We start from the raw sequence: 55976 nt of genomic DNA on the forward strand, positions 1-55976 counted from the left end.
GGTTACATTCCGAACCCGGAAGCTAAGCCTCACAGCGCCGATGGTACTGCAGGGGGGACCCTGTGGGAGAGTAGGACACCGCCGGACTTCTTTTAAGCAAATGGCCACCCATCGTTGGGTGGCCATTTTGCGTTAACAGCAACAACAGAAACAGGGAGCATCATGCCGGAAGAGGAAGAGCGCCGTCCGCGTCGCAACGACGACAACGGATCGCGCGGTCACCGACCTTCCGGAGGTCGCTCGGATCAGAACCGCAGCACCGGTCCGCGTCGTGATGACGCGCCCCGTCGCGAGAGTGGTTATAACCGGGATGGTGCACCGCGCGGTGGCTACAGCCGCGATGGTGGCGCTCCTCGCCGCGATAGCGACGCACCACGTTCGGGTGGGTACAACCGCGACGGTGGTGCACCGCGCTCCGGTGGGTACAACCGCGACGGTGGCGCGCCCCGTTCGGGTGGGTACAGCCGTGAGGGTGGTGCTCCGCGACGCGATAACGACGCCCCCCGCTCCGGTGGCTATAGCCGCGACGGTGGTGCTCCTCGTTCGGGCGGCTATAGCCGTGATGGTGGTGCACCGCGCTCCGGTGGGTACAGCCGCGACGGTGGTGCACCGCGCTCCGGTGGGTACAACCGCGACAACGACGCACCGCGGTCTGGCGGCTACAAGCGTGATGGTGGTGCTCCGCGTTCGGGTGGGTACAGCCGTGATGCTGGTGCACCGCGCTCCGGTGGGTACAACCGCGACAACGACGCACCGCGTTCGGGTGGCTATAGCCGCGATGGTGGTGCACCTCGGGGCGGTGGGTATAGCCGCGATGGTGGCGCACCGCGCCGCGACAACGACGCCCCCCGGTCTGGCGGCTACAACCGTGATGGTGGTGCTCCGCGCCGCGACAACGACGCCCCCCGGTCCGGTGGCCACAACCGTGATGGTGGCGCACCGCGCTCTGGCGGGTACAACCGTGACGGTGGTGCTCCCCGTTCCGGTGGCTATAACCGTGACGGTGGTGCTCCGCGTTCTGGCGGGTACAACCGTGACAACGACGCACCGCGTTCGGGTGGCTATAGCCGCGATGGCGGCGCACCGCGCCGCGACAACGACGCCCCCCGGTCTGGCGGCTACAACCGTGATGGTGGTGCGCCGCGCTCCGGTGGGTACAACCGTGATGGTGGTGCTTCGCGTTCGGGTGGGTACAACCGTGATGGTGGTGCTCCCCGTTCCGGTGGGTACAACCGGGACGGTGGTGCACCCCGTTCGGGTGGGTACAACCGTGACGGTGGTGCACCCCGCACCGGAGGCTACAACCGTGACGGTGGCGCACCGCGCCGCGACAACGACGCCCGCTCCGGCGGGTACAACCGCGACGCTGGACAGGACCGGGACTCGTCCCGTTCTTACCCGCAGCGCGGGGGAGCGGGCCGCGAACGCCCGATTCAGGCAGACGGTGATCGGCCGCGCTTCAACGACCCGCACATCCCTGATGAGGTCACGGCACGCGACCTGCATACCTCGGCCCGCAACGAACTGAAGACCCTCAGCAAGGAGAATGCGGAACTCGTCGCGCGTCACCTTGCCATGGCGTCTCAGCTCATCGACGAGGATCCGGCCCGTGCGCACGAGCACGCCCTCGCGGCTTCTCGTCGTGCAGGTCGCATCGCGATCGTCCGTGAGACGCTCGGTATCACCGCATACGCCACTGAGGACTTCGCTCTGGCCCTTCGCGAGCTGCGCACCTACCGTCGCATCTCCGGCAAAGACGACCAGATCGCACTGATGGTCGACAGCGAGCGTGGCATCGGTCGCCCCGACCGAGCCCTCGAGACCGGTCGCGCCGTGGACCGGGCTGCTCTCCCCACACCCGTGCGCGTCTCTCTGGCCATCGCGATGTCCGGTGCGCGCCTGGATCAGGGTGACCTCGAGCTCGCGCTCGGCGAACTCGAGATTCCTGAGCTTGACCCCGACCGCGCCTTCGAGTGGAGTCCCGCGCTGTTCGCTGCTCGTGCAGCCGTGCTCGAGGACCTCGGACGAACCGACGAGGCCGAGTTCTGGGCACAACGTGCAGAGGTCGCCGCCCAGGCACTCGGCGTCGACGAGGCTGGCGACGAGGAGATCATCATCGAGGACGGCCTCATCGAAGGCGACTTCGACGACGATCAGGAGGACGCTGACGCTGACGCTGACGACGCCGACGCTGCTGATTCTGCTGACGACACGGATGCTGACGATGCTGACGCTGCTGACGCTGCTGACGACGCTGACGACGCTGACGACGCTGATTCTGCTGACGCTGCTGATTCTGCTGAAGACACTGGCGCTGCTGACGATGTCGAGCCTGAGCCCTCCATCGACGACGAGGTGCGTGAGCTCCTCGGCGAAGGCGAAGACGACACCGACGCCGAGTCCGAGTCCGACGGTAACGACGCCGATGACACGGACGAGGCGTCCGCGGCATCCGAGACGTCGAAGGATGCGTAGTGGGGCTGTTCTCCAAGAGGCCTGCGCTGCGCACCCCGCTTGACGGCGTGGACGCCGTGCTCGCGGACTTGGATGGCGTCGTCTATGCGGGCCCCGGCGCGCTGCCGCATGCGGTGGAGAGCCTCAACGCGGCAGCGGCGACGGCTCGGCTCGGATACATCACGAACAACGCGTCTCGCACAGATGCGTCGGTCGCCGAGCACCTGAGCAGCCTGGGCCTCGATGTCGCGCCGGCTGACGTGATCACCAGTCCGCAGGCCGCGATGCGGCTGCTGGCCGGAATCGTCCCTCCGCCCGCCACGCTTCTGATCGTGGGCGGCGCGGGACTCGTCGACGAGGCGGAGAAGGCAGGGTACAGAGTCACTCGCAGCGCCGAGGACGCTCCGGACGCCGTCGTGCAGGGTTTTGCTCCGGAGGTCGCCTGGACGGATCTCGCCGAGGCCGCGTTCGCACTGAAGGTTCCCGAGGAGGAGGGTGGCATCCCGTGGATCGCCACCAACACCGACTGGACGATCCCGCGCGAGCGCGGCGTCGCCCCCGGGAACGGGACCCTCGTGTCCGCTGTGCACACGGCGATCGGACGCCTCGCGACCGTCGCGGGCAAGCCCGAGACGCCGATCTTCGAAGAGGCCACAGAGCGCTTCGGCGCGACCAAGCCGCTGTTCATCGGCGACCGCCTCGACACGGACATCCTCGGCGCCGTCCGCGCCGGCATCGACTCCGCGCTCGTGCTCACCGGGATCGACCGACCGAAGCACGTGCTCGCAGCTCCCGAGGGGTCTCGTCCGACGTACATCCTCAGCGACCTGCGTGAACTGCACCAGCCGTATCCGGAGGTCACGTCGAAAGACGGTGTCCACTCGGTGAACGGCGCATCCGTGCGGGTCGTGGGTGCGGACGTCGAGATCGTCGCCGAGGGAGACTCGCAGATCGATCTGCTGCGCGCCGGCGCCTCCGCGATCTGGGCCTCCGGCACTCCGGTGTTCGTGCTGCGGGTTCCTGAGCGTCTCTACGACGACCCGTTCCACCGACCCTGACCGGCGCTTCGCGTCGCCGTGGCTCCGCCGACGTGCCGACGGAGCCACGTACAGTAGAAGCGTGAGCGACGAGACGACGAACGCACCGACCGACGGTCTGTGGAGTCGACTGCGCCTGATCGAGGGGCAGCCGCTCTCGGCCAGAGCCGACGCATACTCCGGACTGCACGACGAACTGTCGCGCCGCCTCGACAGCGGTGCGAAGCTCGACCAGCGCGACGCGCCGGGTACCCGATGACGCGACTCGATGCCGCCCTCGCCGCCCGAGGACTCGCTCGTTCGCGCACGCATGCTGCCACGCTCATCGCGGATGGCCTCGTGAGCATCGACGGCCGCCCCGTCGTGAAGGCCTCGACACCGGTCGCGGACGCAGCGGAGATCACGGTCGCAGGCGCCGATCATTACGTCGGTCGTGGTGCGCACAAGCTGATCGCCGCTCTCGACGGGTTCGGTGTCTCCGTCGAGGGTCGCCTCGCGCTCGACATGGGTGCGTCCACCGGAGGCTTCACCCAGGTGCTCCGGGAGCGCGGAGCGCGGCGCGTTCTCGCCGTCGACGTCGGCCACGACCAGATGGCCGGCGCCGTGGCATCCGACAGCGGCGTCGTGGTCGTCGAGGGCTATAACGTCCGTCACATGACTCCCGAGAACCTGCAGGAGGTCACGGGAGAAGCTGCGGCTCCCGACCTCATCGTCGGCGACCTGTCCTTCATCTCCCTCGAGCACGTGCTGCCCGCTGTCGCCGGAGTCGCGGCGCCGGGCGCAGACATCGTCCTGCTCGTGAAGCCGCAGTTCGAGGTCGGTCGCACCGCGGTGCGCGGCGGACTGGTCACCGACCCTGCCACTCGCGCGGATGCGGTCGCGCGCACAGCGTGGAGCGCCTGGGACTCGGGCCTCGGCATGCTCGGCATCCTCACCTCACCGATCCTCGGGACGCACGGCAACTCGGAGTATCTGCTGCACCTCGCTCCAGGGCGCGGCAGCGATCCGTCAGAATGGTCGGACCGCATCAACGCACTGGCAGGGAGACGATGAACGAGCGCAACATCCTGGTCGTCGCCCACGCAGGCCGGGAGGCCACGGTCGAGGCAGCACGCAAGGTGGTCGACGAACTCCGCGGTGCCGGCGCGCGCCCCGTGCTCCCTCCCGATGAGAGCGGCGACCTGCGTGCCGTCGACCCTCACTTCGCTGACGTCGACATTCTCGGCGAGACGGTGCAGCAGGACGAACTCGAGCTCGCCATCGTCCTCGGGGGCGACGGTACGATCCTCCGCGCCGCAGAACTGGTGCGAGGGTGCTCGGCCCCCGTGCTCGGCATCAACATGGGCCACGTCGGATTCCTCGCCGAGATCGACCGAGACGACATGGATGCGGCTGTGCGGCGCGTCATCGACCGCGACTACGAGGTCGAAGAGCGACTGGCGCTGTCGGTGCGCGTCAAAGACGTCGAGGGCACCGTCGTCTACGAGACCTTCGCGCTGAACGAGGCGACGGTCGAGAAGGCGAGCCGCGAGCGCATGATCGAGGTCGTGCTCGAGATCGACGGCCTGCCCCTGTCGAGCTTCGGCTGCGACGGCATGGTCGTGTCCACGCCGACCGGCTCGACGGCCTACAACTTCTCCGCCGGGGGACCGGTCATCTGGCCCAGCGTCGAGGCCATCGCGGTCGTTCCTCTATCGGCTCATGCGCTGTTCGCCAAGCCCCTCGTGGTCAGCCCCGACGCTGCTGTGGCCATCGAGATGCTCGAGGGCACTTCCGGTTCCGGCATCCTCTGGTGCGACGGACGCCGCTCGCACGACCTGCCTCCGGGCGCGCGTGTCGTGGTGCGCAAGTCTTCGCGTCCGGTTCGCCTCGCGCGACTGCACCCCACAGAGTTCACCAACCGTCTCGTGCGCAAATTCCAGCTGCCGGTCGCCGGATGGCGCGGACAGGGGGCGGCCTCGTGATCGAGGAGATGCGGATGCAGGGACTCGGCGTGATCGCCGACGCCGTCCTGCCGCTCGGCGCCGGTTTCACTGCGATCACCGGCGAGACCGGTGCGGGCAAGACGATGGTCGTGACCGGCCTCGGCCTGCTGCTCGGCCAGCGGGCGGACTCCGGCGCTGTTCGAGCCGGTGCGGCTCAGGCGTCCGTCGCAGGCGTATGGATCGTGCCCGAGGCGGGCGACGTCGCCGACATCGTCGCAGACGCCGGCGGAGAGCTGGAGCCTGCTGGATCCGGTGCCGCCGAACTGTACGTCTCTCGCACGCTGAGTGCCGAGGGCCGCAGCCGTGCGAGCGTCGGAGGACGCGCGGCGCCGGCGGGAGTGCTGTCCGCCCTGGCCGAGGAACTGGTCGTCGTGCACGGTCAGTCCGAGCAGCTGAGACTGCGCTCGTCCGCGGCGCAGCGCGATGCCCTCGATCGCTTCGGAGGTGTGGCGATTGCCGAGGCGCTCGACGCCTACGCCTCGTCGTTCACGCGGTGGCGCGAGCTGGATGCCGCGATCGCCGACATCACCGAGAACCGCTACCGCCGAGCCGAAGAGGCCTCGCGCCTCCGCGAGGCATTGGCGCTGATCGAGGCCGCCGCCCCCGAGCAGGGGGAGGACGTCGAGCTGGCCGCACGGGCCGAGCGTCTGGCGAATGCCGAAGAGCTGCGCCTCGCCGCCTCGCTCGCGCACAGCGCGCTCTCGAGCGAAGAGGGCGAGCCGGATGCATCCGCCCTGGTCGCCGAAGCTCGTCGGGCGCTCGAGCGCGTCTCCGACGCCGCGCTCACCGACATCTCGTCCGCTCTCGCCGACATCGGCTACCGCATCGCCGATGCCGCCGGCCAGCTCTCGGCATACCTCGCCGATCTCGACGAGACGGGACCGCACGAGCTGGCGGCCGTCGAAGAGCGACGTGCAGCCCTGGGTACGCTGATCCGCGCGCACGGATCTCTCGACGAGGCTCTCGAGCTCTGGCAGACGGGGTCGACGAGGCTCGCTGAGCTCGACGACGACGGGGAGCGGCTCGACCGCCTCGAAGCCGAACGTGATGCCGCCCGCGCAGAGCTGGATGCGCGCGCCGACGCTCTCACGGCGGAGCGCACCGCCGCCGCCGCGCGTCTCGGCGTCGCCGTGAGCGAGGAGCTGCATGCCCTCGCGATGCCCGATGCGACCCTCGAGGTCGCGGTCACACCGGGCGCGGAGACCGCTCACGGCCGCGACGACGTCGCGATCCTGCTCGCGCCGCACCCCGGAGCCGAACCGCGCTCGGTCGGTAAGGGCGCGTCCGGTGGTGAGCTCTCGCGTGTGATGCTCGCGATCGAGGTCGTCATCGCCGGCACCGACCCCGTGCCGACCTTCGTGTTCGACGAGGTCGATGCCGGCATCGGCGGAGCCGCAGCGATCGAGGTCGGTCGGCGACTCGCCCGACTCGCAGAGAAGTCGCAGGTGATCGCCGTCACTCATCTGGCTCAGGTCGCCGCCTTCGCCACCAACCACCTCTCGGTCGTCAAATCCAACGACGGAGCAGTCACCGCGTCGAGTGTCCGCCGTCTCGAGGGGCAGGAGCGTGAGGCCGAGATGGCTCGACTGCTGTCCGGATTGACCGATTCGGATGCCGCGATCACCCATGCCCGAGAACTTCTCAGCCTCGGCACCCCCACCTCCTGATAGGATCGAAGCCCGTGATGAACTCTTCTTCTGCGGGGCCCAAGAACGACACGACCAAGCACATCTTTGTGACGGGTGGTGTCGTTTCGTCTTTGGGCAAAGGGCTCACTGCCGCAAGCCTCGGCAACCTTCTCACCGCTCGCGGACTCCGCGTCGTGATGCAGAAGCTCGACCCGTATCTGAACGTCGATCCGGGCACCATGAACCCGTTCCAGCACGGCGAGGTCTTCGTCACCGATGACGGTGCCGAGACCGACCTCGACATCGGACACTACGAGCGATTCCTCGACATCAACCTGTCCGAGGCCGCCAACGTCACGACCGGTCAGATCTACTCTCAGGTGATCGCCCGCGAGCGCCGAGGCGAGTACCTCGGCGACACCGTGCAGGTGATCCCGCACATCACGGACGAGATCAAGCGCCGCATGCGTCTGCAGGCTACCGAGGACCCGCGTCCTGATGTGATCATCACCGAGGTCGGCGGCACGGTCGGCGACATCGAGTCGCAGCCCTTCCTCGAGTCGGCACGCCAGCTGCGACACGAGCTCGGGCGCGACAGCGTCTTCTTCGTGCACGTGTCGCTCGTGCCGTTCATGGGGGCCTCCGGCGAGCAGAAGACCAAGCCGACGCAGCACTCCGTGGCCGCGCTCCGTCAGGTCGGCATCCAGCCCGATGCGCTCGTGCTGCGCAGCGACCGTCCGGTGAGCGAGAGCAACCGCAACAAGATCGCTCTCATGTGCGACGTCGACGCCGAGGGTGTCATCAATACGGTCGACCTGCCGAGCATCTACGACATCCCGTCGACGCTCAACGACCAGGGTCTCGACTCGTACATCGTGCGCCGCCTCGGTCTCGACCAGAAGGCCGCAGACGAGGTCGACTGGACCCGTTGGAGCAAGGTGCTGCACGCCGTGCACAACCCCAAGCACGAGGTGACCATCGGTCTGGTCGGCAAGTACATCGACCTGCCCGACGCGTACCTCTCCGTGACCGAGGCGCTCAAGGCCGGCGGCTTCGCGCAGGAGACCAAGGTCAACATCCGCTGGATCCCGTCGGACCGATGCGAGACCCCTGAGGGCGCGAAGGAGCAGCTCGGCGAGCTCGACGGCATCTGCGTTCCCGGAGGATTCGGCATCCGCGGCATCGAGGGCAAGCTGGGCGCGCTGAAGTTCGCGCGCGAGCAGGGCATCCCGACCCTCGGACTCTGCCTCGGCCTGCAGTGCATGGTGATCGAGTACGCCCGCGATGTGGCCGGCATCACCGACGCATCCTCGAGCGAGTTCGACCCGCAGACCACCGAGCCCGTGATCGCCACGATGGCCGAGCAGGTCGAGATCCTCGACGGCGGTGACCTCGGCGGCACCATGCGTCTGGGGCTCTACCAGGCGGCACTCGCCGAGGGCTCTCTGGCGCGCGAGCTGTACGGCGCGCCCGAGGCCTCGGAGCGCCACCGTCATCGCTACGAGGTCAACAACGCCTACCGGGCGCGTCTCTCCGAGGCCGGTCTCGTGTTCTCGGGGCTGAACCCTGAGCTCGATCTGGTCGAGTACGTCGAACTGCCGCGCGATGTGCACCCGTACTACATCGCCACGCAGGCGCACCCGGAGCTCCGCTCGCGTCCGACCGCCCCGCACCCGCTGTTCCGCGGACTGGTCGGAGCCGCGATCGAGCGTCACCGCTCCAGCGAGCTGTTCGACGTCGAAGCCGATGCCTGAGTTCGTCGAAGCCGATGCCTGAGTTCAACGACGCCGATGACTGAGTTCGACGACCTGCGTGACGAGCCCTTCGAGCCGGAGGTCCTCCGCAGCGACCTCGCCTACGAGGGTGCCGTCTGGAACGTCCGCGACGACCGGGTGCGGTACGGCGACGGAGAGATCCGCCGCCAGTACGTCGCACACACCGGCGCCGTGGCGGTCCTCGCTCTGGACGACGAGGGGCGGGTACTGCTGATCCAGCAGTATCGGCATCCGATCCGACACCGCGACTGGGAGCTGCCCGCCGGTCTGCTCGACGTGGCAGGGGAGGAGCCGCTCGAGGCTGCTCGACGCGAGCTCGCCGAAGAGGCCGACCTGGTCGCGGCGCACTGGGAGCCGCTCGTCTCGACGTGGACGACTCCCGGCGGCAACGATGAACTCATCCACCTCTTCCTCGCGACCGGCGTCTCGGCAGCGCAGGACGCGCACGCGCGGGAGGACGAAGAGGCCGACATCCGCGTCGAGTGGGTTCCGCTCGACGCCGCGGTCGCGGCAGTTCTCGACGGGCGGATGCGCAACGGCATTCTCAGCATCGGCGTGCTCGCGGCCGCCCAGAGGCTGCACGACCGGAGCTGAGCATGCAGCTCGACCGTGCGTTGGACACGTATCTGCGCCACGTCACGATCGAACGCGGTCTCAGCGAGCACACGATCGCGGCCTATCGACGTGATCTGGGTGGCTACCTCGAGTGGCTGGATGCCGAGGGGATCACCGACACGGCGCAGATCAACGCTGCCGTCGTCGGGCGGTTCATCGCCGATCGATCTGGCGCAGATCCCGCCCCTGCCGCGACGAGCCTTGCTCGACTGCAGTCCTCCGTGCGGGGGTGGCACAGATTCCTGGCGCGTGAGGGCATCGAACAGGACGACCCGAGTGGCCGCCTTCGTCCGCCCAAGGCACCTCGCCGCCTGCCCAAGGCGCTGACGATCGACCAGGTCGAGCGCCTGCTCGGCGCGCCCAGTGCCGAGGACCCGATGGGGATCCGCGACAGAGCCCTGCTCGAGCTGCTCTATGCGACCGGCGCTCGGGTGTCCGAGGCGGTCGGACTCGACGTCGACGACCTCGCTCACGGCGATGTGCTGCGCCTTCGGGGCAAGGGGTCGAAGGAGCGCATCGTGCCGATCGGATCGTTCGCCCGTGACGCGGTGGATGCGTATCTCACCAGGGTCCGCCCGGGCCTCGCGGCGAAGGGGCGGGCATCGGCCAGGCTCTTCCTCGGAGCTCGCGGTGCCCCGCTGTCACGGCAGAGCGCGTGGCTCGTCATCCGCTCGGCGGCGGAGCTCGCGCACATCACCGCTGAAGTATCGCCGCACACGCTGCGGCACTCGTTCGCGACGCACCTGCTGCAGGGCGGTGCGGACGTGCGCGTCGTGCAGGAGCTGCTGGGACACGCCTCGGTCGCGACGACGCAGATCTACACGCACGTATCGGTCGACACCCTGCGGGATATCTACGCCACCTCGCACCCCCGCGCTCGCTGAGATCGTGGCGCACGCGGCGAAATCGCGGGATCGCCGGGGCTGAGGCGGTGAACCAGCCGGCCGATCGGTAGACTCGACCGAGCACGAAAGAGCAGGAGAATCGGTGGCTGAGAACGCGGCGAAGTCCAGGGCGAAGACGTCGAAGAACGACGACACCCCCATGGGACCCACCGGGCGTCCCTATCACGGCTTCGCGACCCCTGAACCGCTCGCCTCACACGGGCCCGCACGCATCATCGCGCTGTGCAACCAGAAGGGCGGCGTCGGCAAGACGACGACCGCGATCAACCTCGCCGCGGCCCTCGCCGAGTACGGCCGCAAGGTGCTGGCCGTCGACTTCGACCCGCAGGGCGCGCTGTCGGCCGGACTCGGCATCCAGACGCACGACGTGCCGACCGTGTACGACCTGCTGCTCGACACCAAGCGCGACGCGCACGACGCGATCGTCCCCTCCGGGGTCGACGGTCTCGATGTGATGCCCGCGAACATCGACCTGTCCGCCGCCGAAGTGCACCTCGTGAACGAGGTCGCTCGCGAGACGATCCTCGCCCGCGTCCTCCGCCAGGTGGCGGGGGAGTACGACGTCATCCTGATCGACTGCCAGCCCTCGCTCGGTCTGCTCACGGTGAACGCGCTGACCGCGGCTCACGGCGTCATCATCCCGCTCGAGTGCGAGTTCTTCGCGCTTCGCGGTGTGGCTCTCCTGATCGAGACCATCGACAAGGTGCGAGACCGGCTGAACCCGTCGATCACGATGGACGGCCTCCTCGCCACGATGTACGACCCGCGCACCCTGCACTCGCGTGAGGTTCTCGAGCGTGTGGTCGAGGCGTTCGGTGACGATGTCCTGGAGACCGTGATCGGTCGGACGGTCAAGTTCCCCGACGCATCGGTCTCCGGTGTGCCGATCACCGAGTTCGCTCCGGAGCACGCTGCCGCGCAGGCATACCTGCGGCTGGCGCGGGAGCTGGTCACCCGTGGCGCTGTCGCCTGAGCTCGAGCCGTCAGACATACAGGCTCAGTCCGTCTCACCAGCAGAGTCCGTCTCACCAGCAGAGTCCGTCTCACCAGCAGAGTCCGTCGCATCCCCCGGACCCGCAAGGGGCCTCGATCCCGAAGTCATGGAAGAGACTGCCGTCTCGGACGTCGGATTCCGCGTCTCCCTGTCGAACTTCGACGGCCCGTTCGATCTGCTGCTCAACCTCATCTCGAAGCACGAGATGGACATCACCGAGGTCTCGCTGAGTGCGGTCACGAACGAGTTCATCGCGTACCTCAAAGAACTCGATGACGACGAGGAACTCGACCAGGCGTCGGAGTTCCTGGTGGTCGCGGCGACGCTGCTCGATATGAAGGTGGCAGGGCTCCTGCCGCAGGGCGAGCTGGTGGATGCCGAGGCTGTAGCGCTCCTCGAAGCCCGCGACCTTCTCTTCGCGCGCCTCCTGCAGTATCGCGCTTTCAAGGAGGTGTCGGCCTGGTTCGCGCGGTGCCTGCAGCGCGAGGATCGTCGACACGTGCGTGCGGTCAGGCTCGACGAGAAGCACCGGCGGAAGACTCCTGAACTCGTCTGGTCGCTCAGCGTCGACGATTTCGCCGCACTCGCGCTCCTCGCATTCGCGCCGAAGGAGATCCCGCATGTGGGTCTCGATCACCTGCACGCGCCGCTCGTCAGCATCCGTGAGCAGGCCGCGATCGTCGTCACTCTGCTTCGCGCCGCCGAGTCGGTGAGCTTCCGCGAGCTCGTCGCCGGTGTGAGCGAGCCGGGCATCGTCGTCGCGCGGTTCATCTCCGTGCTGGAGCTCTACCGGCACGCCGCCCTTTCTTTCGAACAACTGGAACCGCTCGGCGAGCTGACGCTGCGTTGGGCCGCCGACTCCTGGTCGGATGAGACACTCGCATCGCTGGGAGCCGACTATGACCGATGACGTGACCGACGCTGCGGCCGCTGCGACAACCGACGGCGCCGTGCGCGAGTCGCCGCTGTCCGAGCGCATCGAGGCGATCCTGCTGATCATCGACGAGCCCATCGGTCTCGTCGCCCTCGCCGCAGCCGTCGGCTCGCCGGTGGCCGCTGTGCGGCAGACGATCGAGACGCTGGTCGACGACTACGACGGCAAGGGCCAGGGCCCGCGTCGCGGCTTCGAACTGCGCGAGGTCGGCGGCGGATGGCGACTGTACGTCCGCGAGGATCACGACGATGTCGTCGCGGAGTTCGTCGGCGGGCAGGCGCCTGCCCGACTCTCTCAGGCGGCACTCGAGACACTCGCGGTGATCGCATACAAGCAGCCGGTCACACGCAGCCAGGTGGCGTCGATCCGGGCGGTGAACGTCGATTCTGTCGTGCGCACCCTGCTCGCGCGCGGTCTCATCACCGAGCTGTTCGCAGACTCCGAGACCGGCGCGATCAATTACGGCACCACCGACGCGCTCCTGCAGCACCTGGGCATCAACACGCTCGACGAGCTGCCGCCGATATCTCCTCTGCTCGACGACGGAGCAGATGGTTTCGACGAAGGGACCATCCGATGATCTCCGGTCGCGCGGACTCGTCACACAGATTCAGTTTCAACGAAGGGACCATCCGATGAGCGGCTTCGAGACACCAGAGGGCATCCGCCTGCAGAAGGTGCTGTCGGCGGCGGGCGTGGCCTCACGACGCGTGATCGAGCAGTACATCGTCGAGGGACGCATCCGTGTCAACGGAGAGACCGTCACCGAGCTCGGTCGCCGCGTCGACCCGGAGACCGACCTCATCGACGTGGACGGCACAGCAGTTCAGCTGGACGTGTCCAAGCGCTATGTGATGCTCAACAAGCCGACCGGAGTGGTCAGCAGTCTTCGCGACGAGAACGGTCGGCCCGACCTCCGCGTCTTCACCGACGACTACGAGGAGCGTCTGTACAACGTCGGGCGACTCGACGCCGAGACCAGCGGACTGCTCGTCCTGACGAACGACGGCGACCTCGCTCACGTGCTCGCTCACCCGTCGTTCGGCGTCACCAAGGTGTACATCGCGAAGGTCGAGGGCGAAGTGACCGCACAGACGATCTCGAAGCTCACCAAGGGCATCGATCTGGACGACGGCCCTATCGCGGCAGACAAGGCGCGGCTGCTCGACACCTCTCGAGGGTCGAGTCTCGTCGAGCTGACCCTGCACTCGGGGCGCAACCGGATCGTCAGAAGGATGCTGGCTGCCGTCGGCCACCCGGTGACCGAACTCGTTCGTCGCCAGTTCGGTCCGCTGCACCTGGGAACCCTCCCGGTTGGGAAGACCCGCGAACTGACTAAAATCGAACTCGGCGCACTCTTGACTCTGTCGCGCCGTGATACCGCTGTCGCCGAGGCGCCAGGCGAGCAACAGGAGAACGAGTGACCGATACGACGAGTGCGCCCACGGGGGCTCGGAGTTCTGTCGCGCCGAGAATCGCCGCCAGGCTCTCGGGCACCGTTCGAGTGGTCGGCGCCGGTCTGCTCGGTGCGAGCATCGGCCACGCGCTTCGCGCCAAGGGCGTCGATGTGGTGCTCGCCGATACTTCACCGGCTCAGCTGCGCCTCGCGATCGACTACGGGGCGGGTCGATCGGCTGCCGACGACGACTCGCCGGCGCTGATCGTGGTCGCTGTGCCGCCGGACGTCACCGCAGACGTCATCGAGTCGGAGCTGGCTCGTTTTCCGCACGCCGTCGTGACAGACGTGGCGAGCGTCAAGCTCGAGCCCTTCCACAGTCTGCAGAGGCGCGGAGTCGATCTGACTCGCTACATCGGCTCGCACCCGCTCGCCGGACGAGAGCGCGGCGGGGCGATCTCCGCTCGCGCCGACCTGTTCATCGGACGCCCGTGGGTCGTGTGCCGTGACGCCGACACCAAGGCGACGGATCTCGCGCTCGTCGAAGCTCTCGCGCTCGACGTCGGAGCGATGCCTCTCGAGATGACGCCCGAGGAGCACGACCGCTCGGTCGCGCTCACCTCCCACGTTCCTCAGGTCGTTGCGAGCCTGCTCGCCGGGCGTCTCGCCGAGGCGGATGAGGGTGCGCTGCGGCTCTCCGGCCAGGGCGTGCGCGACACGACGCGCATCGCCGCATCCGCTCCTGAGCTCTGGGTGCAGATCCTCGGAGCGAACGCCGGGCCGGTGGTCGAGATCCTCGACGCTCTGGCATCCGACCTCAGGGAAGTCTCCGACGCGCTGCGTGCGCCCGAAGCTCCCGGCGCTCGGCGCGTGGTCGCCGAGACGATCCGCCAGGGCAACGACGGCGTCGAGCGGCTCCCGGGCAAGCACGGACAGAACCAGCGGTTCGAGTCGCTCGTCGTGATGATCGACGACACCGCGGGCCAGCTCGGGCGTCTGTTCGGAGAGCTCGGAGAGCTCGGTGTCAACGTCGAGGACCTCCGTCTCGAGCACTCGCCCGGCGCACAGTTCGGCCTCGCCGAGATAAGTGTCGAGCCCGCAGCGCTGCACGGCGCGATCACCGGACTTCAGGAACGCGGCTGGCGGATTGCAGGTACGACCAATGACTGATTTCATCGCGATCGACGGGCCTGCGGGGTCTGGCAAGTCCAGCGTGTCCAAGGCGGTCGCCCGCACTCTGGGCTTCGGTTACCTCGACACGGGGTCGGCCTATCGCGCCCTCGCCTGGCATGTGCTCGATAGAGGGGCCGACACGGCGGATGCTGGTGCGGTGCTCGACGCTGTCGCGGACTTCCCCGTGCGCCTCGGCCTCGACCCCGACGATCGCATGGTGCGGGTCGGAGAGGTGGACGTCACGGACGCGATCCGCGAACCGTCCGTTTCGGGCGCCGTCAGCGGTGTGGCTCGTGTGCCCGAGGTGCGCGACCAGGTCAACCGTCTGTTCCGCACCCTCGTCGCCGAAGCGCCCTACCCGGCGGTCGTCGTCGAGGGGCGCGACATCACCACCGTGGTGGCGCCAGACGCCCCGGTGCGAATCCTTCTCACGGCTGCGCCCGAGGTGCGCGCCGCACGACGCGCCGGTGAACTCGCCGGCGAGAATGCCGAGACCGTCGCGGCTGCACTGCACAAGCGCGACGCTTCAGACAGCGCCGTCGTCGACTTCCTGAACGCCGCAGAAGGCGTCGAGGTCGTCGATTCGACGGAGCTCGATTTCACACAGACCATCGACGCCGTCCTCGCGGTGATCGAACGAACCCGAGGAGCACACCATGGCTGACGACGAATACGAAGGCGGCCCCGACCAGCTCGCCGAGAAGATGGCGCAGCTCGATGAGCAGCTCGCCGAAGCGCGCGCCGAGACACTGCGCGCGGGCCTCGCCGACTACGACCTCGACGATGAGGATGCCGCGCTCCTCGCCGGCATCACGATGGGCGAGGACGGCATCCAGTTCTTCCCCGCTCTGCCGGTCGTCGCTATCGTCGGTCGCCCGAACGTCGGCAAGTCGGCGCTCGTGAACCGCATCCTCGGACGCCGTGAGGCCGTCGTCGAGGACACCCCCGGTGTGACCCGCGACCGAGTGACCTACAAGGCCGAGTGGGCCGACCGTCGCTTCTCGCTCGTCGACACCGGCGGCTGGGAGCCCGACGCGCGAGGCATCGACCGCTCGGTCGCCGCGCAGGCGGAGGTCGCGATCGACCTCGCCGACGTCGTGCTGTTCGTGGTCGACGCGATGGTCGGCGCCACGTCGACCGACGAGCACGTCGTGAAGATGCTGCGCAAGAGCGGCAAGCCCGTGTTCCTCGTCGCGAACAAGATCGACGACGCCCGTCAGGAGCCCGAGGCGGCAGCCCTCTGGAACCTCGGTCTCGGCGAGCCTCACCCGGTCTCGGCCATCCACGGTCGTGGTGTCGCCGATCTGCTCGATGAACTGCTGAAGACGCTCCCCGATGTCTCGGCCGTCGCGAAGGCCGAAATCGGCGGACCGCGCCGCGTCGCGATCCTCGGACGCCCGAACGTCGGCAAGTCCTCGCTGCTCAACAAGGCCGCAGGCGAAGAGCGCGTGGTCGTCAACGACCTCGCCGGAACCACCCGTGACCCGGTGGATGAGATCGTCGAGCTCGGCGGCAAGCTGTGGCGTCTGGTCGACACCGCCGGCATCCGTCGCCGCGTGCACATGGCGCAGGGCGCCGACTTCTACGCCTCGCTGCGTACGTCGGCCGCGCTCGAGAAGGCCGAGGTCGGAGTCGTCGTCCTCGACGTGTCGGAGTCGATCAGCGAGCAGGATGTTCGCATCATCGACCTGGTGCTCGAGTCGGGGCGTTCGCTCGTGCTCGCGTTCAACAAGTGGGACCGTCTGAACGACGACGACCTCGAGAACGCTGATCGTCGCCGCTACCTCGAGCGTGAGATCGAGAAGGACCTCGCACACGTCGCCTGGGCCCCGCGCGTGAACATCTCGGCGAAGACCGGCCGTCACCTCGACAAGCTGGTGCCCGCGCTCGAGACTGCTCTCACGAACTGGGACCGTCGCATCCCCACCGGCAAGTTCAACGCGTTCCTCGCCGAGCTGGTCGCGGAGCACCCGCACCCGCTGCGCGGAGGCAAGCAGCCGCGCATCCTGTTCGGCACGCAGGCGTCGACTCGTCCGCCGACGTTCGTGCTGTTCACGACCGGGTTCCTTGACCCCGGCTACCGTCGATTCATCCAGCGTCGGCTTCGCGAGCTCTACGAGTTCGACGGAACGCCGATCGTCATCAACATGCGAGTGCGCGAGAAGCGTCAGCGCTGATCCGTAGCCGGGTCGCACGTGCGGACCCCTGTTCCCGCGTGTGACCCGGATGCGTGCCGATGCTTCGATGCTGTGACAGGCTGAAGGGGTGACTGTCGTACCTCCTTCCCCCGGTGAGCCCCGCCGCCCCGATGGGCCCCGGAACCCGGGCGACGCCTGGGTGGTCGCCCCGTCGGGGGAGAAGTACTGGGGGCGATTCGGTGCCGCGGGTCTGCTCGCATTCGACCCCGAGCGCGGAATCCTGCTGCAGCACCGCGTCTCATGGAGTCACTTCGGCGGCACATGGGGACTCCCCGGCGGAGCGATGCACCAGGGCGAGAGTGCGATCGTGGGTGCCGTGCGTGAGGCGCAGGAGGAGGCAGGGGTTCCCGATGGCTCCGTGCGGCCGCGGTTCACCAGTGTGCTCGATCTGAACGTGTGGTCGTACACGACCGTCATCGCTGATGTGGTGCGTCCGTTCGAACCCGTGATCAGCGACCCCGAGAGTGTGGCGCTCGAGTGGGTGCCGGTCGACGAGGTCGACTCTCGACCGCTGCACCCCGGCTTCGGCAGTGCATGGCCGGCTCTTCGTGCTCTTCTGGAGGTTCGTCCGTCGCTCGTCGTCGATGCCGCGAACGTGGTCGGCTCCGTGCCCGACGGATGGTGGAAGGATCGCGCGGGGGCAGCAACCAGACTGGCTGGGCGGCTGGACGGGCTTGCCGTGCCTGCGTCAGATCTCGGGATCGACGGGACCCTTTGGTTCCCCGAGGTCGCGCTGGTCGTCGAGGGGCAGGCGCGTGGGATCTCCGCACCGGTGTCGTCGCCGTCTGCGGGTGCGGGTGCGGGTGCTCGTTCTCCTGCTCGTGCGGAGGCCCCCGAACTGCTCCCCGCAGGAGGCGTTTCGATCGTGCGCGCTGACGCAGCAGGCGACGATGCGATCGTCGCGGAGGTCGAGCGTCGATCGCGGGCGGGACAGTATGTCGTCGCCGTCACGAGCGACCGCGAGCTGCAGGACCGCGTCGTCGGGGCGGGCGCAGCACAGGTGCGCACTGCAGGTTGGTTGCTGGGCGTGCTGCCGCAGCAGCTGTGATGGCTCCGGCCGACGTGGTTTCAGCAGAGACGGCACCCGCCGAGCGCGTCGCTGCGATCAGACGAACATGACCCGTCGACGAGGTGGGTCGACGTAATCTCTGCCGAGCGGGCTGGTCCAGGTGATGCTCCCGTCGGGAGCCTGACGCGCCGTCCACCGGTGCCGCTCATCGATGTCGGGATGTTTGAGCGAATGATGCGTCGTGCAGAAGTGACTGAGGTTGTCGATGCGTGTTCGTCCACCGCGAGCGTGGTCGTGGTTGTGGTCTATCTCGCAGCGGTGCACCGGCATCCGGCATCCGGGGAATCTGCAGTGCTGATCTCGCGCTCGAAGGAAGCGGCGCATCTGCTCTGTGGGGGAGTAGGAGTCGGTCTCTGTCACGAGGCCGGTCGCGTCGAGGAACAGGCGTGACCATCCGGTGCAGTGCCCCGCGAGGCCGCGCGCGATATCGGGATCGAGTGGTCCGTGTCCGTCGAGTTCAGCGGGTCGGTCGTCTTCTCCGGCGAGAGTGCTCGCAGCGACCGTGATCTGAACGCGCGCCGAGATGTTCTCGAGCCCTGTGCCGTTCGCTTCGCTCGGATCAGAGGAGAGCAGCAGATCGGACAACAGATCGGCGCGGATCTGATCGAACGTGCGGGTATCGCCGGAAAGGTGCTCGATGTCGGGACTCGCCGGATCGGTCATCGGGTCGATCAGGCCGGCAAGCGGGTCTGTGACGAACGTACCGTCGGCGGCGATCACCCCGGCCTCGAAGTAGGCGTCGTACCGCGGGTCTTCGGGTGAGAAATCGGAGAGGTAGAGCGAGTTCTCGGGGTCGTCATCGAGTGGCTCGAGAATCGGCTCTCGCTCGTCACGAGTGCGGGCGATGTGCCGTGCCATCCGCGTCATGCGATCGGAGATCGCCACGGCGACCCACTCGGGCAGAATCGCCGTGAGTGCAGCCAGGCCGTCGCCGACCGACCTGACGGTGACGCAGCGTTCGGCCGCCGCGCGCCGCTGTGTCTCGACAACGGTCTGGCCCACGAGACGGGCCGCGACCTTGCGAGCGTGGGGCTTCGTGCGCGACGCAGTGTCTTGCTCGGCGACGACGAGCACCGCGGCCTCGTAGAGACCCATCGTCGCTGCTTCCACGCGTCCGTCGCGGATGGCATCGACGACGATCTCGCTGGCTCGCACGATCTCACGGACATGGTGCGCGGTGATCGAGCCAGCCGCAAAGGAGGCGAACACGGCAGGTAAGGCTCGCGACAGGGTGCGCGCGTCGGTGAAGGCGTATTCGATCGAGCCCTTCGGGATGTGCCCTGCCGCGGAGTACTCCGCGATCATCGAGCGGTAGATCGCGTCGCGGTGGTGGGGGCTCTCGGAGACGTCGGCGTCGTGCACGCCGATGCGCTCGACGAGCAGCGAGTACGACTTGGCTTCAAGCGCAGCGATCTGGCGCCGCGTGGCGACCCACTCGTCGAGCAGGCGGCGGCGCTCCTCGAGATCGAGGTCGAGATCGGTGCGATGAGCCATGTCCTCAGTTTAGAAGATATGTTCGAATATACCCAGAGTCAGCCATGGAATATGCCGTCATCCTCATATCCTCGTCCCCGCAGCTTGTCGATGTCGCGGCGCTCGCGTTTGGTGGGTCGCCCTGCGCCCCGATCACGCAGTCCGAGAGCTGCCTGAGGCTCGCGCTCGGGTGTGCGATCCTCATAGGCGAGCGCCGCGACCGGCGCACCGACGCGTTTGGCGAGCAGCTGGCGAACAATCAGGATCCGATCGAAACCGGCGATGCGCACGCGCAGCTCGTCACCGAGGCGCACGTGCTGAGCGGCCTTCACCTTGTCGCCGTTCACGCGCACATGCCCTGCGCGGCATGCGGTCGTGGCGGCCGATCGTGTCTTGTAGACGCGGATCGCCCAGAGCCAGCTGTCGACCCGTGCGGCATCGGCCATCAGGCGCCTCGCTTTCTCAGTGCGGTCAGGGCGCCGGCGATGATCAAGCCCTGTCCGATCGCGTAGGTGGCCATGATGGCCGGGCTGCCCCAGGCGGGGAGCGATTGGGGAAGGAAGAGTCGGAGAGCCAGCAGCGTGTCGCTCGCGAGGAAGAAGCCGCCACCGATCGCAACCAGCGGCGCGCACCGAGTGGAGAACGCCGCTGTGGCGCCGAGGAGAAGGCCGTAGATCGCGACCGCGATCAGCAGGCCGCCCGCACGCGGCCCCACGATAGTCACCATCGCCACCCACCAGACGGCGTAGACGAGCGCCCACCACGGCATCCGTCGCTCTGCGAGATGACGCACGAAGAGAGTGATGTATGCCAGATGTGCGATGCCGAAGAACGCCAGCATCAGCGGCACCTCCGGCCCGGCCGGGAACAGTGCTCCTGCGCTGTCGCCGAGCCATGAGAACGCGAGCGCCGCGAGAATCAATGCCTGAGCGGCGCGCTCCCGGATCCGGCGCAGCGACACCAGCACAGGTACTGCGAGCAGGGGCATGAGGAGCAGCTTCGTGGGGCCGGCTGCGGGACTGTCGAGGCCCAGCAGCGCCACGTGGGTCACCGAGACCGCGATGTAGGGCAGGAAAGCCCACAGAAGCGGATCAAGCTGACGGCGGCGCTGCATCTCCCCATCGTAGGGCGGCATCGAACGGCGTCAGACGCGCTCAGGACTCGACGGTGACCTGGGTGATCTGACCGTCGGCGCCGAGATGCACGGCGGGCCAGTATCCCTCGGGGAAGTGCTGGCCGCAGGTGTCGATGAGGTGGAGCACGACGGTGCCGTCGGCCGAAGCCTCGAGCGTCTCGAGGCTGAGGTCGGATGCCGCGTCGTCGAGCTCGTGCTGCTCAGGGGTGACATTGCTGAAGGCGGTCACGACGGCATCCGTAGCGAGACGTCGCAGAACGCCGAGGGCTGCGATCGTCTCATGCACGTGGGGGAGCAGAGCAGCCGCCTCGTCGGCGTCGGTTCCCTCGATCATGAGATCGAGGGGAGCACCGTTGACCACCGTGCCCCCGGCGTACCAGTCGTGGGTCAGCATGGTTCCATCAGACAGCTCCGTCGTCGCGCGCGTGAGGGTGCCCAGTTCCGGGTCTTCGATGGTCGGGTACTCGTCGCTCATGTCACCCACGCTAGCGGTCGCTCACGGTCGGAGAGCCGAGCCGTGGGATTCGAGGTGTTCGCGCAGGATGCGGATGGCTTTCGGGCCCACGCCGTGAATCGCGAGGAGTGCGCTCTCGGACACTCCGTCGAACTGGTCGAAACGGGTGAATCCTTGCAGAGCCAGCTCTCTGCGTGCGACCTTGCCCATGGATGCCGGCAGCTCTGTCTCTTCGATCACGCGGAGAGCTCCAACGCGACGAGAGCTCGTCCCGGCTTCATCTCGGCTCTCTCTTCGAAGCCGGCGGCCAGGAATGTGGAGAGCATGCCGTGGAACAGGTCGTTCGAGCGCTTCTTCTCGCCGCGAGTGTCGACGGGATAGCCCTCGATGAGGCGGGCGCCTGAGCTGCGCGCGAATTCGACGGCGGCGCGCAGCAGTTCGAGGTTGAGGCCGGAGCCTCTGTGTTCGCGGCGGACCACGAAGCACGTGACGGCCCACACAGAGTCGTCGTCGAAAGGCTCGGTGGATTCTGCGGCGATCATGCGCGTGCGCGGCACGCGCTGCTGCTTCGTGCGAGGCCCGATCCGGATCCAGCCGGCGGCGTCACCGTCGGCATAGGCGATCAGTCCAGGGGGCGGGCCTGTGTCGATCTCCTGGCGCAACATCTCGGTGCGTTGCGGCGTGGTCGTCTCATCCCACTCCTTGTTGCTCAGCATCGGCCAGATGCACTGGCAGCTGGCACCATCGCCGCCGCCGGTGAGCGCATGCTGAACGTCATCCCATCGGGCGGTCGTCGCCACCTCTGTCGTGATCGTCGCCATGCAGGTGACGGTACGCCGTGCCTCCGACGCCACGCAACGCCCGGCGCTCACCCGGTTCGCGAAGGGTGGGAGAGTGGGGCTAAGATAGGGGAGTTGCCTGCGCGAGAGTGCAGAACAACGGGCTGTGGCGCAGCTTGGTAGCGCACTTGACTGGGGGTCAAGGGGTCGCAGGTTCAAATCCTGTCAGCCCGACCGAGAAAGGCCCGGAACTCGCAAGAGTCTCCGGGCCTTCTGCATGTCCTGGGACATGTCAGAGCTACAAGACGGCTCCGCTCGAAAGCTTGTCGCGTCGCAGCACGACGGCTTTCAACATGCGTGCCCCATACTGATCACATGAACATCGCTGACCCGCATGGGCCGATGAGTCCGTACGGCAAAGTCGGCTCGATCATCAACGTTGTCTTCTCTGCCGTTCTCGGGGCGATAATGCTTGTCGTAGGGGTCGCCAGTGGCGAACCGATTCCGTTGGTCGCGGGACTCGGGTCCTGGGCGATGTGCGCGTTCGCGTTCGTGCCAATCATGCGTCGCGCGATCGAGTACGAGCGCAAGATGGATGAAGAAGCGAAGCGCGATCGCTGATCTCCTACCGAATCCGTCCATCGGGACCTCACCGGTGCCGCCCTCGGGGAGCCCTGAACAGCGCCTGGATCCGACCGGACTCTGCAGCTTCTCGACCACACGTCCTGCGTACGACTGCCCGACCACGCACGTCAACCCCTTCTCCACCAACGGCCTCACGGCATACCGTCGCCTCATCACCGACAAAGGAGATGCAATGAGCGATCTGCAGAACACGCACGGCAACACCGACGCCCACGAAGCGCCCGACACGGCCTCGGGTGGGGCACCCGATGACTCGACGTCCAAGAGCACGGACGAGATCCTCGAAGACGAGACCACCGACGAAGACGGCGCGCCTCTCGAGAACCCTTCGGGCGGCTGAATCCGCCACGCCCTGAACCGCGAAGACCCCCACACGGCGCTGAGCCGGTGGGGGTCTTCGTCGCGAGCGGCGGGTCTCTCGACCTAGGCGGTGCGCACCGTCAGCATCCGCCATCCGTCCGGCACCTTCGCCTCGAGAGATGCCATGTCGTCAGCCTCGATCTCCTGCACGCCGTCGACGCGCGTGAACGTGCCGGTCGCCTCCATCTTCGCCACGCCCTTCAGCATCCGCACGGGCGCCGACGCCAGTTCGAAACCGGGCTTGCGGTGCTGTTCGAGCTCGACGAGCACCTCGGCGAGCGTCGTTCCGATGACGTCTGCGGTGCTGGTCTCGACGGGACGGATCAGAGCGATGAGCATGAGGACAGCCTATGGCGCGGCGGTTGCAGAGCAGGGGTACCGCTCCGCAGGGGGCATCAACTGGCCGTCGTCGCGAGCGGAGGAAGGTGCGGGATCGTGATCGGCGCAGTGGACCGGCTCGGCGGGTTGTGGAACCGCTGCAGATCGCTCAGCACTTCTTCGGCCGACATGTACGAGCTCGCCAGGGGGAGATTGCGCAACCAGAGCACATCGACCTCGACGGCATCCACCTGGTAGATGCAGGCGACGGTCTGACGTGCGTCGTGCGGCTCGTACTTGTGGTCGACGATCAGCCACTCGGCCTCGGTCACCCTGCGGAGCTCGAACCTCGGATCGGGCATCGCGGACATCTCAACACTCCAATCAGTCGTATTCGCCATCGGCTGACAGGGGGAGCGCTCCGCGACCGGGCGATGACATCACCGCCTGATCGGCGGGTGCCCTCTGCCCACCAGAGTTCACCAGAATTATAAGAACAGACCGGTATATCGCTCAAGAGGACCGTCGACGGATGCCGAGGGGCCTGCGGCCTCACGCTTCGTACGCGGCGTGCCCGCCGATCACCGTGCGCAGGACGCGGGCCGTGAGCAGCGAACCGCTGCCCTCCGAGAACGGATCGACGTCGAGCACGGCGAAGTCTGCCGCCTGGCCCACCGCGATGCGGCCACGCCACGCCCCGTCGCCGATCGACTCCGCGGCGTCGCGCGTCGCATGAGCGATCGCGCGTTCGAGGGGGAGGGCGAACTGCGGATGCACTGCGGGCACATCCGGGTCCAGAGCCGATGCCCGTGTCGTGGCCACGTACATGTTCGCGAGCGCAGCGTGCGGCGCGGTGGGAGCGTCCGTAGAGAAGGCGAGCAGTGCACCGGCATCCTCGTACTCCGGCCATGCGAAGGCCCGCTCCGCTCGATCGTCGCCGAGCTGAGCGGCCCAGTTCGCGAAGATCGCCGGATCAGCGTGCACCGGCTGCATGGACGCCGTCACGCCCAGGCGGGCCATCCGCTCGGCCGTTCCGAGAGCCGCGTACTCGAGGTGCTCGATCCGGTGGCGACGAGGACGATCGCCGTTGACGATGATCGCATGCTCGATCGCATCCAGCGCGAGCGTGCTCGCCTCATCGCCGATCGCGTGCAGCGCGACCTGAAGTCCGGCAGCATCCGCAGCCGCGACGACGGGGAACAGGCGTTCGGCCGGCCAGATCGGCGCGGCGTGGGAGCCATCCGCATACGGTGCACGCATCGCAGCGGTGCACGCGTCGATCGTGCCGTCGAGCACGAGCTTGATGCCGATCACCCGAACGGCGCCCGAGGCGGCCTCGGCCCGCTCGGCCGCCTCGGCGACCTGAGCGAGGTTCAGCGCGTCATCGCCCGTGTTCGCGACGAACCAGTGCGCGGCTATCCGCAACGGCAGTTCGCCCCGCCGCTCCGCTCGCTCCAGTGCCGCGAGCGCGAGCCCGTCGAATGCCATGTCGACGGCGCCGGTGACACCCGCCGCGAGATACGCCCGCACGACGCGCTGCACTGCTGCATCCCGCTGCTCATCGGTGGTCGTGGCATCCCGGTGGGCCCAGGCATACTGCTGCGCGGCGGTCTCGTAGAGCATCCCGGTCGGTTCGCCGTCGGCATCCCTCTCGATACGTCCGCCGATCGGATCAGGAGTCTCCCGGGTGATCCCGAGCTCCTCGAGCGCCGCCGAGTTGACCCAGCAGGAGTGGTAGTCGTTGGCGTCGAGATAGACGGGGACGTCCGCGACGGCGGTGTCGAGCATCGCGGCCGTCGGCGATCCGCCTGGGACCGCGTCGAAGAGCCATCCACGCCCGCGCACCGTACCGGTGGAAGTCTCGCGTGCCTGTCGCACCCTGCGCTGGATCTCGTCGAGAGAGCCGGCATCGGTGAGCCCGATCTGCCCCAGTGCCTCGCCCATCATCAGCAGATGAGTGTGCGCGTCGGTGAATCCGGGAAGAACCACCCTTCCGCCGAGATCGACGACTGCATCGGTCGACGGTGCGTCGGCTTCAGCTCCGACGAAGGTGAACTCCGCGCCGTCTACGACGACAGCTTCAGCCCAGGCGATGTCGTCAGCGGTGAAGAAGCGGGCATTGCGATAGAGCGTGGTGGGCATCAGATTGTCTCCTCGGCAGGGACTGCACGCTCGAGGCGTGTCGAGAGCAGGGCGATGGCGCTTGTGGGCACGGCGAGCACGAAGCTCGCGATGCCCAGTGCGACGGCGAATCCCTGGAACCCGAGCGCGCCGACGAGCGCAGCGCCGATCACCGGGGTGAGCGCCGAGCCGATGAGGTAGACGGCGAGCAGGGGCCCTGACCAGCGGCCGTCGGCGTCGAGTGCTGCCGAGGTCGACACGAAGTACATGAAGGCGATCGCGTAGACGGTGTTCCAGGCGATGAACACGACGATGAACGCGGTCGGATCAGAGGTGAACCCCTCGACGATCTTCAGCACTCCTCCCGTCACCAGCAGCACCGCGAGGGGTACTGCCCGACCCAGCCGGGATCCGACGATCATCAGCAGCACAGACCCGACGAGGCCGCCCGCCGTCGCGCCGCTGAGTGCGAGGCCCAGCCCCTCGGGCGTCAGGCCGGTCTGCTCCGCACCCATGATGCCGGCCATGGCCCAGAGCGAGTCCTCGCTCACCGCCCACAACGCGAACACGACGAGAAGACTGAACCCGGCGATCGTGACGGTTCGCGAGCGTGCGGGAGAGTGGCGCACCGTGCCAGTCGGCGGCACGTCGATCGGCATCGCCTCGGCGACGGCAGCTCCGGCCTGGGGATCGACCACGGGGGCCGCAGGCAACCACACCGAGACGAGCAGTCCCAGGATGCTGAACAGCGCGAGCGCGCCGAAGACGTCGACCGGCGCGAGCCCGACGAGGGGGATCACCGCCAGCACTATCGTGATCACGCCGCGGTTCGCGAGACCGTTGAACCCGGCGACCCGGTCAGGGTTCCGAAACGCGGCGAGTGCGGCACCGGATGCGGCCACGGCGCCGCCGGCTCCAGCCCCGCCGACCAGCAGAGCGGGAAGAATGAGCGTCGGGACCAGCGCTGCGGTGGTGAAACCGACGGCCGCGATGGCCAGTCCGGTGCGGGCCACTGCTCGCCGGTGGCCGCCGGCGCAGAGCGGGGCGATCGCGAGCCCGGTGACCGCGGTGAGCAGCAGCGTTGCGGTGACGAGCCAGCTGGCGGCGAGCACGTCGATGCCGAGGCCGGTCTGCGCCGCGGTGATCATGTAGGGCGACAGGTTGACGCCGAGGTAGCCCGCGATTCCGATCGCGAAGGTGGCGGTGGCGGTCGGCAGCCGGAGTGGCACCCGGGTGCTGAGGTCGATGGCGGTCATGGTTCTCCCACTGAGAGGGCACGGCGATGTGCGCGAAGGTCCTGCCGATGCGCATCGGGTGGGGCGCGAATTCGAAAACGAATGGTGTTCGTCAACGAATGGTGTTCACTATTATGCACAGGAGGGATGCCGGAGGGAAGAGTTTTCTCGACGGGCCCGCGAACAGAGAGTGAGTGCGCGATGCCCAGGCCCTCGAGTCCATTGCTGTCACCTGAGATCATCGGGGCGGCCGGCCTCGAACTGTCGAGGGCTGGAGAGCCGTTCGGGGTGAACGCGATCGCCCGCAGGCTCGGGGTCAGGCCGTCTTCGCTCTACAACCACGTGGAGGGCATGGAGGGCATCATCGAGCTGATGCGTGGCCGGCTGGTCGAGGACTACCGGGTCAGACCGGGGGAGAGCGCGTGGGATGACTTCCTCGTCGAGCTTCTGAGACAGCAGCGCCAGATGTATGCCGATCACCCGCAGCTCGTGCCCCTCCTCATCGGGAAGACGATCACCCATCCGGCGGTCATCACCGCATACGACGATCTGGCGACCGTGCTCGTCGACGCAGGCTTTCCCGATGACGAGGTGCTCACGGTGATCGCGATCATCGATGCGTTCGCGATCGGCTTCGGCCTCGACCTGGCATCGCCCGACGAGGTCTGGGAGCCGGGCGACGGAACGCGCACGCTCGGTCGTGTGCTCGAGGGAGCAGAGAGGGGTACCGCGCGAGCGGACCGGACGTTCGAACTCGGTGTCAGGCTGCTGGTCGACTCGCTTCGGGCTCGCCTCGGCAGGTGAGGCCGGAAGTGGTTGCCCTCTCGAGTCATCCAACCCCATTTGGATCACTCGAGAGGGCTCACCGTCCGTCCCGGACGGTAGGGGAGGCGGCGAAGACTTTCGCTGCTCTCGCGACTGATATATCCCCAGATGTTCAGCCGGTAGCCCCCGCTACTTTCAGTAGAATATCGCTTAATCCTCTTGTCCGCCATTTGGGGGACAAAGAAATCTACGAATGTTTCTTCCAAGACTGGGGCTTGCCGTGAGAACGTCCACTCATAGAGTGGGTTCATGGACAGAAAGCTCGTGCTGAACGCGCACCTCGCCATCGCTCACGGGCACCGCCTCGAGGTAGTGGAGCGCATCGACGAGCTGACCGGGGAGTCCCTGATCCTGTCCGTCAGCGACCTCGACACCGGCATCCGGTATCGCCGCATCGAACAGCCGCGGGGCGAGCTCGTCCGGTGGTCGGGTCGTGTCGTCGACTGCACGGTGACGATCGGCGGCCACTCGCCGCTCACGACTCTCACCGTCGATGCCGAAGGGGACGGTTCGGGCGCGACGAGTGCCAGGGCTGCCCTGCACGGCGCGGATGCGGCGGTCGACGCGGCGAAGGCCGAAGCGGACCGCTGGGGCGGTGGCGATCGTGTGCCTGAGCCGGAGCCGGAACGCTTCTGGTGATCCGCTCAGCGGAAGTCCCTCGATCGATGCGTCACTCCGGTGCGGAGGTCTTCGAATGCGTCCGCGAGGACGTTCACGACCCCCTCTGCTGAGCGCTCGAGAATGCCGCGGATGATCAGAGCAGGAGAATCCCGCGCCACACGGTGATAACGACCCCATACCCCCGTCGAGCAGATGACGTTGACGAGGCCGTTCTCGTCTTCGAGGTTGAGGAACGTGACACCAGCTGCGGTCGCCGGACGCTGACGGTGGGTCACCAGGCCCGCGACCTCGATGCGCCTGCCCGTCTCGTGGCTCTGCAGATCGGTGGAGGTGAGCACGCCTCGCTCGCGCAGGAGTCCACGGAAGTGCGCCATCGGATGGTCGTCGGTGGAGACGCCGGTCGCCCAGAGATCCGCGGAGAGCTGCTCATAGCTGGACTGATCGCTGAACAGCGGTGGCTGCACGGCGATCGTCGTACCGGGAAGGAACCGCGAACGGTCCTCAGCGGCTGCCCCTGACAGCCAGATCGCCTCTCTGCGCTGCAGCCCGAGGCACTCGAACGCGCCGGCGGTCGCCAGGGACTCCAGCTGCGCGGCGGTGGCGTCGGTGCGCCTCACCAGATCATTCAGATCACGGAACGGACCGGCGGCCTCGCGCTCGGCGACGATCCTCTTCGCCAGAGGTGTGCCGATGCCGCGCACGCCGCTGAGCCCCATGCGCACCGCATAGGCGCCGTCCCTGCGGTGCGCCACCGACTCGTCGGGCTGTGACCGGTCGAAGCGCGGCACTCGAGGCTGCTGCTGATCGCCGCAGGCGTCGAGTCCCGTCGGCATCCGCAGCGGTGCGCCTTCGAGGGGTTCGAGGGTCTCGGTGACGCCTGAGGCATGCAGATCGGGTCGGCGCACCTCCACGCCATGTCGGCGAGCATCTGCGGTGAGCGTCGATGCGGAGTAGAAGCCCATCGGCTGCGACCGGAGGAGCCCTGCGAGGAACGCCGCCGGATAGTGCAGCTTGAGCCAGGAGCTCGCATAGACGAGGAGCGCGAAGGACAACGAGTGCGACTCCGCGAATCCGAAGTTCGAGAACGCCTGGATCTGCGCGTAGATGCGATCCGACTGCTCGGCGGAGAGCCCGCGCCTGGCCATGCCCGCGTAGAGCTTGTCACGCACCTTCTCGATCTTCTCGAGCCCGCGCTTGGATCCCATCGCGCGTCTGAGCAGATCCGCTTCGTCGGCGGTGCAGTCGCCGATGGCCGTCGCCATCTGGATCAGCTGCTCCTGGAAGATCGGGATGCCCAGTGTCCGCTCGAGGATCGGTCTGAGGTCATCATGCGGATACGGGATGTCGAGCACCACAGGCTCTTCTCCACGAGCGGCTCTGGCGCGGTTCTCTTCGTCGAGCGCGTCCTTGGCCATCTTGCGCCGGACGAAGGGATGCACGGCGCCGCCCTGGATGGGCCCGGGGCGGATGAGCGCGATCTGGATGGCGAGGTCGTAGAAGGCGCGTGGCTGCAGGCGGGGCAGCAGGCCGATCTGTGCGCGGGATTCGACCTGGAACACCCCGATCGAATCAGCGCGGCAGAGCATGTCGTAGACGGCCGGCTCCTCTTTCGGAAGCGTCTCGAGCGTCCACCGCTCGCCCGTGGCGTCGTCGATGAGATCGAAGCAGTGCTGGAGCGCTGCCAGCATGCCGAGCCCGAGGAGGTCGAACTTCACCAGCCCCATCCAGGCCGCGTCGTCTTTGTCCCACTGGATCACGGTGCGGTTCTCCATGCGCGCATGCTCGACGGGAACGACCTCGCCGACGGGGCGAGCCGTGAGCACCATGCCACCGGAGTGGATGCCGAGATGTCGAGGAGCCTTCAGGAGCTCACCCGCGTAGTCGAGCACGTTCGCCGGGATGTCGTGCTCGTCGGCCACCTCGAGACCGGCGCTCCACCCGTCGACCTGCCTGGACCAGGCGTCCTGCTGCCCCGGGGAGTAGCCGAGAGCTCTCGCCATGTCGCGCACCGCATTCTTCGGACGGTATTGGATGACGTTCGCCACCTGCGCCGCGCGCTCTCTTCCGTACTCCCGGTACACCCACTGGATGATCTCCTCCCGGCGATCGGAGTCGAAGTCCACATCGATGTCCGGTTCTTCCTGACGGGTCGTCGCAAGGAACCGCTCGAAGGGCAGGCGGTAGAGGATCGGATCGACGGCGGTGATGCCGAGCAGATAGCAGACCGCGCTCGCCGCGGCAGAACCACGCCCCTGACACAGGATGCCGCGACGGCGCGCCTCTGTGACGATGCCGTGCACGATGAGGAAGTACCCGGGGAAGTCCTTCTCCTCGATCACGTCGAGCTCGCGCCCGATCCTGCGGCGGCCGTCTGCATCGAGGCGCGGATACTTCGTCGGCACGGCCTCCCACACCAGATGGCGTAGCCAGCTCATGGGGGTATGGCCGTCCGGCACCTCCTGCTTCGGCAGGGCCGGTCGTGCCCGGCGGAGGGAGAAGGCCGATGCTGCGGCGAGTTCGAGCCCGTAGGAGATCGCGCCGGGGTGGCGCCGGAAGCGCGCGGACATCTCCGCACCACTGCGCAGATGTGCTCCTCCGTGGGTCGGAAGCCAGCCGTCGAGCTCGTCCATGCTGCGCACGGCACGCACAGCGGCGACCGCCTCGGCGAGTGATGCGCGTTCAGGGGCGGCGTAGTGCACGTTGTTCGTCGCCACCACCGGTAGTCGCATCCGCCTGGCGAGATCGGCGAGAGCGTCGTTGCGACGTGTGTCCTGCGGGTCGCCGTGGTCGAAGAGCTCGACGGCGACGTGATCCTGGCCGAACAGATCGACCAGGCGGCGCAGCGGCGTCTGCGCGTCTCCGGCTTCGAGTCCCCGACGGACGCCGCCCTTGCGGCATCCGGTGAGGATCGTCCAGTGCCCATCGGCGGTGGCCGCCAACTCATCGAGGTCGTACACGGGGCGGCCCTTCTCGCCGCCGCGCAGGTGGGCAGCCGTCATGGCACCGGAGAGACGGTGATAGCCCTCCAAGCCGTCGGCGAGCACCAGCAGATGATCGCCGATGGGATCGGGGGTGCCCCGCTGCGGTGTGTCGAGACCGAGCGAGAGCTCGGCGCCGTACACCGTCTGGACGTTCACCTCCATCAGCTCTGCGACCTCGGCGAAGCGGGCCGCCCCGTAGAAACCGTCGTGGTCGGTGAGCGCCAGTGCGGTGAGCCCCAGGCGTTCGGCCTCAGCGAGCAGGTCTTCCGGTGAGGAGGCGCCGTCGAGGAACGAGTACGACGAATGCGCGTGCAGTTCGGCATAGGGAACGGCATCCTCAGGCCGGTGCACGGAAGTCGGGGGATTCCGCCTGCGCTTGGTGCTGACGGGGCCAGGATCCGGTCGGCTGCCTGGCGGCATGCCTCCCGTCGGGTAGGGCGATTCCTCGCCGCTGAGAGTGCGCTCCAGTTCGTTCCAGGACAGGGGAGGGTTGTGCCAGCCCATCAGCGGTACCTTCCCTCGGCCCACCAGCGATCTCCGGTGCAGAAGACGAGCCAGGCCCGATCATGGTCGTCGATGATCTGCAGGCGGTGCCCTCTCTTGCCGCCGGAGGCTTCCCACCGGCGTTCATGGATCGGCCACGGGCCCGCCCACGCCTGCACATCGTCGCCGTCGATGTGAGCGGGCGCCGCCGAGAGCGACCCCCGGTCGTCGACGAGGACGGTCTCGCCGTCGGGGGAGAGCACTCCGATGGGACGAGGTGGACGGAACACCTCGGCGGGAAGAGGATCGGGAAGGCTGCCCGGCCAGGGATGCCCGGGGTCTCTGGGGGCGACGGCGCGTTCGCCCCACGGAGTGAGCACCTGTCGATCGGCGAGCCAGCGACCGCCGGAGAGGGCGGCGGTGACGACGCCCTCGTGGCCGAGCATCGTCTGCACGCGGGAGATGGCGTGGTGCAGACGCTCATCCGTGCCGGATCCGAAGAGGCCGGGCTGGTGATGGGCGGTGTCATCGACCGCCACGGGGATGATGCGTACCAGGGCTATTCCGCCGAACGCGCGAGCCTCATCGATCGGCTCCTTCGCGGACTCCGCACCCAGAGCCTCGAGCTGCCAGCGCACCCGGTCGACGAGGTCTGCGGCATCGAAGCAGGTCGGATGCAGCCAGGGGCGGGAGAACACCTTGCCGTCGTCGTCGATCAGGTCGATGCGGACCTCTGTGCACACCACGGAGGCTTCTCCGAGAGCGAGCATGACCGCATCGGCCGTCTGCCGCACCGCGAAGGCCACCTGGTCGGCTCCCGCGAGCGGCGGTTCGAACTCGACGGAGCGCACGAGTTCGGGGTCAGGTGGCCGTGCCACCACCGCCCGGGAATCGGCGCCGGCGGCGAGGGAGTGCAGGCGGGCGCCGCGCTCGCCGAAGCGATCGCGCACCTCGATCTCGTCGAGGGCGGCGAAGTCGCCGAGCGTGCGCACGCCGAGCCGGACGAGCAGGCCGGTGAGCTGTTCGTCTCGGAGCACCCCCACGGGAAGCGGGGCGAGGAAGTCCTTCGCTGCGCCGGCGGGTACGACGGTGCACGGGACGCTTCCTCTGGCGGCGAGCTCTGCCGTGAAGGGGCCGTCGGCGATGCCGACGCGCACCTCGGGGAAGCCCGCCTCGGTGAGGACGTCGATGAGGGCCCGCCCCGCTTCGGCCTCGCCGTCGTGGTAGCGGGAGATGCCCCGTGCGCGCACTGCCGCGAGTCCTGGACGCAGCAGGGCGGCGCCGGGGGCGTGCTTCTCGATGAGCTGCAGCACGGGAAGGAAGGCTCTCTCGTCCCTGGCGGTGTCGTGTGGCAGCACGCGCAGCGATGAGATGTGCCCCTGAGCGACGCGGCGGCGCTGACCGGCACGCACACCGTGCTCCCTCGCCGAAGCGGTGCATGCGATGACGGTGTTCGCATGCACCAGAGCCGTCGGCGGATGAGGCGGTGGCCCGCCCAGGGCGGCGCGCAACGGCCAATCGGGAAGCCACAGGACGAGGACCCGCAGCGGAGCAGCGGTCATCCGGCCACCGCCAGACGCGGGTACTCGTGCGGAGCGGACTCGGCGCCGCGCAGGCCGGGCAGCGTCGTCATCTCAGCCATGGTCTCGACGGCGATGTGCTCGTCTGGCAGCTCTTCGACCGCGCCGTGGGCGCCGGGAAGGCGCACACGCACACTCGACGACAGCGGGCTGTGCCGCGTCCGGGCTGACACCGTCGCCGTGGAACCCTCGATCAGTCCCCACCCCTCGCCGACGCCGAGCCAGTGCTGGTCGTGCAGTCGGATGGACCCCTCGCTCTGCGGCCAGGCCCCGGACGCTGTCGACTCGGTGATGAGCAGGGTGCTCCCGCGGTCTCGCAGGCGTGCGCTCAGCCGTGACACATCGGCATCGCGTGCCCTGCCTCCCGGCTGCACGGCGATCAGCGGAACCACCTCGGCGAGCGCAGAGGTCACGGCGAGCCAGCGGTCTCCGGGCTCGGGGACGAGGATCAGTCGGGGCAGCTCGATTCCGAACGCCGCTGCGGCTTCGACGCCCAGCGTGGGCATGCCCACCACCGCGCACCAGTGGCCCTTGCGCGACGCTGCGGCGAGCAGCGCGAGGACGAGGCTGGGCGACGAGGACACGGTGTATGTCGTCCCCGTCTGCAGTCCCTCTTCGGGGAGCAAAGAGGAGAAGGCGGGGTCGAGGGGGAGCAGCGGATGCTCGCTGCGTCTGCGCTGCATGCGGCTGATCTCCCGGCGCAGCCGAAGAACCTCTCCGGCGCGGGAGTCGCCAGCCGGAGAGAGCGCCGTCACCGCATCGAGCCCGATCCCCATGAATCCATCCTCGAAGATATGTACTAATAAAGCAACTGGAGTAGATGACGATAGTTCGAACCTCCGACATCGGGGTGGGAGGTTATCCACACGTCGTCTTCGCCGGCATCCGCCTTCTCCTAGCCTTCGGGCATGGATCTCCGCACTGTGGCCGTCGTGACCGTCCATCTGGCACTGTTCGTGATCGCCTGCCGACTCATCGCCATCGACATCCGCACCCATCGACTGCCGAACCGGATCGTGCTCCCCACCCTCGCGGCACTCGTCGTCCTCGTGATCGCCGACGCCATCGCCTCCGGTGAGAGTGCGACGATGATCAGAGCAGCATTCGGCATGGTGATCCTCGGCGGCTTCTATGCGACGCTCCGGCTGCTCAGCCGCGAGGGCATGGGAGGGGGAGACGTCAAGCTCGCCGCCGTCATCGGCCTGATCCTCGGGTGGCACAGCTGGCAGGCGCTCGCCGTGGGAGCAGCATCGGCCTTCGTGCTCGGTGCCCTGTTCTCCATATCGCTGATGATGCTCCGCAGGGCTGACGGTTCGACGCGCATCGCCTTCGGACCGTGGATGATCCTGGGCGCGCTGCTCGGCATCGTCATGCGATGAGTCCCATCCGCGGTGACGGGGATAGGGTGAGCACATGGCACTCGCACGACTTCACGGCGGCCCGCTGGACGGGCAGATCATTCCTCTCGGCGACGCGGACGACAAGCTGATCGTCCCCTACAGCGAGACCCAGGTGGTGTACAACCGGCGCGGCGACGCGCAGAACACCGGAGACACCGACGGTCCCACCGAGATCGACTACTGGTACGACGAAGCCCTCGAGGAGATCAACCCGTCGGATGACTGAGCACCACCACGCTCCGCAGTCCGGCTCAGAACCCTCCAGAGTCGTCGAGGTCGAGCGCAAGTACGACGTCGACGACGCCACTCCGTTGCCGGAGTGGGTGGGGATTCCCGGAGTGGACGTCGTGTCGTCAGGTGAGGTGCGCGAACTCGACGCACGCTACTTCGACACCGCAGACGCCGAGCTCTCCCGCTCGGGGGTGGCTCTTCGTCGCCGCACCGGCGGCCCCGATGCCGGTTGGCACATCAAGGGACCGCGTGAGGGCGACGGTCGTCTCGAGATCGGCTGGCCGCTGGGCGACGACGACAGGATCCCGGATGCCGTGACCGCGACCGTCTCGCGATGGGCGACGGGACCGCTGACGCCCCTCGCCCGCATCGAGAACACCCGCACGGCGTATCTGCTCACCGGCCCCGCCGGTGTGGTCGCCGAGTTCGTCGACGACCGCGTTCGAGCGACCGACCTCAGACGCGACGTGCAGCGTGAATGGCGCGAGTGGGAGTTCGAGCTCGGACCGGCTGCGCCCGCTGACGGGGCGGGGCGAGCAGCCCTGTTCGAGGCAGCGGAGACGGTGATCTTCGCCGCCGGGGGTCGCGATGCCTCATCCGGCTCCAAGCTCGCTCGCGCTCTGGGTTTCTGACTCCCTGCGCAAGCCCCTTCCACGCGGACGCGGGGTCATGCTTGAGTGACAGACATGACCCGCACCGCCGTACTCCGCTCGCTGCGGACGATCGTTCCAGACACCGTCATCGAGCAGCACGAGGTGCGTGACATCTTCGCCTCGCAGCCCGACGTCGGGCGCCTGGCGCGGCGAATCATCGGAGCATCCTTCAACGGGTCCGGAATCGACACCCGGCATACCGTCATCGAAGAGCTCTCGCCCACGGCGAGCACCGATGAGAAGCTCTTCTTCGATCGGGAGTCCGGCATCCTGCAGTCACCGGGAACGGCCGCACGCAACGACGTCTACATCCGCGAGGCGTCGCGTCTCTTCGTCGAGGTGGCGCGCAGCGCCCTCGACGCCGATCCCGACATCGTCGCCGCCGACGTCACGCACGTCATCACGGCATCGTGCACGGGCTTCCATGCGCCCGGTCCCGAGTACGAGATCGTGCGGGGCCTCGGCCTCTCCGACAGTGTGCAGCGCTACCACCTCGGGTTCATGGGCTGCTACGCCTCGCTGCCCGCGCTCCGAGCGGCGAGCCAGTTCTGCGCGGCCGATCCCACTGCGGTGGTGCTCGTGGTCAGCGTCGAGCTGTGCACCGTGCACCTCCGCTCATCGGAGGACCCTGATCTCATCGTCGCCAACTCGCTCTTCGCGGATGGCGCCGCCGCCGGCATCGTCACCTCACGCGACCTCGCGACGCCGGTGCCAGCCGTCCGTCTCGACGGCTTCCACACGGCGATCGCCGCCGAGGGCGAGAAGGACATGGCCTGGACCATCGGCGACCACGGCTTCGAGATGATCCTGTCGACCAAGGTGCCGCAGATCATCGGCGAGACCATCATCGGCGCCATCCGTCCGCTCTACGCCGGCGAGGGCGAGCTCACAGCCGCATTCGATGAGGGGCGAGTGGGGGAGCGCGTGGAGCACTGGGCGATCCACCCCGGCGGACGCAGCATCCTCGACCGTGTGCAGGAGCGGCTGCAGCTGAGTGACGCTCAGCTGCACCCGGCTCGGGAGACGCTGCGCGAGAACGGCAACATGTCGAGTGCGACGGTGCTCTTCGTCATCAAGCGGATCCTCGACGACGGCGCGATCGAGGGGTCGCGGGTCGCCGCCATGGCGTTCGGCCCGGGGCTGACCGCCGAGAGCGCGCTGATGACGGTCACCACCGGGGTCTCGTGAGACACGACCTCTCGATGCGCGCCACCGAGGCGCGCGAGCTCATGGATGATCCGGATGCCGACATCGGGATGCTGGAGCAGACCTACAGACGCTTCCGTCTGGTCAACGCGCTCGTCTCCCGCCCAGGGCTGCTCCATCGCCGAGAGATCCGGCCGCGTGCCCGCCGTGGTCCGGTCCGCATCCTCGACATCGGCGCGGGTGGCGGAGACGTGTGCCGGATGATCGCGGCGCGGTTGCGGCGCGCAGGGCTGGATGCCGAGATCACGGCGCTCGACGCCGACGAGCGGGCGATTCGCTGGGCTGCGGATCGCGACGACGGCGCCGGCATCCGATATCGCTGCGCTTTCGCCGCAGACCTCGTGGCGGAGGGCGAGCAGTACGACGTGGTCTTCTCGAATCACCTGCTGCATCACCTCACCGGGGCAGAGCTCGACGGTCTGCTGCGTGACTCCGCGGCGCTCGTCCGGGACGGCGGAGTCGTGGTGCACCGGGACATCGCCCGCACCCGATTCGCCTATGCGCTGTACGACGCCGCGACCTGGGCCTTGTCTGGCACGCTGTTCCGCGGCTCGTTCATCCGGGAGGACGGCCTCATCAGCATCCGTCGCTCGTATACGCGGAGAGAGCTCTCCGCTCTCGTGCCGTCGGGGTGGACTGTGCGCTTCGGCCTGCCCTCACGGCTGGAACTGCGTCGGGAGCCCGAGTCGGTGCCATGACGAACGAAGGCCCGACACTGGTGAGAGTGTCGGGCCTTCGATGATCTGATCCTCGGATCAGAAGTTGATCATGTGACCTGCGAGACCGTGGAAGCCCTCCTGCAGCGCTTCCGACAGCGTCGGGTGGGTGTGCACGTTGCGAGCCAGTTCGAGGGCCGTGAGGTCCCACTTCTGGGCCAGCGTCAGCTCGGGCAGAAGCTCGGAGACGTCCGGACCGATCATGTGGGCGCCGATGAGCTCGAGGTGCTCGGCGTCGGCGATCAGCTTGACGAATCCGACCGGCTCGCCCAGGCCGTGCGCCTTGCCGTTGGCCATGAACGGGAAGGTCGCGACCTTGATCTCGCGACCCTCGTCCTTCGCCTGCTGCTCGGTGAGGCCGAACGAGGCGACCTGCGGCGAGCAGAACGTCGCACGAGGCATCATGCGGTAGTCGCCGAGCGTCTGGGTCTCTGCTCCGCCGATGGTCTCGGCAGCGACGACGCCCTGTGCCTCGGCCACGTGGGCGAGCTGCAGCTTGGCGGTCACGTCACCGATCGCGTAGATGCCCTCGACGTTGGTGCGCATGTGGTCGTCGATGTCGATCGCGCCGCGCTCGGTGAGCTTGACGCCGGTGGCCTCGAGGCCGAAGCCCTCGATGTTGGGAGCGAAGCCGACCGACATGAGCACCTTGTCGGCCTCGATCGAGCTCTGCTGCCCGTCCTTGCCGGTGTACGACACGGTGACGGATGAGCCGTTGTCGACCACGGACTCGACCTTGGTGGAGGTGAGGATGTCGACGCCGTAGTTCTTGTACTGCTTCGCGATCTCCTTCGACACGTCGGCGTCCTCGTTGGGAAGCGCGCGGTCGAGGAACTCGATGATCGTGACCTTGACGCCGTAGTTGGTCATCACGTATGCGAATTCCATGCCGATGGCGCCGGCTCCGACGATGACGATCGACTTCGGGAGCTCACGGCTGAGGATCTGCTCCTCGTAGGTCACGACGTTGTCGCTGAGCTGCACACCCGGGAGCAGACGGACCTTCGAGCCGGTCGCGATGATCGCGTTGTCGAAGGTGACCTCTTCGGTCGAGCCGTCGGACTTGGCGACTGAGATCGCCTTCGGGCCCGTGAACGTGCCGCGACCGTCGTACTCGGTCACCTTGTTCTTCTTCATCAGGAAGTGGATGCCCTTGACGCGGCCGTCGGCGACGACGCGGCTGCGGTCGAACGCCTTGCCGTAGTCGATCGTGAACTCACCCGAGATGCCGAAGAAGTCGGCCTTGTGGTTGAGCGTGTGCGCGAGCTCCGCGTTCTTCAGGAGAGCCTTGGAGGGGATGCAGCCCACGTTGAGGCACACACCGCCCCAGTACTTCTCTTCGATGATGGCGGTGGACAGACCGAGCTGCGCGCTGCGAACCGCAGCGACGTATCCGCCAGGACCTGCACCGAGGATGACGACATCGTAATGTGGCATGCCTTAAGCCTATCGCTCTGATGGGGCGTCGGAATCGCTGGAATCCGGGGCGCGGCGACCGCGGGCCACGAGCCGGACGACGATGCCGACGACCACGAGCACCCCGACGATGGCGAGCACCCAGATCAGAGTCGTGGAGGCGGATGAATCGTCGCTCTCGGGCGCGGGCGCGGGCGTGGCGTCGGTGCCGGGGCCTGCGGTCGCGCTCGGAGTGGGAGCGGCCGTGTCGGTGGCGGTGGGCTCGGCGCTCGGCTCCGCTGTCGGGACGACCTCGGTGCTGTTCGCGACCGTGAAGTCGAACTCTCCCGAGGTCGGGTGGCCGTCGCTCGAGACGACCTTCCAGATCACGTGATAGGCGCCGGCGGGGGCCTCCGTGGCGAGCTGCTGCGTGACGATCGCACCCTCGACGGTGGCAGCGCCGTCGGCGACCGAGTTGCCGGAGGGATCGGTCACGACCACCTCGGTCGCGCCGGTCTCGTCGATGAGCTTCGCGCTGAAGGTGAGCGTCAGCTCGGTCGGGAGAGTGTCGACCGTGCTGTCGGCCTCGGGGGAGGACGCGAGCAGACTGTCGTGGGCTGAGGCGGAGAGAGGCGCGAACAGCACCAGAAACGCGGTCAGAAGGGCGGCGGCGAGTGCGACCGGAGCTGTGGGGAGGCGACGGGCTGTGGTTTTCACATCCTCAGCCTATGAAGTGTCGGTATGTGATGCCTGAGTGTGAAGCGAGCTCCCGCGAGCGGCGTCGGATCAGTTAGTCTGGACGCTTAGGAGGGCATAGTGACAGACAGCCAGAATCGATCGGGCGGAGACGCCGCGATCCACCGTCCCGGCGAGCAGAGGCACGACGTGACGCAGACGTTCGGGCACGACTCGGACCTCTCCTTCGTGCCTTTCGGCGTGGAGCTCACGGACGTGGAGCAGGGCGCCATCGCGGCCCTCCCTTCCGGTTCTGCACTGCTTCTGGTGCGCTCCGGAGCTCTTGCGGGGGCCCGCTACCTGCTCGACACCGACGTGACGACCGTGGGACGCCACCCCGAAGCCGACATCTTCTTCGACGACGTGACCGTCTCGCGACGCCATGCAGAGGTGACTCGCAACGGCTCGACGTTCGAGATCATCGACCAGCGCTCGCTCAACGGCACGTACGTCAACGGCGAGCGTGTCGACCGCAGTGCGCTGGTCGACGGCACCGAGCTTCGCGTCGGCAAGTTCCGGTTGAACTTCTTCGTGTCTCCTGTCGATCGCGTCGCGGCGATCGACTGATGGCGGCTTCTCCCGCCCGCGAACGCTCGGCGTCCGCGGGCCTTCTGAGCATCGGTCAGGTGCTTGCTCGGCTCACGCCGGAGTTTCCGGAGCTCACCTCCAGCAAGCTCCGCTTCCTGGAGGTGCAGGGGATCGTCAGCCCGTCGCGCACGGAGTCGGGCTATCGCAAGTTCTCGCAGGCTGACATCGAGCGACTGCGCCTCGGTCTCACACTGCAGCGCGACCATTACCTTCCTCTCAGCATCATCCGAGAGCAGCTGGACGACGCTGAGGCGAACGGCGACCCGGCTGCGCTCGCGCCGCCGCCGTCGATCACGCCGACGCCTCGTCGCTACCGCCGCGGTGAGCTGCTGTCGGCAGCCGGGGCAGGCCCGCAGCTCCTCAACGATGCGATCAGCACCGGTGTCATCGTCGCCCAGGAGAGCTACCCCGAGTCGACCGTCACCCTGCTGCGTGGCCTGGTCGCACTCGATCGTCACGGCATCGAACCGCGCCATCTGCGATCGCTGAGGCAGGGCGCTGAGCGCGAGGTCGCGCTGATCGAGTCCGCCATGTCGTCGCTGCTCCGTCGCACAGACGCGGCGTCGCGTGCGAAGGCGAACGACATGGCTCCCAACCTCGCCGCGAAGATCGACGAAGTGCGCTCGCTCTTCGTCAAAGATGCACTCACCAGGTTGCTTTCGTAACGAACTGATTGCGACACACCTTCGGCGTCCCACGGATGTCATTGCCGGTGCCAGAGGGCTGCTCTAGCGTGGAGGTAACAGCTCCAGGGAGGATTTCAAATGAATGCGGATGAGCGTGCAGGCGACCCGCGGTTCGTGCCAGAACTCCTCTTCACCGACGGTCTGCCGGCCATGGACGACGAGGTGGGCTACCGCGGCGCGGTGGCGGCGCGTGCAGCGGGCATCACCTACCGTCAGCTGGACTACTGGGCACGCACCGAGCTCGTGGAGCCCACGGTGCGAGGTGCCAGCGGATCCGGCTCGCAGCGCCTCTACGGCTTCCGCGACATCCTCGTACTCAAGCTTGTGAAGAGCCTGCTCGACACCGGGATCTCTCTGCAGCAGATCCGCACGGCGGTCGAGGAGCTTCGCCGCGCCGGCATCCGCGATCTCGCGGGGACGACCCTGATGAGCGACGGCGCGTCCGTCTACCTGTGCACGTCGAACGACGAGGTCATCGACCTGGTCAGCCGTGGTCAGGGCGTGTTCGGCATCGCGGTGGGCAAGGTGCTGCGCGAGGTCGAGTCGACGCTCGTCGAGTTCGACGCGACATCACCCGACCCCGTCGACGAGCTGTCGGCACGCCGCACCAAGCGTTCCGCCTGAGCGTCCGCGGCTCAGCGCCGCACTCCACACGAAGAAACGGCCACCCTCGAGAGAGGATGGCCGTTCTGCTGTCTGCGGTGAGTCAGGCCTGCGGCCCGGAATCCGCGACCTGGATGCGCCCGGTGCGGATGATCCGATCGAGCAGCTGGTCGAAGTCCGACGCGAGCTCCTGAGCGGAGTCACCCGGCCAGATGTGCAGCGGCTTGGCCGCACCCTGGGCCTGCTGCAGCGACGTGCGTTCCGGAAGCTGGGGGGAGAGCACGAGGGGGCCGAACATGTCGCGCAGCTCTTTGATGCGGAACTGGTGCTCGATCGACTGGGGGCGCACGCGGTTGACGACGATGCCCAGCGGCTGCAGGCGGGGGGAGAGGCCCCGACGGATCTCCTCGATCGCGCGCAGCGCGCGGTCGGCCGCGGCGACGGAGAAGAGGCCGGGTTCGGTGACGACCATCACGCGGTCGCTCGCCGCCCAGGCGGTGCGGGTGAGGGCGTTCAGCGACGGGGCGCAGTCGACGAGGACCAGGTCGTAGTCGGCTTCGACGGAGGCCAGGGCCTCTTCGAGCTTCCACACGTCGCGCACGCTCGGGTGGGGGCCGTCGAAGTTGATGGCCGACGGGCTGCCGATCAGCACGTCGATGGTTCCGGGGTGCACCTTCGCCCAGCCGCTGGAGGTGATCGCCTGACGGACGACCTTCTCCTTCGGGTTGGCCAGGACATCGGCGATGTTGAGCCGACCGGCCACCTGGATGTCCATTCCGGTGGACACATCGGACTGAGGGTCGAGGTCGACGACGAGCGTTCGGACACCGCGGGCGAAGGCCGCTGAGGCCAGGCCGAGGGTCACTGTCGTCTTGCCGACGCCTCCCTTGAGAGAGCTGACGCTGAGTACGTGCACGAACACCACGTTACCTTCCCCTAGGCTGGGTGCACACTCAGCCCCGCCCCATGCGTGCCGATCAGAAGTGCGCATCGAGCTTCCAGAGGTGTGCATGTTCCAGAAGATCCTTGTGGCGAACCGCGGCGAGATCGCGATCCGTGCCTTCCGTGCGGCATTCGAAGTCGGGGCGAGAACAGTCGCCGTCTTCCCGCATGAGGACCGCGGCTCCGTCCACCGGCTCAAGGCCGATGAGGCCTACGAGATCGGCGAGCGGGGGCATCCGGTCCGTGCGTACCTGAATGTCGACGAGATCATCCGTGTCGCGAAGGATGCGGGAGCGGATGCGATCTACCCCGGTTACGGCTTCCTGTCGGAGAATCCCGAGCTCGCCGAGAAGGCTGCGGCGAACGGCATCGTCTTCATCGGTCCGCCCTCCTCGGTGCTCGAGATGGCCGGGAACAAGGTCGAGGCCAAACGCCATGCGATCGAGGCCGGGGTCCCCGTGCTCCGTTCGACCGAGGCGTCCGATGACGTCGACGCGCTCGTGGCCCAGGCTTCGGAGATCGGCTTCCCTCTGTTCGCCAAGGCCGTGGCCGGCGGTGGTGGCCGTGGCATGCGCCGGGTCGAGTCCGCGGCGGAGCTCGCGCCGGCACTGGCAGAGGCGATGCGAGAGGCGGAGAGCGCGTTCGGCGACCCGCGGATGTTCCTGGAGCAGGCCGTCCTTCGTCCCCGGCACATCGAGGTGCAGATCCTCGCGGACAAGACCGGCGAGACCGTCCACCTGTTCGAACGCGACTGCTCGGTGCAGCGTCGACACCAGAAGGTCGTCGAGATCGCACCGGCGCCGAACCTCGACGACAGCATCCGCACCGCACTGCACGGATACGCGGTCGCGTTCGCGCGATCCATCGGATACGAGAACGCGGGAACGGTCGAGTTCCTGCTCGAGACCGCGGGGGAGCGCACCGGCGAGGTCGTCTTCATCGAGATGAACCCGCGCATCCAGGTCGAGCACACCGTCACCGAAGAGGTGACGGACGTCGATCTCGTGCAGAGCCAGATGCGCATCGCCGCGGGCCAGACCCTCGCGGAACTCGGACTGGAACAGCACAGACTGCAGGTTCGTGGAGCCGCGCTGCAGTGCCGCATCACCACGGAAGACCCGACGCAGGGGTTCCGGCCGGACACGGGCAAGATCACCACTTACCGGTCGCCGGGTGGCGCGGGCATCCGCCTCGACGGCGGAACCGTGCACCAGGGTGCGCAGATCAGCCCGCACTTCGACTCGATGCTCGCCAAGCTGACCTGCCGTGGGCGCGACTACCCGGCGGCGGTGGCGCGCGCCCGGCGTGCGCTGGCCGAATTCCGCATCCGCGGCGTGTCGACCAACATCCCGTTCCTGCAGGCGCTGTTGGAGGATGACGCGTTCATCGCCGGCGACGTGAGCACGTCCTTCATCGACGAGCGCCCGGATCTTCTCCGTGGTCGTGAGTCGAAGGACCGCGGCACTCGGATCCTCAACTGGCTGGTCGACGTCACGGTCAACAAGCCCCACGGGGTCCACCCCGGTTCCCTGGATCCGGCTGCCAAGCTCCCCGCCGTCGACCTCGCCTCAACCCCGCCCGCCGGTTCACGACAGCGTCTGCTCGAGCTGGGGCCTGAGGGCTTCGCCCGGAGCCTGCGGGAGCAGAGCGCTCTCGCGATCACCGACACGACCTTCCGCGATGCGCACCAGTCTCTGCTCGCCACCCGTGTGCGCACGAAAGACCTCGTCGCAGCCGCACCGCACATCGCCCGGCTGACGCCGGAGCTGCTCTCGGTCGAGGCCTGGGGAGGAGCGACCTACGATGTCGCACTGCGCTTCCTCGGCGAAGACCCCTGGGAGCGTCTCGACAAGCTGCGGGCCGCGCTTCCGAACGTCGCTATCCAGATGCTCCTGCGTGGACGCAACACCGTGGGCTACACGCCCTACCCGACGGCCGTCACGGAGGCCTTCGTGCAGGAGGCGGCAGCGAGCGGGGTCGACATCTTCAGGATCTTCGATGCGCTCAACGACGTCGAGCAGATGCGTCCGGCGATCGAGGCTGTGCGCAGCACGGGCACGGCGGTCGCCGAGGTGGCACTCTGCTACACCGGAGACCTTCTCAACCCCGCCGAGGACCTCTACACGCTCGACTACTACCTGCACCTCGCGGCTCAGATCGTCGATGCGGGAGCGCACATCATCGCGATCAAGGACATGGCGGGGCTCCTGCGCCCCGCGGCGGCCGCCAAGCTCGTCGCCGCACTGCGCGAGCGCTTCGACCTGCCCGTGCACCTGCACACGCACGACACTCCGGGCGGCCAGCTCGCCACTCTGCTCGCTGCGAGCGCAGCAGGAGTGGATGCGGTGGATGCGGCATCCGCTCCGCTCTCCGGCACCACCAGCCAGCCCTCTCTCTCATCCCTCGTCGCTGCACTCGCGCACACGGATCGTGACAGCGGCATCTCCCTCGACAGCGTCTCGGACCTCGAGCCGTACTGGGAGGCGGTCCGCCGGATGTACGCGCCGTTCGAGTCCGGACTTCCCGGCCCCACCGGGCGGGTCTACCACCACGAGATCCCGGGCGGGCAGCTGTCGAACCTCCGTCAGCAGGCGAAGGCGCTCGGACTCGCGGACGACTTCGAGCTGATCGAGGACATGTACGCCGCGGCCGATCGAATCCTGGGACGCGTTCCCAAGGTGACGCCGTCATCGAAGGTGGTCGGCGATCTCGCCCTGCATCTGGCCGCCGTCAAGGCCGACCCCGCCGATTTCGAGGCGAATCCGGAGAAGTACGACGTGCCCGACTCGGTCGTTGGCTTCATGGCCGGCGAACTCGGCGACCTCCCGGGTGGTTGGCCCGAGCCCTTCCGCACGAAGGTACTGGCCGGGCGTTCGGTGCGCATCGGCATGACCGAGATCTCCGCCGACGACGAGGCATCGCTGGCGGGTGACAGCGCGACCCGTCGTGCGCGGCTCAACACGCTGCTGTTCCCTGCTCCCATGCGTGAGTTCACCGAGAGCCGTGAGCTGTTCGGCGATCTCTCGGTGCTCGACACCGCTGACTACCTCTACGGTCTCGTGCAGGGCCAGGAGCACGTCGTCGAGATCGATCGCGGCGTCCAGCTCTATGTCGGTCTCGAAGCCATCGGTGACGCGGACGACAAGGGCATGCGCACCGTCATGACGACCCTCAACGGCCAGCTGCGGCCGGTGTTCGTGCGCGACAGATCGGTCGCGGTCGACGTGCACGAGATCGAGAAGGCCGACACCTCGGTGCCCGGTCAGGTGGCCGCGCCGTTCTCCGGCGTCGTGACCCTGAAAGCAGACATCGGTGACTCGGTGCGGGCCGGTGAGCCGGTCGCATCCATCGAGGCGATGAAGATGGAGGCGGCCATCACCGCCCCCGTCGACGGCGTGGTGGAGCGCCTGGCGATCGGCGCGACGCAGCAGGTCGAGGCCGGGGATCTTTTGGTCGTCATCCGCCCCGCGCACTAATCTTGTGCGGGCGAGGCCGCGTTCGACGCAACGCACCCGAGGCCCGCACAAGCTTGGAGTGACACAGTGACCCCGAAGAACGTGGCAGACAACCCGGACGACGAGTCCAGAGGGGTGCTCGACGACGCGACGTCGTTGGACACCTCGGCCATCGGCATACTCGGCAACACGGCACAGGTGAGCGTCGTGCTCCCGAAAGACGAAGACGATGATCTGGAGGACGACGGAGTCGTCGAGGGTGAGGTCGTCGCCGACCTGATCATCGACGAGCCGGTCGCCGCGGCGAAGGCCGCTGCCGAGATCGCACCTGCGCCGCTCGGCGCGGCTCCGATGATCATCGAGCTGCCACCGGAGCCTGTTGCGGACGACGAGCGCGCCGGGGCGATCGAACAGCCGGAGCCCGAGGCGGTTCCGGAGCCGGAGCCGGAACTCGAGCCTGAGCCAGAGACGGAACTGGAGCCGGAGCCGGAACTCGAGCCGGAACCAGAACCAGAACTCGAGCCGAAGCCGGAACTCGAGCCGGAACCAGAACCCGAGCCGGAACCAGAACCTGAGCCGGAGGCGGAACTGGAACCCGAGCCGGAGCCGGAACTGGAGCCTGCGCCGGAACTCGAAGCGGAACTCGCGCCGGAGCCTGAGCTGGAAGCCTCTTCGGAGCCGGAGCCGGAGCCGGAGCCGGAGCCGGAGCCGGAGCCGGAGCCGGAGCCAGAGCCGGAGCCGGAGCCGGACCCCGCGCCCGCGCGCATGCGCGAACGCGCCAGGACTGCACCCGTGACAACCGCCGACGCGGCAGCCACGGCTGCGTCGGATGCCGCGCCCACCGACGCCGTCGCAGCAGAAGCCGCCGCCGCCGCAGCGTTCGTCGCGAGGGCGAAAGCCGACATCGACGCCGCGCCCAGCTCACGGAGATCGTCGGCGGCATCATCCCTCGCCAAGAAGGAGAGTTCGGTCATGAACGCCGACAAGCCCCAGCGGGCCGCGACACCGACGACCCGATCAGGTCGCGCAGACGTGCAGCTCTCCGCGAAGCGTCTGGACGATCTCGGCGACTCGTCTCGCGAGAGCGCAGACCTGCTCACCGCGGACCGTCTGCTGGATCCGCACCGCATCACCAAGCCCGAGCCTGAGGGCGCCTGGAGTCACTTCCTTTACGCGATCTCCGGACGTCGGATCAACATCGGAGACGGACGACGCGCACGCGAGCGCAAAGCGCTGAGCGCCAGGATCGCCGCGCCGATCGTCGGCGGCGCCCGCTTCGTTCCGGTGCTGTCTCGCAAGGGGGGAGTCGGCAAGACGACGATCACCGCTCTGCTGGGTATGGCCCTCGCCGACGCCCGGGACGATCGCGTGATCGCGGTCGACGCCAACCCCGATCGCGGCACCCTCGCTGAGCGCGTGGTTCGCCCGAACCACAGCAAGTCGGTCCGCGACCTCGTCCGGATCCATGACGAAGTCCGGGGGTATCACGACATCTCCGCGATCGTCGCACGAGATGCGACCCGCCTCGACGTGCTCGCCTCGGATTCCGATCCGCGGATCGCAGAGGCCTTCAGCGACAGCGACTACCGGGACGTGGCCGGAGTCGCCGCGCACTACTACTCGCTCGTGCTCACAGACACGGGCACGGGCATCGTGCACTCGGTGATGTCGGCCACGCTCGATCTCGCCGATCAGATCGTGATTGTCTCAGGGCTGAGCGTCGACGAGGCGCGCCTGGCGTCGGAGACGCTGACCTGGCTCGAGAGCAACGGATACGCCGATCAAGCCCGTGAGGCCGTCGTGGTGCTGAACCAGTCGACTCCCGGCGCACCGCTCGTGCGTCTCAACGAACTCGAGGCCCATTTCCGTACGAGGGCGAAGCGTGTCGTGCGGATGCCGTACGACGCACAGATCGCGGGGGGCGGGACCATCGTCTTCGCGAACCTGCAGCCGGAGACCCGAGTGGCGGCGCGCGAGCTCGCCGCGCTGCTCGTCGAGGGCCTGCGAGCGAAGGTCGACTGATGGCGGTGCGTGAGATCCGAGTATTCGGAGACCCCGTGCTTCGCTCCATCTGCGCACCGATCGACACGGTCGACGACGGTGTCCGTGCGCTCGTGGCCGACCTGATCGACACCGTCGAGCTGCCGGGGCGCGCCGGCGTCGCCGCCCCGCAGATCGGTGTCGCGCTCCGCGCCTTCAGCTACAACATCGACGGCGACATCGGCTATGTGCTCAATCCCGTTCTGGCCGAGGTCCGTGGCGACCCCGTGCCGACGGGGGAGGGGTGTCTGTCCGTCCCCGGACTCTGGCATGACGCACTGCGCCACCCCTGGGCCAGAGTCGAGGGCATCGACCTCGACGGTGAGCCGGTGGTCCTGGAGGGAAGCGGCCTCATGGCGCAGGCGCTTCAGCACGAGACCGATCACCTCGACGGCAGGCTCTACCTCACGCGACTCGATGCCGAGACGCGCAAGCGCGCGATGCGCGAGGTCAGAGAGAGCGCCTGGTTCTGAACCTCGGATGGATATGAGAAAGGCCCCGCCGAAGCGGGGCCTTTCTCATATCCCGCGCGCTTCAGCCTCCGAGAGCGACGTTGGTCGTGGTGACGGGCTCGTCGTAGATGGCGGCGATCTCATCGGCGAAGTCACTCATGATCACGTTGCGCTTGATCGACATCTTGGGCGTGAGATGCCCCGACGCCTCGGTCCACTCGCTGTCGAGCACCGTGAACTTGCGGATCGACTCGGCGCGGGACACACGGGCGTTGGCGGCATCCACCGCCTTCTGGATCTCGGCTCGGACCGCGTCGTTCTTCGCCGCCTCGGCGAGCGACATCTCCTTGGGGAGCCCTGCGTTGGCGAGCCAGGTCGGCAGCATCTCGGGGTCGAGCGTGATGAGCGCCGAGATGAACGGGCGCTGGTCTCCGACGACCACGACCTGTCCGATGATCGGGTTCGCTCGGATCGGGTCTTCGAGGGCGGCGGGTGCGACGTTCTTGCCGCCGGCCGTGACGATGATCTCCTTCTTGCGACCGGTGATGGTGAGGAAGCCCTCGGAGTCGAAGCTGCCGATGTCGCCGGTGCGGAACCAGCCTCCCTCGCTGAACGCGTCGGCCGTGGCCTCGGGGTTGTTCCAGTACTCCTTGAACACGTTGACGCCTCGCACCTCGATCTCGCCGTCGTCAGCGAGCCGCACGCCCACGCCGGGGAGAGCAGGACCCACGGTGCCGATCTTCGACTTGTCCGCGAGGTTCACGGTCGCGGGAGCGGTCGTCTCGGTCAAGCCGTAGCCCTCGAGGATCACCACGCCGAGGCTGTGGAAGAAGTGGCCCAGTCGCGCACCGAGGGGAGCCGAACCCGACACGGCATAGACGACGTTGCCGCCCATCGCTTCGCGCAGCTTGCTGTACACCAGCTTGTTGAACAGTGCGAACTTCAGCCTGGTTCCGAAGGGGACGCTCTTGCCCTCTTCGAGCAGCTTCGAGTGCTGGATCGCGACGTCCGCGGCAGCGCGGAAGATCTTGCCCTTGCCGCCGGCCTCGGCCTTCTGCTCCGCCGAGTTGTAGACCTTCTCGAACACGCGTGGCACCGCGAGCAGGAACGTCGGCTTGAACGAGCCGAGCGCCGGGAGCAGCTGTCGCGTGTCGGGCTGGTGCCCGGTGCGGACACCCGCGTGGATGTTCAGGATCGAGATGAACCGGGCGAAGACATGCGCGGTGGTGATGAACAGCAGCGTCGATGCGCCGGGCGTCTGCACGACCGCGTCGAGCGCCTTGGCGGAGTTGCGGCAGAGCTCGACGAAGTTGCTGTGCGTGAGCACGCAGCCCTTCGGGCGACCGGTCGAGCCGGAGGTGTAGATGAGCGTGGCGATGTCGGAGCCCACGGCGATGCTGCGCAGGCGCTCGATCTCGGCATCCGTCACGGAGGCGCCCTGAGCGGTCAGCGAGTCGATCGCCCCGAGGTGAAGCTGCCAGACCTCGCGGAGGAGGGGGAGGTCACCGCGCACCTCGTCGAGGCGCGCGAAGTGCTCGGGGGATTCGACGACGAGAGCGACGGCTCCGGAGTCCTCGAGGATCCACTGGATCTGAGACGGAGAGCTGGTCTCGTAGATCGGCACCATCACCGCACCTGCGTAGAACAGAGCGAAGTCGACGAGCGTCCAGTCGTACGTGGTGCGGGCGAGGAAGCCGACCTTGTCGCCCGGCTGGATGCCGGCGGCGACGAATCCCTTGGCCAATGCGATGACGGCGGTCTCGAAGTCGGCGGCGGTGATGTCGCGCCAGACCTCGCCGTCGGGCACGGAGAACAGAGGACGATCCGGTGTCGCCTTGACCCGCTGTGCCAGCAGGTCTGAGACGTTTGCTTCTGGGTCGGCGGGGATGACGGCAGGGACTTCAAACTGGACCACGGCAGCTCCTTCGGTACCGGTCGGGCACTGGGTTGCACACGAGTCTAGAGCATGGCACTCAGTCGCACATCAGGTGGGACTGAGTCGCCGATCACGTGTCGTCGATGCAACGCGCTGGCGGATGCCGGTCGCGGCGCTAGACTTCACCTCGATGTTCTATTGGCTGATGAAGTACGTGGCGATCGGCCCCGTGGTCAAAGCGATATTCCGACCATGGGTGGTCGGGCGCGCGAACATCCCCTCACAGGGGGCTGCGATCCTCGCCAGCAATCACCTGTCGTTCGCCGACTCGATCTTTCTTCCGTTGATGATCGACCGCCCGATGTCGTTCCTCGCCAAGAGCGACTACTTCACCGGACGCGGACTCAAGGGCTGGGCCACGAAGTTCTTCATGAAGGCGACAGGTCAGATCCCGATCGATCGCTCGGGCGGCAAAGCTTCAGAGGCATCTCTGAACACCGGCCTGCAGGTGCTCGGACGCGGAGACCTGCTCGGCATATACCCGGAGGGAACGAGAAGCCCCGACGGAAGGCTCTATCGCGGCCGCACCGGCATCGCGCGCATGGCCATGGAGGCGAAGGTCCCCGTGGTCCCCGTGATCATGGTCGACACCGACACGGCGATGCCCATCGGACAGCGCCTGCCGCGCGTGGTGAGGGTCGGGATCGTGATCGGCGAACCGCTGGACTTCTCCCGATACGCGGGCATGGAGAATGACCGCTACATCCTGAGGTCCGTCACGGACGAGATCATGGTCGCACTCCAGAGGCTGGGTGAGCAGCAGTACGACGACGTGTACGCGTCGAGCGTGAAGGACAGGCTTCCGGCCCGCGTCACACAGCGCTCCTGAGGCATCTCGACTTCGCCGCGAGCGCTAGGCTGGACATCATGCTCCCGCACCACATCGACGCGCTTGACGCGTGGCGCTCGCTCCCGATCAAGCAGCAGCCCCAGTGGCTCGACGCCGAGCGCGTCTCCGAGGTCTCCGCGCAGATCTCGACGCTTCCGCCCCTGGTGTTCGCAGGTGAGGTCGACAACCTCCGCGACCGCCTCGCGCGCGCAGCGTCGGGCAAGGCGTTCCTTCTTCAGGGTGGCGACTGCGCAGAGACCTTCGCCGGCGCCACCGCCGATCAGATCCGCAACCGCATCAAGACGGTTCTGCAGATGGCGGTCGTGCTGACGTATGGGGCGTCGATGCCGGTCGTGAAGATGGGGCGCATGGCGGGCCAGTTCGCCAAGCCCCGTTCCAGCGACACCGAGACCCGTGGCGACGTCACGCTTCCCGCGTACCGTGGCGACATCGTGAACGGCTATGACTTCACAGAGGCCTCCCGTAGGGCCGATCCGGGTCGTCTGCTGCAGGGGTACCACACCGCTGCGTCGACGCTCAACCTGATCCGCGCGTTCACGCAGGGTGGCTTCGCCGACCTGCGCGAGGTGCACTCGTGGAACAAGGGCTTCGCGCAGAACCCGGCCAACCAGCGCTACGAGCGCATGGCAGCCGAGATCGACCGTGCCATCAAGTTCATGGAAGCGGCCGGCGCCGACTTCGACGAGCTCACCCGCGTCGAGTTCTTCACGGGCCACGAGGGCCTGCTGATGGACTACGAGCGCCCGATGACCCGCATCGACTCCCGCACGGACACGCCTTTCAACACCTCGGCGCACTTCCTGTGGATCGGTGAGCGCACGCGCGAGCTCGACGGCGCGCACGTCGACTACTTCTCGAAGATCCGCAACCCCATCGGTGTCAAGCTCGGTCCGACCACGACGCCCGAGACCGCTCTCGCACTGATCGACAAGCTCGACCCGAACCGCGAGCCCGGGCGTCTGACGTTCATCACGCGCATGGGTGCGGGCAAGATCCGCGACGCCCTGCCGCCGCTGCTCGAGGCCGTACGTGATTCGGGCGCGCAGCCGCTGTGGGTCACCGACCCGATGCACGGCAACGGGATCACGACGCCCACCGGGTACAAGACGCGTCGTTTCGATGACGTCGTCGACGAGGTACGTGGCTTCTTCGAGGCGCACCGTGCCGTGGGAACCTTCCCCGGCGGCATCCACGTCGAGCTCACCGGAGACGACGTCACCGAGTGCCTCGGAGGATCCGAGCACATCGACGAGGCCGCCCTGGCCACCCGCTACGAGAGCCTCTGCGACCCTCGCCTCAACCACATGCAGTCGCTCGAACTGGCCTTCCTCGTCGCGGAAGAGCTCGAGAAGCGCTGACCGACGAACCTGACAGAAAGACAGCCCCCTCCGTGCGCGGAGGGGGCTGTCTTTCTCTGAGACGCAGACGGGCGGGCACGGGCGAGGGAGGCTGCCGGTTCTGGAGCGGCTTCGCCCTAGAACGCGCTGCTTCGAATCTGAAGAGTGATCTCGGTGCCCTTCGCGCGCTGAGAGCCCGCGCCGGGGTCTGAGCCGGTGACCTCGGTGAAGTCGTTGGGGAATGCGTTCCAGATGCCGTTCCAAGTCGGTTCGAATCCCGCATCACGGATCCTCTGGGCAGCCTCATCCCGACTCAGTCCCTCGACACTCGGCACCGGGAACAGTTCGGGTCCCTTCGAGACGATCAGCTGGACGGTGTCGCCAGGGCGTCGATTGCCCTCCTCGGCGCGGTCGGTGACCCCGATGACGATGTCCTTCGCGACAGAATCGCTGAAGACGAACTGCGACTCGGAGTTGACCTCGACACCCTTGTCGCGGAGCGTGTTCGTCGCCTGATCCACGCTCATCCCCGCGACGTCGGGGAAGGCACCGGCCGAGACGTAGAGTTCGACGGTGTCGTCCTCGAGCAGCTCGCACCCCTCGGCGCATGCATACACCTCGCCGCCGGCGCGGGGCGTCACGAAGGCGTTGATCACGCGCCCGGCCTCGGCATCGGAGAAGAGCAGCAGGGGAGTCTCGGTGACGTTGACCTTGATGTCCGCGAGGTAGTCGCGGGCCTCCTGCTCGGTCTTGCCGTTGAGGGTCTCCGCCGTGTGCGATGCGGGCCCCGAGGAGACGAAGACCGTGATCTCTGTGCCCTTGTCGAGTCGTTCGCCCTCATTGGGATCCGTCCGGATCGTCTCCCCGCTGGGGACGTCGATGGAGCTCTCCTCGCCGCGCACAGGGACGAACCCCTCGGCGGTCAATGCCGAGGCGGCATCGTCGTACGACAGTCCGACGACTCCGGGGACAGCGACGAGGGAGCCTGGGCCGGATCCGAACCACCACCCGACGCCGCCCGCCACTGTGGCGAGGAGAAGCACCAGTGTCAGCAGGAACGCACCACGTGCGCGGCGTCGCGACGAACGGCGTCGCAGAAGCGTCGCGTTGTCGACCGCGGCCTGCACCGGGGCGGTGGGGTTGGCGATGACCATCGTGCTCGGCATGACCTTGGTGAGGTCGGCGGAGTCGGCCTGAGAGCGCTGCGAGGCTGTGGCGGCGGCGACGGCGGGAGCGATGCCCAGACCGCGCTCGATCTCACGCAGCCGTTCCAGCATCTGTCCGGCGTCGTCGGGGCGTTCGTCCGGTGACTTCTCGGTCGCCCAGAGCACGAGCTCATCGAGCTGCTCCGGCACGCCGGGGTTGCGGACGCTCGGTCGCGGCACCGACTCGGTGGCGTGCTGGAAGGCGATCTGCATGGGCTGCTCGCCTTTGTAGGGCTGTTCGCCGACGAGCATCTCGTAGAGCATGATGCCGAGCGCGTAGATGTCGCTCCTGGCATCGGCCGTTCCTCGGGTGACGAGCTCGGGCGCGAGGTAGGCGATGGTGCCGAGCAGCTGCTGACCGGTGGCCGTGTTCGCGGTGGTCGCTCGGGCGAGACCGAAGTCGCCGATCTTGATGCGGCCGTCTTCGGCCAGAAGCACGTTCTCGGGCTTCACGTCGCGGTGGACGATTCCGGCGCGGTGCGCGGCCGAGAGCCCGGCGAGCACGGCATCCATGATCGTGATGGTCTGCGGGACAGTGAGCCGCTTCTGTTCGCGCAGCAGTTCGCGCAGCGTGATGCCCGGCAGGTATTCCATCACCAGGTAGGCGAGCTCGCCGTCCTGGCCCTGATCGAACACGTTCACGACGTGTGGGTCGGCCAGCCGCGCCGCTGCGCGAGCCTCTTGGATGAACCTGCTCTGGAAGGCGGAGTCGTCGCTGAGATGCGCGTGCATGACCTTCAGAGCGATGCGTCGCTCGAGTCGAAGGTCCGTCGCGACGTACACCGTCGCCATGCCTCCGCGCGCGATCCGGGCCCGCACGCGGTATCGACCGTCGACAAGCCGCCCGATGAGGGGGTCGGCCTGCTGATTGGTCGTCACGTCAAGATTCTATGGAGAACTGCCCGAAAGCCCGGGGAGCGGCTCGCCCCTTGCGCCTGCGGGTTTGCCCGGAAGGCGATCAACCGTGCTGGCCGAGCCACTGATGGGCCTGGGTCTCCCACTGGCCGTATCGCTCGGGATACGCCGAGATCTGCACTGCCTGCGCGGCATCAGTGAACCGCAGACTCTCCCAGCCGGGGATGTCGAGAAGTCCGCGTGAGGCCTGTCCGTTGGGGTCCGAGGAGCCGCCGAAGAAGACGCGTGTGCTGCGGTCGGGGTCGACGGCCTGCTCGGGAGTTCCCCAGCCCATGCTCGGGCGCTGCTGGAAGAGGCCGAGCGAGTCGCGGTCGCCCCATGACAGATTGCGCATGCTGGATTCGACCATCGCGGTGGCGAGGGCGATGGCGATGGCGCGGTCGGGTGCGCCGAGATCGCGGCCGACACGGATGATGATCGAGGCGTTGGCGGCCTGTTCGGCGTCGAGGTTCGCGAACAGCTGGGCCGGTGGTGCGGTGGTGACAGCAGCAGGTGCCGGAGCGGCGACCGGTGCTGCGGCGATGACCAGGCTCTGACCGGGGTAGATGATCGCCCCAGGCGCCATGCCGTTGAGCGCGTAGAGCTGCGCGACGGTCGTGCCGTACTTCTTCGCGATCGCGAACAGGGTGTCGCCCGCGGCCACGGCGTGAGTCTGTCCGCCGGCCGCCGTGGGCGCGGGCGCGGGCGCGGGCGCAGTGACCGCCACCGCCGCAGGAGCGAGAGCGGGAGACCCGGTGAGTGCGAGCTGCTGACCGGGGTAGATGACGGATGCCCGGGTGAGGCCGTTCGCGGCGAGCACGGCGTCGACGCTCGTGCCATGCCGCTGCGCGATGCTGAACACGGTGTCGCCCGCGGCGACGGTGTGGGTGGTGGCCGAGCCCGTTGCGGCCGGTGCGGCGGGCGGCATGGGGGAGGCGCCCGCTGTCAGCGAGAGCGTCTGCCCCGGGTAGATCACGGAACGCCAGCTGAGTCCGTTCGCGGTGAGCACGTCGACCGTCCGGAGCCCGAAGCGGTTCGCGATCGATGAGATCGTGTCACCCGGCTGGACGGTGTAGGCAACAGGAGGCGCCTCGGCGGGGGCGATGCGCGTCGGTGTCGACTGGATCCGCTCGATCGGCGACGAGACGGTCTCCGCAGCAGCAGCAGCAGCGGGGGCGGCGGCGATCGCCGCCGACAGTGTGCCCAGCACGGCAGCGGGTACTCCGAGCTGGATATAGCGCGTCCGTCGCGCGACAGCATGCGTCGTCACGGTGGTCTCCCTTGTTCGACGTCCGCCAACGCTGACACGTATGTAAACGGAAGTCAACAGAAGTGACGGGTGATGCTGCTGATACGAATGTGACGCGAGGCCGCGATCGAGTCCGAAATGCGGTCGGCTCTCAGAGGTGAGATAGTTGCAACGTGTCTGTGTCGTCTGAAAGCAATCCCTCCGAAACCCCGCAGTCCGAGGACGCGCCT

Annotated in this window: 54 protein-coding genes, 1 tRNA gene and 1 rRNA gene; 36 read left to right on the plus strand and 20 right to left on the minus strand. The window is 67.7% G+C overall.

Annotated features, from left to right (window positions below; genetic code table 11):
• Nucleotides 1-87: ribosomal RNA gene (gene rrf, locus ACIOU8_RS00005) — 5S ribosomal RNA — on the plus strand; the annotation flags it as partial.
• A gap of 45 nt (nucleotides 88-132) precedes the next feature.
• Here the strand turns inward: rrf and ACIOU8_RS00010 are convergent.
• Nucleotides 133-1623, minus strand: coding sequence for a hypothetical protein (locus ACIOU8_RS00010; RefSeq protein WP_400784787.1), 1491 nt, complete (start codon nucleotides 1621-1623; stop codon nucleotides 133-135).
• On the opposite strand from ACIOU8_RS00010, the gene ACIOU8_RS00015 reads away from it, so the two are divergent.
• The 17 genes from ACIOU8_RS00015 (at nucleotide 1576) to ACIOU8_RS00095 (ending at nucleotide 18142) form a co-directional block, all read left to right on the plus strand.
• Nucleotides 1576-2475, plus strand: a complete 900-nt coding sequence (locus ACIOU8_RS00015; protein ID WP_400784788.1) for a hypothetical protein — start codon at nucleotides 1576-1578, stop codon at nucleotides 2473-2475. The genes ACIOU8_RS00010 and ACIOU8_RS00015 overlap by 48 nt on opposite strands.
• Nucleotides 2475-3512 carry an HAD-IIA family hydrolase gene (locus tag ACIOU8_RS00020; RefSeq protein ID WP_400784790.1) on the plus strand — a complete coding sequence of 346 codons (1038 nt, stop codon included), beginning with the start codon at nucleotides 2475-2477 and terminating at the stop codon, nucleotides 3510-3512. Before ACIOU8_RS00015 ends, ACIOU8_RS00020 begins: the two co-directional genes overlap by 1 nt.
• Before the next feature lie 61 nt (nucleotides 3513-3573).
• A complete protein-coding gene (locus tag ACIOU8_RS00025) occupies nucleotides 3574-3750 on the plus strand; it encodes a hypothetical protein (protein WP_400784791.1) in 177 nt (58 codons plus the stop codon).
• Entirely contained in the window at nucleotides 3747-4544 is a 798-nt protein-coding gene (locus ACIOU8_RS00030) for a TlyA family RNA methyltransferase (RefSeq protein WP_400784792.1), read from the plus strand. The genes ACIOU8_RS00025 and ACIOU8_RS00030 overlap by 4 nt, the downstream gene beginning before the upstream one ends.
• Nucleotides 4541-5455: an NAD kinase gene (locus tag ACIOU8_RS00035; protein ID WP_400784794.1), complete on the plus strand. Its 915-nt coding sequence runs from the start codon at nucleotides 4541-4543 to the stop codon at nucleotides 5453-5455. The genes ACIOU8_RS00030 and ACIOU8_RS00035 overlap by 4 nt, the downstream gene beginning before the upstream one ends.
• Nucleotides 5428-7143: a DNA repair protein RecN gene (gene recN, locus ACIOU8_RS00040; RefSeq protein ID WP_400784795.1), complete on the plus strand. Its 1716-nt coding sequence runs from the start codon at nucleotides 5428-5430 to the stop codon at nucleotides 7141-7143. Before ACIOU8_RS00035 ends, recN begins: the two co-directional genes overlap by 28 nt.
• 17 nt (nucleotides 7144-7160) lie before the next feature.
• Entirely contained in the window at nucleotides 7161-8858 is a 1698-nt protein-coding gene (locus ACIOU8_RS00045; protein WP_400784796.1) for a CTP synthase, read from the plus strand.
• 36 nt (nucleotides 8859-8894) lie between these two features.
• Nucleotides 8895-9473 carry an NUDIX domain-containing protein gene (locus ACIOU8_RS00050; protein WP_400784797.1) on the plus strand — a complete coding sequence of 193 codons (579 nt, stop codon included), beginning with the start codon at nucleotides 8895-8897 and terminating at the stop codon, nucleotides 9471-9473.
• 2 nt (nucleotides 9474-9475) lie between these two features.
• On the plus strand, nucleotides 9476-10378 hold the full coding sequence (gene xerD / locus ACIOU8_RS00055) for a site-specific tyrosine recombinase XerD (protein WP_400784798.1): 903 nt from the start codon (nucleotides 9476-9478) through the stop codon (nucleotides 10376-10378).
• Nucleotides 10379-10538: 160 nt separating this feature from the next.
• Nucleotides 10539-11372: a ParA family protein gene (locus ACIOU8_RS00060; RefSeq protein ID WP_140038740.1), complete on the plus strand. Its 834-nt coding sequence runs from the start codon at nucleotides 10539-10541 to the stop codon at nucleotides 11370-11372.
• Between the two features lie 127 nt (nucleotides 11373-11499).
• Nucleotides 11500-12303: a segregation and condensation protein A gene (locus ACIOU8_RS00065; RefSeq protein ID WP_400784799.1), complete on the plus strand. Its 804-nt coding sequence runs from the start codon at nucleotides 11500-11502 to the stop codon at nucleotides 12301-12303.
• Nucleotides 12293-12907 carry an SMC-Scp complex subunit ScpB gene (gene scpB, locus ACIOU8_RS00070; RefSeq protein WP_400784800.1) on the plus strand — a complete coding sequence of 205 codons (615 nt, stop codon included), beginning with the start codon at nucleotides 12293-12295 and terminating at the stop codon, nucleotides 12905-12907. The genes ACIOU8_RS00065 and scpB overlap by 11 nt, the downstream gene beginning before the upstream one ends.
• Before the next feature lie 55 nt (nucleotides 12908-12962).
• A complete protein-coding gene (locus ACIOU8_RS00075; protein ID WP_400784801.1) occupies nucleotides 12963-13751 on the plus strand; it encodes a pseudouridine synthase in 789 nt (262 codons plus the stop codon).
• Complete coding sequence (locus ACIOU8_RS00080; RefSeq protein WP_400784803.1) at nucleotides 13748-14893, plus strand: prephenate dehydrogenase; 1146 nt, start codon at nucleotides 13748-13750, stop codon at nucleotides 14891-14893. The genes ACIOU8_RS00075 and ACIOU8_RS00080 overlap by 4 nt, the downstream gene beginning before the upstream one ends.
• On the plus strand, nucleotides 14886-15560 hold the full coding sequence (cmk, locus tag ACIOU8_RS00085; RefSeq protein ID WP_400784804.1) for a (d)CMP kinase: 675 nt from the start codon (nucleotides 14886-14888) through the stop codon (nucleotides 15558-15560). The genes ACIOU8_RS00080 and cmk overlap by 8 nt, the downstream gene beginning before the upstream one ends.
• Complete coding sequence (der, locus tag ACIOU8_RS00090; RefSeq protein ID WP_140037479.1) at nucleotides 15553-17073, plus strand: ribosome biogenesis GTPase Der; 1521 nt, start codon at nucleotides 15553-15555, stop codon at nucleotides 17071-17073. The genes cmk and der overlap by 8 nt, the downstream gene beginning before the upstream one ends.
• Before the next feature lie 88 nt (nucleotides 17074-17161).
• Complete coding sequence (locus tag ACIOU8_RS00095; RefSeq protein WP_400784805.1) at nucleotides 17162-18142, plus strand: NUDIX domain-containing protein; 981 nt, start codon at nucleotides 17162-17164, stop codon at nucleotides 18140-18142.
• Nucleotides 18143-18199: 57 nt separating this feature from the next.
• On the opposite strand, the gene ACIOU8_RS00100 is transcribed toward ACIOU8_RS00095, so the two are convergent.
• From ACIOU8_RS00100 to ACIOU8_RS00125, 6 genes are read right to left on the minus strand one after another with little or no spacing between them, the layout of a single operon-like run.
• Nucleotides 18200-19657 carry a DUF222 domain-containing protein gene (locus ACIOU8_RS00100; protein WP_400784806.1) on the minus strand — a complete coding sequence of 486 codons (1458 nt, stop codon included), beginning with the start codon at nucleotides 19655-19657 and terminating at the stop codon, nucleotides 18200-18202.
• Between the two features lie 38 nt (nucleotides 19658-19695).
• Nucleotides 19696-20082 (minus strand): RNA-binding S4 domain-containing protein, encoded by a 387-nt coding sequence (locus ACIOU8_RS00105; protein ID WP_400784807.1) that lies wholly within the window; start codon nucleotides 20080-20082, stop codon nucleotides 19696-19698.
• Nucleotides 20082-20750, minus strand: coding sequence for a lysoplasmalogenase family protein (locus tag ACIOU8_RS00110; RefSeq protein ID WP_400784808.1), 669 nt, complete (start codon nucleotides 20748-20750; stop codon nucleotides 20082-20084). The genes ACIOU8_RS00105 and ACIOU8_RS00110 overlap by 1 nt, the downstream gene beginning before the upstream one ends.
• A gap of 40 nt (nucleotides 20751-20790) precedes the next feature.
• Nucleotides 20791-21246: a hypothetical protein gene (locus ACIOU8_RS00115; RefSeq protein ID WP_400784809.1), complete on the minus strand. Its 456-nt coding sequence runs from the start codon at nucleotides 21244-21246 to the stop codon at nucleotides 20791-20793.
• A 21-nt stretch (nucleotides 21247-21267) separates the two neighbouring features.
• Nucleotides 21268-21465, minus strand: a complete 198-nt coding sequence (locus ACIOU8_RS00120; RefSeq protein ID WP_400784810.1) for a hypothetical protein — start codon at nucleotides 21463-21465, stop codon at nucleotides 21268-21270.
• A complete protein-coding gene (locus ACIOU8_RS00125) occupies nucleotides 21462-22046 on the minus strand; it encodes a GNAT family N-acetyltransferase (protein ID WP_400784811.1) in 585 nt (194 codons plus the stop codon). Before ACIOU8_RS00125 ends, ACIOU8_RS00120 begins: the two co-directional genes overlap by 4 nt.
• A 118-nt stretch (nucleotides 22047-22164) precedes the next feature.
• On the opposite strand from ACIOU8_RS00125, the gene ACIOU8_RS00130 reads away from it, so the two are divergent.
• The 3 genes from ACIOU8_RS00130 to ACIOU8_RS00140 all read left to right on the plus strand — a co-directional run bounded on the left by ACIOU8_RS00130 (nucleotide 22165) and on the right by ACIOU8_RS00140 (nucleotide 22989).
• A tRNA-Pro gene (locus ACIOU8_RS00130) sits at nucleotides 22165-22238 on the plus strand.
• A 141-nt stretch (nucleotides 22239-22379) separates the two neighbouring features.
• A complete protein-coding gene (locus tag ACIOU8_RS00135; protein ID WP_400784812.1) occupies nucleotides 22380-22625 on the plus strand; it encodes a hypothetical protein in 246 nt (81 codons plus the stop codon).
• Between the two features lie 196 nt (nucleotides 22626-22821).
• Nucleotides 22822-22989, plus strand: a complete 168-nt coding sequence (locus ACIOU8_RS00140; RefSeq protein ID WP_400784813.1) for a hypothetical protein — start codon at nucleotides 22822-22824, stop codon at nucleotides 22987-22989.
• An 83-nt stretch (nucleotides 22990-23072) separates the two neighbouring features.
• On the opposite strand, the gene ACIOU8_RS00145 is transcribed toward ACIOU8_RS00140, so the two are convergent.
• From ACIOU8_RS00145 to ACIOU8_RS00160, 4 genes are all read right to left on the minus strand, one after another.
• Nucleotides 23073-23348, minus strand: coding sequence for a hypothetical protein (locus tag ACIOU8_RS00145; RefSeq protein ID WP_290161924.1), 276 nt, complete (start codon nucleotides 23346-23348; stop codon nucleotides 23073-23075).
• Between the two features lie 56 nt (nucleotides 23349-23404).
• Nucleotides 23405-23689 carry a hypothetical protein gene (locus ACIOU8_RS00150; protein ID WP_400784814.1) on the minus strand — a complete coding sequence of 95 codons (285 nt, stop codon included), beginning with the start codon at nucleotides 23687-23689 and terminating at the stop codon, nucleotides 23405-23407.
• Between the two features lie 190 nt (nucleotides 23690-23879).
• Nucleotides 23880-25469 (minus strand): amidohydrolase, encoded by a 1590-nt coding sequence (locus ACIOU8_RS00155; protein ID WP_400784815.1) that lies wholly within the window; start codon nucleotides 25467-25469, stop codon nucleotides 23880-23882.
• Nucleotides 25469-26704 carry an MFS transporter gene (locus ACIOU8_RS00160; protein WP_400784816.1) on the minus strand — a complete coding sequence of 412 codons (1236 nt, stop codon included), beginning with the start codon at nucleotides 26702-26704 and terminating at the stop codon, nucleotides 25469-25471. Before ACIOU8_RS00160 ends, ACIOU8_RS00155 begins: the two co-directional genes overlap by 1 nt.
• A 180-nt stretch (nucleotides 26705-26884) precedes the next feature.
• On the opposite strand from ACIOU8_RS00160, the gene ACIOU8_RS00165 reads away from it, so the two are divergent.
• Entirely contained in the window at nucleotides 26885-27487 is a 603-nt protein-coding gene (locus ACIOU8_RS00165) for a TetR/AcrR family transcriptional regulator C-terminal domain-containing protein (protein ID WP_400784817.1), read from the plus strand.
• A 270-nt stretch (nucleotides 27488-27757) separates the two neighbouring features.
• Nucleotides 27758-28147: a hypothetical protein gene (locus ACIOU8_RS00170; RefSeq protein WP_400784818.1), complete on the plus strand. Its 390-nt coding sequence runs from the start codon at nucleotides 27758-27760 to the stop codon at nucleotides 28145-28147.
• Between the two features lie 5 nt (nucleotides 28148-28152).
• Here ACIOU8_RS00170 and ACIOU8_RS00175 read toward each other — a convergent pair whose 3' ends face one another.
• The 3 genes from ACIOU8_RS00175 to ACIOU8_RS00185 are packed head-to-tail and all read right to left on the minus strand — an operon-like array spanning nucleotide 28153 to nucleotide 33949.
• Nucleotides 28153-31614: an error-prone DNA polymerase gene (locus ACIOU8_RS00175; RefSeq protein ID WP_400784819.1), complete on the minus strand. Its 3462-nt coding sequence runs from the start codon at nucleotides 31612-31614 to the stop codon at nucleotides 28153-28155.
• Nucleotides 31614-33155 carry a DNA polymerase Y family protein gene (locus tag ACIOU8_RS00180; RefSeq protein WP_400784820.1) on the minus strand — a complete coding sequence of 514 codons (1542 nt, stop codon included), beginning with the start codon at nucleotides 33153-33155 and terminating at the stop codon, nucleotides 31614-31616. The genes ACIOU8_RS00175 and ACIOU8_RS00180 overlap by 1 nt, the downstream gene beginning before the upstream one ends.
• Complete coding sequence (locus ACIOU8_RS00185; protein WP_400784821.1) at nucleotides 33152-33949, minus strand: hypothetical protein; 798 nt, start codon at nucleotides 33947-33949, stop codon at nucleotides 33152-33154. The genes ACIOU8_RS00180 and ACIOU8_RS00185 overlap by 4 nt, the downstream gene beginning before the upstream one ends.
• 132 nt (nucleotides 33950-34081) lie before the next feature.
• On the opposite strand from ACIOU8_RS00185, the gene ACIOU8_RS00190 reads away from it, so the two are divergent.
• From ACIOU8_RS00190 to ACIOU8_RS00210, 5 genes are read left to right on the plus strand one after another with little or no spacing between them, the layout of a single operon-like run.
• On the plus strand, nucleotides 34082-34552 hold the full coding sequence (locus ACIOU8_RS00190) for a prepilin peptidase (protein ID WP_400784822.1): 471 nt from the start codon (nucleotides 34082-34084) through the stop codon (nucleotides 34550-34552).
• Between the two features lie 34 nt (nucleotides 34553-34586).
• Nucleotides 34587-34799 carry a response regulator gene (locus tag ACIOU8_RS00195; RefSeq protein ID WP_290161938.1) on the plus strand — a complete coding sequence of 71 codons (213 nt, stop codon included), beginning with the start codon at nucleotides 34587-34589 and terminating at the stop codon, nucleotides 34797-34799.
• Nucleotides 34792-35436, plus strand: a complete 645-nt coding sequence (locus ACIOU8_RS00200; RefSeq protein WP_400784823.1) for a CYTH domain-containing protein — start codon at nucleotides 34792-34794, stop codon at nucleotides 35434-35436. Before ACIOU8_RS00195 ends, ACIOU8_RS00200 begins: the two co-directional genes overlap by 8 nt.
• A 54-nt stretch (nucleotides 35437-35490) precedes the next feature.
• Nucleotides 35491-36645, plus strand: a complete 1155-nt coding sequence (locus ACIOU8_RS00205; protein WP_400784824.1) for a type III polyketide synthase — start codon at nucleotides 35491-35493, stop codon at nucleotides 36643-36645.
• Complete coding sequence (locus ACIOU8_RS00210; RefSeq protein WP_400784825.1) at nucleotides 36642-37361, plus strand: methyltransferase domain-containing protein; 720 nt, start codon at nucleotides 36642-36644, stop codon at nucleotides 37359-37361. Before ACIOU8_RS00205 ends, ACIOU8_RS00210 begins: the two co-directional genes overlap by 4 nt.
• Before the next feature lie 57 nt (nucleotides 37362-37418).
• Here ACIOU8_RS00210 and lpdA read toward each other — a convergent pair whose 3' ends face one another.
• On the minus strand, nucleotides 37419-38816 hold the full coding sequence (lpdA, locus tag ACIOU8_RS00215) for a dihydrolipoyl dehydrogenase (protein WP_053096802.1): 1398 nt from the start codon (nucleotides 38814-38816) through the stop codon (nucleotides 37419-37421).
• Between the two features lie 9 nt (nucleotides 38817-38825).
• Nucleotides 38826-39491, minus strand: a complete 666-nt coding sequence (locus ACIOU8_RS00220) for a copper resistance protein CopC (protein ID WP_400784826.1) — start codon at nucleotides 39489-39491, stop codon at nucleotides 38826-38828.
• A 99-nt stretch (nucleotides 39492-39590) separates the two neighbouring features.
• Here ACIOU8_RS00220 and ACIOU8_RS00225 point away from each other — a divergent pair, with 99 nt between their 5' ends.
• The 3 genes from ACIOU8_RS00225 to ACIOU8_RS00235 all read left to right on the plus strand — a co-directional run bounded on the left by ACIOU8_RS00225 (nucleotide 39591) and on the right by ACIOU8_RS00235 (nucleotide 41407).
• Nucleotides 39591-40076, plus strand: coding sequence for an FHA domain-containing protein (locus tag ACIOU8_RS00225; protein ID WP_140037456.1), 486 nt, complete (start codon nucleotides 39591-39593; stop codon nucleotides 40074-40076).
• Nucleotides 40076-40762 (plus strand): MerR family transcriptional regulator, encoded by a 687-nt coding sequence (locus ACIOU8_RS00230; protein ID WP_400784827.1) that lies wholly within the window; start codon nucleotides 40076-40078, stop codon nucleotides 40760-40762. Before ACIOU8_RS00225 ends, ACIOU8_RS00230 begins: the two co-directional genes overlap by 1 nt.
• A 99-nt stretch (nucleotides 40763-40861) precedes the next feature.
• A complete protein-coding gene (locus tag ACIOU8_RS00235; RefSeq protein ID WP_079113096.1) occupies nucleotides 40862-41407 on the plus strand; it encodes a MerR family transcriptional regulator in 546 nt (181 codons plus the stop codon).
• A gap of 82 nt (nucleotides 41408-41489) precedes the next feature.
• On the opposite strand, the gene ACIOU8_RS00240 is transcribed toward ACIOU8_RS00235, so the two are convergent.
• A complete protein-coding gene (locus ACIOU8_RS00240) occupies nucleotides 41490-42302 on the minus strand; it encodes a ParA family protein (protein ID WP_290161951.1) in 813 nt (270 codons plus the stop codon).
• Nucleotides 42303-42396: 94 nt separating this feature from the next.
• On the opposite strand from ACIOU8_RS00240, the gene ACIOU8_RS00245 reads away from it, so the two are divergent.
• The 3 genes from ACIOU8_RS00245 to ACIOU8_RS00255 all read left to right on the plus strand — a co-directional run bounded on the left by ACIOU8_RS00245 (nucleotide 42397) and on the right by ACIOU8_RS00255 (nucleotide 48296).
• Nucleotides 42397-45804, plus strand: coding sequence for a pyruvate carboxylase (locus tag ACIOU8_RS00245; protein ID WP_400784828.1), 3408 nt, complete (start codon nucleotides 42397-42399; stop codon nucleotides 45802-45804).
• A 66-nt stretch (nucleotides 45805-45870) separates the two neighbouring features.
• Nucleotides 45871-47805, plus strand: a complete 1935-nt coding sequence (locus ACIOU8_RS00250) for a MinD/ParA family protein (protein ID WP_400784829.1) — start codon at nucleotides 45871-45873, stop codon at nucleotides 47803-47805.
• Nucleotides 47805-48296, plus strand: a complete 492-nt coding sequence (locus ACIOU8_RS00255; RefSeq protein ID WP_400784830.1) for a peptide deformylase — start codon at nucleotides 47805-47807, stop codon at nucleotides 48294-48296. Before ACIOU8_RS00250 ends, ACIOU8_RS00255 begins: the two co-directional genes overlap by 1 nt.
• Before the next feature lie 61 nt (nucleotides 48297-48357).
• Here ACIOU8_RS00255 and ACIOU8_RS00260 read toward each other — a convergent pair whose 3' ends face one another.
• Entirely contained in the window at nucleotides 48358-50190 is a 1833-nt protein-coding gene (locus ACIOU8_RS00260) for an AMP-dependent synthetase/ligase (protein WP_400784831.1), read from the minus strand.
• A 151-nt stretch (nucleotides 50191-50341) separates the two neighbouring features.
• Between ACIOU8_RS00260 and ACIOU8_RS00265 the strand changes: the two genes are divergently transcribed.
• Complete coding sequence (locus ACIOU8_RS00265) at nucleotides 50342-51040, plus strand: lysophospholipid acyltransferase family protein (RefSeq protein ID WP_400784832.1); 699 nt, start codon at nucleotides 50342-50344, stop codon at nucleotides 51038-51040.
• A gap of 38 nt (nucleotides 51041-51078) precedes the next feature.
• Nucleotides 51079-52419, plus strand: coding sequence for a class II 3-deoxy-7-phosphoheptulonate synthase (locus tag ACIOU8_RS00270; RefSeq protein ID WP_400784833.1), 1341 nt, complete (start codon nucleotides 51079-51081; stop codon nucleotides 52417-52419).
• Nucleotides 52420-52535: 116 nt separating this feature from the next.
• Here ACIOU8_RS00270 and pknB read toward each other — a convergent pair whose 3' ends face one another.
• A complete protein-coding gene (gene pknB / locus ACIOU8_RS00275; RefSeq protein WP_400784834.1) occupies nucleotides 52536-54482 on the minus strand; it encodes a Stk1 family PASTA domain-containing Ser/Thr kinase in 1947 nt (648 codons plus the stop codon).
• Between the two features lie 79 nt (nucleotides 54483-54561).
• Nucleotides 54562-55767: a LysM peptidoglycan-binding domain-containing protein gene (locus ACIOU8_RS00280; RefSeq protein WP_400784835.1), complete on the minus strand. Its 1206-nt coding sequence runs from the start codon at nucleotides 55765-55767 to the stop codon at nucleotides 54562-54564.
• Nucleotides 55768-55976: the final 209 nt, after the last annotated feature.

Origin of the sequence: Microbacterium sp. NPDC087589, assembly GCF_044743635.1 — a bacterium.
Taxonomy (GTDB): domain Bacteria; phylum Actinomycetota; class Actinomycetes; order Actinomycetales; family Microbacteriaceae; genus Microbacterium.

What these genes read in the sequence shown, in the direction of transcription:
- ACIOU8_RS00190 (WP_400784822.1), top strand. Translation starts at nt 34,082, where the DNA reads ATGGATCTCCGCACTGTGGCCGTCGTGACCGTCCATCTGGCACTGTTC.
- xerD (WP_400784798.1), top strand. Translation starts at nt 9,476, where the DNA reads ATGCAGCTCGACCGTGCGTTGGACACGTATCTGCGCCACGTCACGATC.
- ACIOU8_RS00200 (WP_400784823.1), top strand. Translation starts at nt 34,792, where the DNA reads ATGACTGAGCACCACCACGCTCCGCAGTCCGGCTCAGAACCCTCCAGA.
- ACIOU8_RS00045 (WP_400784796.1), top strand. Translation starts at nt 7,161, where the DNA reads ATGAACTCTTCTTCTGCGGGGCCCAAGAACGACACGACCAAGCACATC.
- ACIOU8_RS00065 (WP_400784799.1), top strand. Translation starts at nt 11,500, where the DNA reads ATGGAAGAGACTGCCGTCTCGGACGTCGGATTCCGCGTCTCCCTGTCG.
- ACIOU8_RS00245 (WP_400784828.1), top strand. Translation starts at nt 42,397, where the DNA reads ATGTTCCAGAAGATCCTTGTGGCGAACCGCGGCGAGATCGCGATCCGT.
- ACIOU8_RS00185 (WP_400784821.1), bottom strand. Translation starts at nt 33,949, where the DNA reads ATGGGGATCGGGCTCGATGCGGTGACGGCGCTCTCTCCGGCTGGCGAC.
- ACIOU8_RS00115 (WP_400784809.1), bottom strand. Translation starts at nt 21,246, where the DNA reads ATGAGCGACGAGTACCCGACCATCGAAGACCCGGAACTGGGCACCCTC.
- ACIOU8_RS00100 (WP_400784806.1), bottom strand. Translation starts at nt 19,657, where the DNA reads ATGGCTCATCGCACCGATCTCGACCTCGATCTCGAGGAGCGCCGCCGC.
- ACIOU8_RS00165 (WP_400784817.1), top strand. Translation starts at nt 26,885, where the DNA reads ATGCCCAGGCCCTCGAGTCCATTGCTGTCACCTGAGATCATCGGGGCG.
- ACIOU8_RS00195 (WP_290161938.1), top strand. Translation starts at nt 34,587, where the DNA reads ATGGCACTCGCACGACTTCACGGCGGCCCGCTGGACGGGCAGATCATT.
- ACIOU8_RS00140 (WP_400784813.1), top strand. Translation starts at nt 22,822, where the DNA reads ATGAGCGATCTGCAGAACACGCACGGCAACACCGACGCCCACGAAGCG.
- ACIOU8_RS00160 (WP_400784816.1), bottom strand. Translation starts at nt 26,704, where the DNA reads ATGACCGCCATCGACCTCAGCACCCGGGTGCCACTCCGGCTGCCGACC.
- ACIOU8_RS00180 (WP_400784820.1), bottom strand. Translation starts at nt 33,155, where the DNA reads ATGACCGCTGCTCCGCTGCGGGTCCTCGTCCTGTGGCTTCCCGATTGG.
- ACIOU8_RS00110 (WP_400784808.1), bottom strand. Translation starts at nt 20,750, where the DNA reads ATGCAGCGCCGCCGTCAGCTTGATCCGCTTCTGTGGGCTTTCCTGCCC.
- ACIOU8_RS00155 (WP_400784815.1), bottom strand. Translation starts at nt 25,469, where the DNA reads ATGCCCACCACGCTCTATCGCAATGCCCGCTTCTTCACCGCTGACGAC.
- ACIOU8_RS00125 (WP_400784811.1), bottom strand. Translation starts at nt 22,046, where the DNA reads ATGGCGACGATCACGACAGAGGTGGCGACGACCGCCCGATGGGATGAC.
- ACIOU8_RS00235 (WP_079113096.1), top strand. Translation starts at nt 40,862, where the DNA reads ATGAATGCGGATGAGCGTGCAGGCGACCCGCGGTTCGTGCCAGAACTC.
- ACIOU8_RS00145 (WP_290161924.1), bottom strand. Translation starts at nt 23,348, where the DNA reads ATGCTCATCGCTCTGATCCGTCCCGTCGAGACCAGCACCGCAGACGTC.
- ACIOU8_RS00015 (WP_400784788.1), top strand. Translation starts at nt 1,576, where the DNA reads ATGGCGTCTCAGCTCATCGACGAGGATCCGGCCCGTGCGCACGAGCAC.
- recN (WP_400784795.1), top strand. Translation starts at nt 5,428, where the DNA reads ATGGCGCGGACAGGGGGCGGCCTCGTGATCGAGGAGATGCGGATGCAG.
- ACIOU8_RS00135 (WP_400784812.1), top strand. Translation starts at nt 22,380, where the DNA reads ATGAACATCGCTGACCCGCATGGGCCGATGAGTCCGTACGGCAAAGTC.
- scpB (WP_400784800.1), top strand. Translation starts at nt 12,293, where the DNA reads ATGACCGATGACGTGACCGACGCTGCGGCCGCTGCGACAACCGACGGC.
- ACIOU8_RS00150 (WP_400784814.1), bottom strand. Translation starts at nt 23,689, where the DNA reads ATGCCCGATCCGAGGTTCGAGCTCCGCAGGGTGACCGAGGCCGAGTGG.
- ACIOU8_RS00060 (WP_140038740.1), top strand. Translation starts at nt 10,539, where the DNA reads ATGGGACCCACCGGGCGTCCCTATCACGGCTTCGCGACCCCTGAACCG.
- der (WP_140037479.1), top strand. Translation starts at nt 15,553, where the DNA reads ATGGCTGACGACGAATACGAAGGCGGCCCCGACCAGCTCGCCGAGAAG.
- ACIOU8_RS00075 (WP_400784801.1), top strand. Translation starts at nt 12,963, where the DNA reads ATGAGCGGCTTCGAGACACCAGAGGGCATCCGCCTGCAGAAGGTGCTG.
- ACIOU8_RS00175 (WP_400784819.1), bottom strand. Translation starts at nt 31,614, where the DNA reads ATGGGCTGGCACAACCCTCCCCTGTCCTGGAACGAACTGGAGCGCACT.
- ACIOU8_RS00270 (WP_400784833.1), top strand. Translation starts at nt 51,079, where the DNA reads ATGCTCCCGCACCACATCGACGCGCTTGACGCGTGGCGCTCGCTCCCG.
- ACIOU8_RS00265 (WP_400784832.1), top strand. Translation starts at nt 50,342, where the DNA reads ATGTTCTATTGGCTGATGAAGTACGTGGCGATCGGCCCCGTGGTCAAA.
- ACIOU8_RS00105 (WP_400784807.1), bottom strand. Translation starts at nt 20,082, where the DNA reads ATGGCCGATGCCGCACGGGTCGACAGCTGGCTCTGGGCGATCCGCGTC.
- ACIOU8_RS00205 (WP_400784824.1), top strand. Translation starts at nt 35,491, where the DNA reads ATGACCCGCACCGCCGTACTCCGCTCGCTGCGGACGATCGTTCCAGAC.
- ACIOU8_RS00170 (WP_400784818.1), top strand. Translation starts at nt 27,758, where the DNA reads ATGGACAGAAAGCTCGTGCTGAACGCGCACCTCGCCATCGCTCACGGG.
- ACIOU8_RS00035 (WP_400784794.1), top strand. Translation starts at nt 4,541, where the DNA reads ATGAACGAGCGCAACATCCTGGTCGTCGCCCACGCAGGCCGGGAGGCC.
- ACIOU8_RS00030 (WP_400784792.1), top strand. Translation starts at nt 3,747, where the DNA reads ATGACGCGACTCGATGCCGCCCTCGCCGCCCGAGGACTCGCTCGTTCG.
- ACIOU8_RS00230 (WP_400784827.1), top strand. Translation starts at nt 40,076, where the DNA reads ATGGCGGCTTCTCCCGCCCGCGAACGCTCGGCGTCCGCGGGCCTTCTG.
- ACIOU8_RS00255 (WP_400784830.1), top strand. Translation starts at nt 47,805, where the DNA reads ATGGCGGTGCGTGAGATCCGAGTATTCGGAGACCCCGTGCTTCGCTCC.
- lpdA (WP_053096802.1), bottom strand. Translation starts at nt 38,816, where the DNA reads ATGCCACATTACGATGTCGTCATCCTCGGTGCAGGTCCTGGCGGATAC.
- cmk (WP_400784804.1), top strand. Translation starts at nt 14,886, where the DNA reads ATGACTGATTTCATCGCGATCGACGGGCCTGCGGGGTCTGGCAAGTCC.
- ACIOU8_RS00050 (WP_400784797.1), top strand. Translation starts at nt 8,895, where the DNA reads ATGACTGAGTTCGACGACCTGCGTGACGAGCCCTTCGAGCCGGAGGTC.